The organism is Kitasatospora sp. NPDC017646, from assembly GCF_044329365.1.
Taxonomy (GTDB): domain Bacteria; phylum Actinomycetota; class Actinomycetes; order Streptomycetales; family Streptomycetaceae; genus Kitasatospora.
Window position 1 is genome coordinate 535,189 of record NZ_JBIRJC010000002.1, and the last position, 40,437, is coordinate 575,625.

At 72.1% G+C, this 40,437-nt stretch carries 39 protein-coding genes (1 of these 39 only partly in view); 29 read left to right on the forward strand and 10 right to left on the reverse strand.

Features of this window, described 5'->3' with window-relative positions:
- Positions 1–586 carry the beginning of an oxidoreductase gene (locus tag ACH4J0_RS05475; protein WP_396236430.1) on the reverse strand. 992 nt of this gene lie to the left of the window's left edge, so 586 of the gene's 1,578 nt are visible here — the first part of the coding sequence; its start codon is at positions 584–586; its stop codon lies beyond the left edge, outside the window.
- Between the two features lie 91 nt (positions 587–677).
- Here ACH4J0_RS05475 and hisD point away from each other — a divergent pair, with 91 nt between their 5' ends.
- The 8 genes from hisD to hisF are packed head-to-tail and all read left to right on the forward strand — an operon-like array spanning position 678 to position 6,462.
- A complete protein-coding gene (gene hisD, locus ACH4J0_RS05480; RefSeq protein WP_396236432.1) occupies positions 678–1,985 on the forward strand; it encodes a histidinol dehydrogenase in 1,308 nt (435 codons plus the stop codon).
- Entirely contained in the window at positions 1,982–3,082 is a 1,101-nt protein-coding gene (locus ACH4J0_RS05485; RefSeq protein ID WP_396236434.1) for a histidinol-phosphate transaminase, read from the forward strand. Before hisD ends, ACH4J0_RS05485 begins: the two co-directional genes overlap by 4 nt.
- A gap of 6 nt (positions 3,083–3,088) precedes the next feature.
- Positions 3,089–3,682 (forward strand): imidazoleglycerol-phosphate dehydratase HisB, encoded by a 594-nt coding sequence (gene hisB / locus ACH4J0_RS05490; protein ID WP_396236436.1) that lies wholly within the window; start codon positions 3,089–3,091, stop codon positions 3,680–3,682.
- Entirely contained in the window at positions 3,679–3,831 is a 153-nt protein-coding gene (locus ACH4J0_RS05495; RefSeq protein ID WP_030280435.1) for a hypothetical protein, read from the forward strand. The genes hisB and ACH4J0_RS05495 overlap by 4 nt, the downstream gene beginning before the upstream one ends.
- Positions 3,832–3,867: 36 nt before the next feature.
- Positions 3,868–4,503, forward strand: a complete 636-nt coding sequence (gene hisH, locus ACH4J0_RS05500; RefSeq protein WP_030280437.1) for an imidazole glycerol phosphate synthase subunit HisH — start codon at positions 3,868–3,870, stop codon at positions 4,501–4,503.
- 20 nt (positions 4,504–4,523) lie between these two features.
- Positions 4,524–5,258, forward strand: coding sequence for a bifunctional 1-(5-phosphoribosyl)-5-((5-phosphoribosylamino)methylideneamino)imidazole-4-carboxamide isomerase/phosphoribosylanthranilate isomerase PriA (priA, locus tag ACH4J0_RS05505; RefSeq protein ID WP_396236438.1), 735 nt, complete (start codon positions 4,524–4,526; stop codon positions 5,256–5,258).
- The gene (locus tag ACH4J0_RS05510; RefSeq protein ID WP_396236440.1) at positions 5,255–5,695 is read left to right on the forward strand and encodes a RidA family protein; all 441 of its coding nucleotides are present in this window, start codon (positions 5,255–5,257) and stop codon (positions 5,693–5,695) included. Before priA ends, ACH4J0_RS05510 begins: the two co-directional genes overlap by 4 nt.
- Positions 5,692–6,462: an imidazole glycerol phosphate synthase subunit HisF gene (gene hisF, locus ACH4J0_RS05515; protein ID WP_396236442.1), complete on the forward strand. Its 771-nt coding sequence runs from the start codon at positions 5,692–5,694 to the stop codon at positions 6,460–6,462. Before ACH4J0_RS05510 ends, hisF begins: the two co-directional genes overlap by 4 nt.
- A 54-nt stretch (positions 6,463–6,516) precedes the next feature.
- On the opposite strand, the gene ACH4J0_RS05520 is transcribed toward hisF, so the two are convergent.
- Positions 6,517–7,296, reverse strand: a complete 780-nt coding sequence (locus ACH4J0_RS05520) for a VOC family protein (RefSeq protein WP_396236444.1) — start codon at positions 7,294–7,296, stop codon at positions 6,517–6,519.
- Positions 7,297–7,737: 441 nt separating this feature from the next.
- On the opposite strand from ACH4J0_RS05520, the gene aspS reads away from it, so the two are divergent.
- Entirely contained in the window at positions 7,738–9,048 is a 1,311-nt protein-coding gene (aspS, locus tag ACH4J0_RS05525; protein ID WP_396236446.1) for an aspartate--tRNA(Asn) ligase, read from the forward strand.
- A gap of 71 nt (positions 9,049–9,119) precedes the next feature.
- On the opposite strand, the gene ACH4J0_RS05530 is transcribed toward aspS, so the two are convergent.
- Positions 9,120–9,764, reverse strand: coding sequence for a TIGR03085 family metal-binding protein (locus tag ACH4J0_RS05530; protein WP_396236448.1), 645 nt, complete (start codon positions 9,762–9,764; stop codon positions 9,120–9,122).
- Between the two features lie 37 nt (positions 9,765–9,801).
- On the reverse strand, positions 9,802–10,380 hold the full coding sequence (locus tag ACH4J0_RS05535) for a hypothetical protein (protein WP_396236450.1): 579 nt from the start codon (positions 10,378–10,380) through the stop codon (positions 9,802–9,804).
- A 122-nt stretch (positions 10,381–10,502) separates the two neighbouring features.
- Between ACH4J0_RS05535 and hisI the strand changes: the two genes are divergently transcribed.
- The 19 genes from hisI (at position 10,503) to ACH4J0_RS05630 (ending at position 31,291) form a co-directional block, all read left to right on the forward strand.
- Positions 10,503–10,874 (forward strand): phosphoribosyl-AMP cyclohydrolase, encoded by a 372-nt coding sequence (gene hisI, locus ACH4J0_RS05540; protein WP_030281929.1) that lies wholly within the window; start codon positions 10,503–10,505, stop codon positions 10,872–10,874.
- Between the two features lie 39 nt (positions 10,875–10,913).
- Positions 10,914–12,434, forward strand: a complete 1,521-nt coding sequence (locus ACH4J0_RS05545; RefSeq protein ID WP_396236452.1) for an anthranilate synthase component I — start codon at positions 10,914–10,916, stop codon at positions 12,432–12,434.
- A gap of 20 nt (positions 12,435–12,454) precedes the next feature.
- Positions 12,455–12,916, forward strand: coding sequence for a Uma2 family endonuclease (locus ACH4J0_RS05550; RefSeq protein ID WP_396236454.1), 462 nt, complete (start codon positions 12,455–12,457; stop codon positions 12,914–12,916).
- 26 nt (positions 12,917–12,942) lie between these two features.
- The gene (locus ACH4J0_RS05555; RefSeq protein ID WP_396236456.1) at positions 12,943–13,554 is read left to right on the forward strand and encodes a TIGR02234 family membrane protein; all 612 of its coding nucleotides are present in this window, start codon (positions 12,943–12,945) and stop codon (positions 13,552–13,554) included.
- 145 nt (positions 13,555–13,699) lie between these two features.
- Positions 13,700–13,975: an HGxxPAAW family protein gene (locus tag ACH4J0_RS05560; RefSeq protein WP_396236458.1), complete on the forward strand. Its 276-nt coding sequence runs from the start codon at positions 13,700–13,702 to the stop codon at positions 13,973–13,975.
- Between the two features lie 83 nt (positions 13,976–14,058).
- Positions 14,059–14,499 carry a DUF2752 domain-containing protein gene (locus ACH4J0_RS05565; RefSeq protein WP_396236460.1) on the forward strand — a complete coding sequence of 147 codons (441 nt, stop codon included), beginning with the start codon at positions 14,059–14,061 and terminating at the stop codon, positions 14,497–14,499.
- A gap of 247 nt (positions 14,500–14,746) precedes the next feature.
- Positions 14,747–15,553, forward strand: a complete 807-nt coding sequence (gene trpC / locus ACH4J0_RS05570) for an indole-3-glycerol phosphate synthase TrpC (protein ID WP_396236462.1) — start codon at positions 14,747–14,749, stop codon at positions 15,551–15,553.
- 9 nt (positions 15,554–15,562) lie between these two features.
- Positions 15,563–15,712 carry a tryptophan biosynthesis modulator TrpM gene (trpM, locus tag ACH4J0_RS05575; protein WP_167395798.1) on the forward strand — a complete coding sequence of 50 codons (150 nt, stop codon included), beginning with the start codon at positions 15,563–15,565 and terminating at the stop codon, positions 15,710–15,712.
- A gap of 49 nt (positions 15,713–15,761) precedes the next feature.
- Positions 15,762–17,012, forward strand: coding sequence for a tryptophan synthase subunit beta (trpB, locus tag ACH4J0_RS05580; RefSeq protein WP_396236464.1), 1,251 nt, complete (start codon positions 15,762–15,764; stop codon positions 17,010–17,012).
- 2 nt (positions 17,013–17,014) lie between these two features.
- Positions 17,015–17,839 (forward strand): tryptophan synthase subunit alpha, encoded by an 825-nt coding sequence (gene trpA, locus ACH4J0_RS05585; RefSeq protein ID WP_396236466.1) that lies wholly within the window; start codon positions 17,015–17,017, stop codon positions 17,837–17,839.
- Positions 17,840–18,061: 222 nt separating this feature from the next.
- On the forward strand, positions 18,062–18,307 hold the full coding sequence (locus ACH4J0_RS05590) for a hypothetical protein (RefSeq protein ID WP_396236468.1): 246 nt from the start codon (positions 18,062–18,064) through the stop codon (positions 18,305–18,307).
- Positions 18,308–18,435: 128 nt separating this feature from the next.
- Positions 18,436–18,954: a MauE/DoxX family redox-associated membrane protein gene (locus ACH4J0_RS05595; RefSeq protein WP_396236470.1), complete on the forward strand. Its 519-nt coding sequence runs from the start codon at positions 18,436–18,438 to the stop codon at positions 18,952–18,954.
- A 62-nt stretch (positions 18,955–19,016) separates the two neighbouring features.
- On the forward strand, positions 19,017–19,880 hold the full coding sequence (locus ACH4J0_RS05600; RefSeq protein ID WP_396236472.1) for a DsbA family protein: 864 nt from the start codon (positions 19,017–19,019) through the stop codon (positions 19,878–19,880).
- Positions 19,881–19,999: 119 nt separating this feature from the next.
- The gene (gene lgt, locus ACH4J0_RS05605) at positions 20,000–21,046 is read left to right on the forward strand and encodes a prolipoprotein diacylglyceryl transferase (RefSeq protein ID WP_396236474.1); all 1,047 of its coding nucleotides are present in this window, start codon (positions 20,000–20,002) and stop codon (positions 21,044–21,046) included.
- 162 nt (positions 21,047–21,208) lie between these two features.
- The gene (locus tag ACH4J0_RS05610; protein ID WP_396236534.1) at positions 21,209–21,931 is read left to right on the forward strand and encodes a VIT1/CCC1 transporter family protein; all 723 of its coding nucleotides are present in this window, start codon (positions 21,209–21,211) and stop codon (positions 21,929–21,931) included.
- Between the two features lie 442 nt (positions 21,932–22,373).
- Positions 22,374–26,990, forward strand: a complete 4,617-nt coding sequence (gene gltB, locus ACH4J0_RS05615) for a glutamate synthase large subunit (RefSeq protein WP_396236536.1) — start codon at positions 22,374–22,376, stop codon at positions 26,988–26,990.
- On the forward strand, positions 26,983–28,443 hold the full coding sequence (locus ACH4J0_RS05620; protein WP_396236476.1) for a glutamate synthase subunit beta: 1,461 nt from the start codon (positions 26,983–26,985) through the stop codon (positions 28,441–28,443). Before gltB ends, ACH4J0_RS05620 begins: the two co-directional genes overlap by 8 nt.
- 475 nt (positions 28,444–28,918) lie before the next feature.
- On the forward strand, positions 28,919–29,785 hold the full coding sequence (locus tag ACH4J0_RS05625) for a helix-turn-helix domain-containing protein (RefSeq protein WP_396236478.1): 867 nt from the start codon (positions 28,919–28,921) through the stop codon (positions 29,783–29,785).
- A gap of 48 nt (positions 29,786–29,833) precedes the next feature.
- Complete coding sequence (locus ACH4J0_RS05630; RefSeq protein WP_396236480.1) at positions 29,834–31,291, forward strand: aldehyde dehydrogenase family protein; 1,458 nt, start codon at positions 29,834–29,836, stop codon at positions 31,289–31,291.
- Between the two features lie 182 nt (positions 31,292–31,473).
- Here ACH4J0_RS05630 and ACH4J0_RS05635 read toward each other — a convergent pair whose 3' ends face one another.
- The 6 genes from ACH4J0_RS05635 to ACH4J0_RS05660 form a co-directional block, all read right to left on the reverse strand.
- Positions 31,474–32,400, reverse strand: coding sequence for an NADP-dependent oxidoreductase (locus ACH4J0_RS05635; protein WP_396236482.1), 927 nt, complete (start codon positions 32,398–32,400; stop codon positions 31,474–31,476).
- Between the two features lie 138 nt (positions 32,401–32,538).
- Positions 32,539–33,018: a Uma2 family endonuclease gene (locus tag ACH4J0_RS05640; RefSeq protein WP_396236538.1), complete on the reverse strand. Its 480-nt coding sequence runs from the start codon at positions 33,016–33,018 to the stop codon at positions 32,539–32,541.
- A gap of 155 nt (positions 33,019–33,173) precedes the next feature.
- Positions 33,174–35,009 carry a bifunctional metallophosphatase/5'-nucleotidase gene (locus ACH4J0_RS05645; RefSeq protein WP_396236484.1) on the reverse strand — a complete coding sequence of 612 codons (1,836 nt, stop codon included), beginning with the start codon at positions 35,007–35,009 and terminating at the stop codon, positions 33,174–33,176.
- 255 nt (positions 35,010–35,264) lie between these two features.
- Complete coding sequence (locus ACH4J0_RS05650; RefSeq protein ID WP_396236486.1) at positions 35,265–35,795, reverse strand: hypothetical protein; 531 nt, start codon at positions 35,793–35,795, stop codon at positions 35,265–35,267.
- The gene (locus ACH4J0_RS05655; protein WP_396236488.1) at positions 35,782–37,437 is read right to left on the reverse strand and encodes a VWA domain-containing protein; all 1,656 of its coding nucleotides are present in this window, start codon (positions 37,435–37,437) and stop codon (positions 35,782–35,784) included. Before ACH4J0_RS05655 ends, ACH4J0_RS05650 begins: the two co-directional genes overlap by 14 nt.
- A complete protein-coding gene (locus ACH4J0_RS05660; RefSeq protein ID WP_396236490.1) occupies positions 37,434–38,528 on the reverse strand; it encodes a hypothetical protein in 1,095 nt (364 codons plus the stop codon). The genes ACH4J0_RS05655 and ACH4J0_RS05660 overlap by 4 nt, the downstream gene beginning before the upstream one ends.
- Before the next feature lie 290 nt (positions 38,529–38,818).
- On the opposite strand from ACH4J0_RS05660, the gene pyk reads away from it, so the two are divergent.
- Positions 38,819–40,249 carry a pyruvate kinase gene (pyk, locus tag ACH4J0_RS05665; protein ID WP_396236492.1) on the forward strand — a complete coding sequence of 477 codons (1,431 nt, stop codon included), beginning with the start codon at positions 38,819–38,821 and terminating at the stop codon, positions 40,247–40,249.
- The last annotated feature ends 188 nt before the right edge of the window (positions 40,250–40,437 follow it).

Genomic DNA, 40,437 nt, shown 5'->3' on the forward strand with positions numbered 1-40,437 from the left:
CGCCTCGGGTCTCCAGGCGTTCGGCCTCGAAGTCCTGGTGGACGGTGATCCCGTCGGCGGACACCGCGCGGCCGTAGCGGTCGCCGCCGATGACGGCCAGGTTGAGCAGCAGGTCGGTGCCGATCTTGGCGTCGGTGAGCCGGATGCCGTCGGGGATCCGGCAGCGGGCCAGGTGGAGGTCGCCGGTGGTGGAGAGCCGGGAGGCCTCCAGGCGGGGGACCAGGCAGTCGACCATGCGCAGGGTGGTCGCCGAGGCCTCCGAGATGAGGATCTTGTGCTCGAAGCGGCAGCCGCGCAGTTCGACGTACCGGTCGATGTGGCCGCCGGCCAGGTTGAGCGCACCGGTGACGTACACGCCGCTCATCCGCAGTGAGGCGACACGCCCGGCGGTGGGACGCGGGCCGGCCAGCAGCAGGTGGGCGAGCACTTCGGCGCTCACCGTCCGCTCGGGGCCCCAGACGGCGTCCCCGAAGGGGTCGTCGATGTCGTTCCGGCCACACCGGAGGTCGAAGACCTCGCCCTCGCGGAAGGCCTCCCAGAGCGCCCGTTCCGTGTCGGTCCAGCCTTCTGGAGCGCTTTCCGCCATGTCTTTCCCCGTCCCCCCGGTCGTCTCGCCTTTCGTATCACGGACTGAAATGCGGGACCACCTGTTCCGGCCACTCCTTACACTGGGTGGCGTGATCTCTCGAATCGACCTCCGTGGCTCGCTGGACGACCCGCGTGACCTGCTGCCCCGTGCCGAGTTCGACGTGGCGGCCGCCCTGGAGAAGGTGCGGCCGATCGCCGAGGACGTACGCCATCGCGGGGTCGCGGCGCTGATCGAGATCACCGAGCGCTTCGACGGCGTCCGGCTGGAGTCCACCCGCGTCCCGGCCGAGCAGCTGACCGCCGCCCTGGAGACGCTGGACCCGCGGGTGCGGGCCGCGCTGGAGGAGTCGATCCGCCGGGCCAGGGCCGTGCACGCCGACCAGCGCCGCACCGGGCACACCACGCAGGTCGTGCCGGGCGGCACGGTCACCCAGCGCTGGGTGCCGGTCGAGCGGGTCGGCCTGTACGTGCCGGGCGGGCTGGCGGTCTACCCGTCCTCCGTGGTGATGAACGTGGTGCCGGCCCAGGAGGCGGGCGTCAGGGGCATCGCGGTCACGTCCCCGCCGCAGAAGGAGTTCGGGGGGCGCGTCCACCCGACGATCCTGGCGGCCTGCGCGCTGCTCGGAGTGGACGAGGTCTACTCCGTCGGCGGCGCCCAGGCGGTGGCGATGTTCGCCCTCGGCACCGAGGAGTGCGCGCCGGTCAACATGGTCACCGGCCCCGGCAACATCTACGTGGCCGCCGCCAAGCGGCTGTTCGCCGGCCGGATCGGCATCGACTCCGAGGCCGGCCCGACCGAGATCGCCGTCCTCGCCGACGACAGCGCGCTGGCGAGCGACGTCGCCGCCGACCTGATCAGCCAGGCCGAGCACGGCCCGACCTCCGGCTCGGTGCTGGTCACCGACTCCCCGGAGCTGGCCGACGCGGTCGAGGCCGAGCTGGCCGTGCAGGTCGCGAAGACCAAGCACGGCGAGCGGGTGGCCGAGGCGCTGGGCGGCCGGCAGTCCGGCATCATCCTGGTCGACGACCTCACCCAGGGCCTCGCGGTGGTCAACGCGTACGCGGCCGAGCACCTGGAGATCCAGACCCGCGACCCGCACGCCGTGGCGGCGCGCGTCGTCAACGCCGGCGCGATCTTCATCGGCCGCTGGACCCCGGTCTCGCTGGGCGACTACGCGGCCGGCTCCAACCACGTGCTGCCGACCGGCGGCTGCGCCTGCCACTCCGCCGGGCTGTCGGTGCAGACCTTCCTGCGCGGCGTCCAGGTCGTCGAGTACGACCGGGAGGCGCTGGCGGAGGTCGCCGCGCACGTCGTCACCCTGGCCGACGCCGAGGACCTCCCCGGTCACGGTGACGCCATCAAGGCTCGGTTCGATTGGACGGTTCCCGGCTCGTGACCGCTATCGACGACCTCCCGATCCGGGACGAGCTGCGCGGCCAGTCCCCTTACGGTGCACCGCAGTTGGACGTCCCCGTCCAGCTGAACACCAACGAGAACCCGTACCCGCTGCCCGAGGAGCTGGTCGCCCGGATCGCCGAGCGGGTCGCCGTGGCCGCCCGCGGGCTGAACCGCTACCCCGACCGGGACGCGGTCGAGCTGCGCGAGGGCCTCGCCGCCTACCTGACCCGCACCACCGGGTTCCCGGTCGTCCGCGAGCAGGTGTGGGCCGCCAACGGCTCCAACGAGGTCCTCCAGCAGCTGCTGCAGACCTTCGGCGGGCCCGGCCGCAGCGCCCTCGGCTTCGAGCCCTCGTACTCGATGCACGCGCTGATCTCCCGGGGCACCGGCACCACCTGGATCTCCGGCCCGCGCCACGACGACTTCACCATCGACGTGGACGCCGCGCTCGCCGCCATCGCCGAGCACCGGCCGGACGTCGTGTTCATCTGCTCACCGAACAACCCGACCGGGACGGCGGTGTCGGCCGACACCGTGCTGCGGCTGTACGAGGCCGCGCAGGCGGCCCGGCCCAGCCTGGTGGTGGTCGACGAGGCCTACGTCGAGTTCTCGCACCGCGCCTCGCTGCTGCCGCTGATCGAGGGCCGACCCAACCTGGTGGTCAGCCGCACCATGTCCAAGGCCTTCGGCGCCGCCGGACTGCGCCTGGGCTACCTGGCCGCCGACGCGGCCGTCGTGGACGCCGTCCAGCTGGTGCGCCTGCCGTACCACCTGTCGGCCGTCACCCAGGCCACCGCGCTGGCCTGCCTGGAGCACACCGACACCCTGCTCGGGTACGTCGGCAGGCTCAAGCAGGAGCGCGACCGGCTGGTGGACGCGCTGCGCGCGATGGGCCTGGAGGTGACCGACTCGGACGCCAACTTCGTCCAGTTCGGCCGCTTCGCCGACACCCACGCCGTTTGGCGCGCCATCCTCGACCAGGGTGTCCTGGTCCGTGACAACGGCGTCCCCGGGTGGCTGCGCGTCACCGCCGGGACGCCCGCCGAGAACGACGCCTTCCTGGACGCCGTCCGCACCGTGATCAAGGAGCTGTAACCCCGCATGTCCCGCATCGGACGCGTCGAGCGCACCACCAAGGAGACCTCCGTCCTGGTCGAGATCGACCTCGACGGCACCGGCAAGACCGACATCTCCACCGGCGTCGGGTTCTACGACCACATGCTCGACCAGCTCGGCCGCCACGGTCTGTTCGACCTCACCGTCAAGACCGACGGCGACCTGCACATCGACACCCACCACACCATCGAGGACACCGCCCTCGCGCTCGGCGCCGCCTTCAAGCAGGCGCTCGGCGACAAGATCGGCATCTACCGCTTCGGCAACTGCACGGTGCCGTTGGACGAGTCGCTCGCCCAGGTCACCGTGGACCTCTCCGGCCGGCCCTACCTGGTGCACACCGAGCCCGAGGGCATGGCGCCGATGATCGGCAGCTACGACACCACGATGACCCGGCACATCCTGGAGTCCTTCGTGGCCCAGGCCCAGGTCGCGCTGCACGTGCACGTCCCGTACGGGCGCAACGCGCACCACGTCGTGGAGTGCCAGTTCAAGGCGCTGGCCCGGGCGCTGCGCTACGCCGCCGAGCGCGACCCGCGCGCGGCCGGAATCCTCCCCTCGACCAAGGGTGCGCTGTGAGCAAGTCCGCCACGATCCTCCTCTTCGTCGGCCTCTTCCTGGCCGGCGGAGTGATCTCCTTCTGGAAGCAGAAGCTGCCGAAGGGCGTCATCCTGGTGCTGGCCATCGGCGCGGTGATGTGCCTGGGCTCCGGCCTCATGCGCCTGTAGACCGCCCGGCCCTGTAGAGAGACTGGACACCTGAACATGGGCAAGAACGTCGTCGTCCTCGACTACGGCTCCGGCAACCTCCGCTCCGCGCAGCGCGCCCTGGAACGGACCGGGGCGAACGTCACGGTCAGCTCCGACTACGACACCGCGATGGCCGCGGACGGCCTGCTCGTCCCCGGCGTGGGCGCCTTCGAGGCCTGCATGCGCGGGCTGAAGTCGGTCCGTGGGGACTGGATCATCGGCCGCCGGCTCGCCGGGGGCCGCCCGGTCATGGGCATCTGCGTCGGCATGCAGATCCTCTTCGAGAAGGGCGTCGAGCACGGCGTGGAGACGCCCGGCTGCGACGAGTGGCCCGGCACCGTCGAGCCGCTGGACGCCCCGGTCGTCCCGCACATGGGCTGGAACACGGTGGACGTGCCCGAGGGCAGCCGGATGTTCGCCGGCCTGGACCCGGAGACCCGCTTCTACTTCGTGCACTCCTACGGGGTGCGGCACTGGGAGCTGGAGACCCACAGCGCGCGGATCAACCCGCCGCTGGTCACCTGGGCCACCCACGGGCAGCCGTTCGTCGCCGCCGTCGAGAACGGCCCGCTGTGGGCCACCCAGTTCCACCCCGAGAAGTCCGGCGACGCCGGCGCCGCCCTGCTGACCAACTGGGTCAACACCCTCTGAACGTCTGAGAGTTGTTACTGATGAGCCTGAAGAGCCGCCTGGAACTGCTGCCGGCCGTCGACGTCCGGGACGGCCAGGCCGTCCGCCTGGTCAAGGGCGCCTCCGGCACCGAGACCTCCTTCGGCGAGCCGCTGGCCGCCGCCCTCGCCTGGCAGGACGCCGGCGCCGAGTGGCTGCACCTGGTCGACCTCGACGCCGCCTTCGGCACGGGCAGCAACTACGAGCTGCTGCGCGAGGTCACCGGCCGGCTGGACATCAAGGTCGAGCTGTCCGGCGGCATCCGCGACGACGAGTCGCTCGCCCGCGCGCTCGCCACCGGCTGCACCCGGGTCAACCTCGGCACCGCCGCCCTGGAGGCCCCCGAGTGGGTCGCCAAGGCCATCGCCGAGCACGGCGACAAGATCGCCGTCGGCCTGGACGTCGTCGGCACCACCCTGCGCGGCCGCGGCTGGACCCGCGACGGCGGCCAGCTCTTCGACGTGCTGGAGCGGCTGAACCAGGAGGGCTGCGCCCGCTACGTCGTCACCGACGTCAACCGCGACGGCACCCTGACCGGCCCCAACCTGCAGCTGCTGCGTGACGTCTGCGGCGCCACCGACCGCCCGGTCGTCGCCTCCGGCGGCGTCTCCTCGCTGGACGACCTGCGCGCCATCGCCACCCTCGTCGGTGAGGGTGTCGAGGGCGCCATCGTGGGCAAGGCACTCTACGAGCAGAAGTTCACCCTCGAAGAGGCCCTGGAGGCGGTTTCCGGATGACGGAAGGTCGGATCGTACGCGGCCGGGTGGTCGGCTTCTCCCCCTGGGAGGAGGAGTTCGGCTACTCCCGGGCGGTCGCCGCGGGCGACCACGTGCACGTGGCAGGGTCCACCGCCTGGGTGGACGGCCGGATCGAGCACGAGGGCGACCCGTACCGGCAGACCCTCGCCGCCTTCGGCGTCGGGCTCCGGGCCCTGGCCGCGTACGGTCTGACCGCGGACGACGTGGTCCGCACCCGGATGTACATCACCCACCTCCGCGACGCCGAGGAGGTGGGCCGCGCCCACCGCGAACTCTTCGTCGAGGCGCGCCCGGTGGCCACCATGGTGGTGGTCGACGGACTGATCGACTCCCGGATGATGGTCGAGGTCGAGATCGACGCGTACCGCACCGGGCTGGCAAAGACCCTGGAAGCCCCGGAAGGCAATCAGTCGTGACCCTTGCAGTACGTGTCATCCCCTGCCTGGACGTCGACGCGGGGCGGGTGGTCAAGGGCGTCAACTTCCAGAACCTGCGCGATGCCGGCGACCCGGTCGAGATGGCCAAGCTCTACGACGCCGAGGGCGCCGACGAGCTGACCTTCCTCGACATCACCGCTTCCTCCGGCGACCGCGAGACCACCTACGACGTGGTCCGCCGCACCGCCGAGCAGGTGTTCATCCCGCTCACCGTCGGCGGCGGCATCCGGGCCGTCGAGGACGTGAACAAGCTGCTGCGGGCCGGCGCCGACAAGGTCGGCGTCAACACCGCGGCCATCGCCCGGCCGGAGCTGATCCGCGAGATCGCCCAGCGGTTCGGGCGGCAGGTGCTGGTGCTCTCGGTCGACGCCCGGCGCTGCCCGGAGGGCACGGAGACGGCTTCCGGCTACGAGGTCACCACCCACGGCGGGCGCCAGGGTACCGGCCTGGACGCCGTCGAATGGGCGGGTCGCGCCGCCGAGTTGGGGGCGGGCGAGATCCTGCTCAACTCGATGGACGCGGACGGCACCAAGGACGGCTACGACCTGGAGATGATCCGGGCCGTCCGCAAGGCCGTCTCGGTGCCGGTGATCGCCTCCGGCGGGGCGGGCAAGCTCGGCGACTTCGCCCCGGCCGTCGAGGCGGGCGCGGACGCGGTGCTGGCGGCCAGCGTCTTCCACTTCGGGGACCTGCGGATCGGCGAGGTCAAGGACGCGCTGCGGGAGTCCGGTCACCCGGTCCGGTGATTCCGCTCCCGCGTCGAGGGCCCGCTGCTTCCGCAGCGGGCCCTCGTGCCGTGTTCAGGATTCCTGCGGCTCGCCCTTGATCAGGGCGAACGGGGCGCCGTTCGGGTCCGCCAGCCAGGCGATCCGGCCGACGTTCTCCACGTCCGTGGCCGGCATCAGCACCGAGCCGCCGGCCGCCGTCGCCTTTCTGACCAGCGCGTCCACGTCGGCGGCCGCGAAGTACGGCGTCCAGGCGGAGGGCTGGGCGGTCTGCGTCACCGGGGCGATGCCGCCGAAGCTGGTCTGCTGCTGGTCGCCCTCGGCGGTGGAGATCACCCGGTAGTTCATGCCCGGGGACGGTTCGAAGACCCTTACCCGCCAGTTGAACAGGCCCTTGTAGAAGGCGAGGGCGCCGTCCTGGTCGGAGGTGTGCAGCTCGGCCCAGACCAGGGCGTTGGGCTCGGAGACGGCGTCCAGACCGATGGTGTTCCCGGACTGCCAGATCGCGAACTCGGCGCCCTGCGGGTCGGTGAGTGCCGCGAACCGACCCTCCTGCATGACGTCCATCGGCGGGACGCGGACCGTGGCGCCGGACTGCTCGGCGGCCTTGGCGGTGGCGTCCGCGTCAGCGGTGCGGAAGTACGCGGTCCACGCGGACCGCGCGCCCGGATCGAGGTTGCCGAGCGCGGCGACCCGCTTGCCGTCCAGCTGGAGGAAGCCGTAGCCGCCCGCCCCGGGGACCTCCTGGAAGCTCCAGCCGAAGACCGCGCCGTAGAAGGCGGCGGTCGCGCGGATGTCCGGGCTGCCCAGGTCGAGCCAGCAGGGCGAGCCGATGGGGAAGTCGGTGGTGAGCATGAGGTGGTGCTCCTTCGACGGAGAGTGACCGGGGCAGTCCGTCGGGCGCGCGCCCCTCCCCGGCCACCTGTGAGTCTGCCCCCGGGCACTGACATCCGCATTTCTGGACCGCCACCGTGTATCTCGATTGCCCCCGCCGTCACGGCTCCGTATCGTGCTGGGCAACGCGTCGACGGAGACGAGTAGCCAGGGATCACGCGAGCAGAGAGAACCGCCGGAAGCTGGGAAGGCGGTCCCGCGCCCCGAGGCGAAGACCCTCCCGAGCGCGGGGAGGAACGGCCCCACCCCGGTGGCGGTCCAATGCCCCGCCGGCCGGCCCCCGTCACCGGGCCAGAGCGAGGCCGTCACCGCGACGTGACGGCGAAAGTGCGGTGGTACCGCGAGTTGCCCTTCTCGCCCGCACTCCCAAGGGATCATGACGACGTCCTTCGGAGGACCGCAATGATCCACAGCCGTGTCCGTGTCTCGGACCTGCGAGAACACCTCGGCCATACCGTTTCCGTGTGCGGCTGGGTGCACGCCCTCCGCCTCCAGCGCGCGATGCAGTTCGTCATCGTGCGGGACGGCACCGGCCTGGTGCAGGTCACCCACAAGCGTGACGGCGGGCCGCTGGAGGCCCGGCTCGAAGCCCTCACACCCGAGTCCGCCGTCAGGATCACCGGCCGTGTCGTCGACGCGGCGCAGGTCGGACTCGGCGGTCTGGAGCTCGTGCCCGAGACGGTCGAAGTGCTGAACCCGGCCGCCACTCCGCTGCCGATCGACGACCGCACCGGCCCCGAGCAGCGCCTCGACTGGCGTCACCTGGACGTGCGCCGCCGCCCCGCCGCCCGACTGCTGTTCGCCGTGCAGACCACCCTGGAACAGGGCATGCGCGAGTACGCCTACGCGCGGGGCGCCACCGAGATGCACACTCCCAAGCTCATGGGCACCGCCTCGGAGTCCGGCGCGGAGGTCTTCGAACTCGGCTACTTCGGGCGCAGCGCCTACCTGGCGCAATCGCCCCAGTTCTTCAAGCAGATGGCCATCGCGGCGGGCATCGACACGGTCTTCGAGATCGGTCCCGTCTTCCGTGCCGAGCCGTCGTTCACCTCCCGGCACGCCACCGAGTTCACCGGCGTCGACGTCGAACTGGCCTGGATCGACGGGGTCGAGGACGTGATGGCCTTCGAGGAGGGGATGCTCGCCCACGCGATCGCCAAGGTCGCCGAACTGCACGGCGCGGCCATCGCCGAGCACTTCGGCGTCCGGGTCACCGTGCCCACGACGCCCTTCCCCCGCGTCACCATGGCCGAGGCCCAGCAGATCCTGCGCGAGGGCGGCTGGGACCCGTCGGGAACCAGGGAGGACCTGGACCCGGAGGGCGAGCGCGCAATCTCGGCGCACCTCCGGCGGGCCACCGGCCACGAATTCGTCTTCGTCACCCACTACCCGGTCGGCGCCCGGCCCTTCTACCACATGCGCCCCGCCGACGACCCCGGCCTCACCCTGAGCTTCGACCTGCTCTGGAACGGCCTGGAAGTCACCACCGGCGCCCAGCGCGAGCACCGCTACGACGTCCTGCTGGAGCAGGCCGCCGAGAAGGGCCTGCGCCCCGAGCCGATGCGGGACTACCTCAACGCCTTCCGCTACGGCTGCCCGCCGCACGGCGGCCTCGGCATGGGCCTCGGCCGGGTCCTGATGGTCCTGCTCGGCCTCACCTCCATCCGCGACGCCACCTTCCTCTTCCGCGGCCCGAACCGGCTCACCCCGTAGGCGGGTTGCGGCGGCGCCCGGCGTGCTCCTGCGCAGGAAGTCGGCCCGGCCGACTTCCTGCGCAGGAGGAGCTAGGGCCGGGGCAGCGGCAGGACGTGGCGGAGGGCCTCGACGGCGTCCGGGGGGCCGTCGACGGTGAGGGTGGTGCGGGCGCCGCGGCCGAAGGCGAAGAGGACCAGTTCGGCGGGTTCGCCGGTGAGCTGGACGGTGGGGGCGCCGGCCGGGCCGACGGTGAGGGACCGGCCGTCGGGGCGGGCGAGGGTGAGGCGGACGGGGGAGTGACGGCCCGCCTCGAAGCGGGCGAGGAGGGGAAGCCGGCGCCAGAGGGCCTCGGCGCGGCCGGGCGGGACGGGCTGGGCGGTCCAGTTCTCACCCGCCCGGGCGACGTCCTCGGCGTGGACGAAGTACTCGACCGTGTTGGCCGCTTCGTCCGCACCGGGGAGGGCGAAGAGCGAATAGACCGGGGGCCCGGCGCGGAAGAGCCGGACCAGTTCCTCGTACGGCCGCTCCGCGTAGCCCGCCTGCACCCGCCTGGTCCAGCCGGCCAGCGCGCCGACCCGGATGCCGGGCGCCGCGTCGGCGCGGCGCTCGCGGATCACCAGGTGGGCGGCGAGGTCCCGGGTGGTCCACCCGGCGCACAGGGTGGGGGCGTCGGGCCCCGCGGCGGTCAGGAGTTCGGCGAGGCGGTGGCGTTCGGCGAGGGCGTGGTTCGACATGGCGTCAGCCTAGGGCGTGGGGCGACACGGGCAGGGCTTACGGCCGCAGCCGGCCGGTGAGTTTGGGAGCGCCCTGCTTGCTGCCGGCGGTGAGGGTGCAGGTGTAGTCGCGCCAGCCCTGTTGGTAGTTGGTCAGGGCGGGGCCGAACTGGCGGGGGTAGTAGGGCTTGCCGTCGGGCTGGTGGGCCTTGGCGGCGGTGTCGGCGTCCTTGCAGCCGTCGCGCATGGCGAGGGCGATGGGGATCTCGCCGGTGAGGCCGTCGGGGAGTACGAGGTCGGCGATGACTTCGCCGTCGTGCGGTGTGGCGCAGGGGCGTTCCTCGGCCTTGGTGATCACCGGGCTGAGTTGGGGGTGGTCGAAGCAGGTGCCCACCGGGAAGAAGGCGTACGGGGGTTGTGGCTTGGTGGGAGTGGGGGTCGGTGTCGGCGTCGGGGTGGCCGTGAGGGAGGGCGGGGGCGGGGGCGGTGCGGCTGCGGGCTCGGGGGCGTCCTCGGGCCAGAGCAGCACGGTGGCCACCACCGCGAGCAGCACGGCCAGGACGGTGGCGACGGAGATCACCAGGCCCCGGGACGGACGGGAGGCGGCGGCTTCGGGCGGCTGCTGCTCGGAGGTCATGGGCTGAGGATGGCCCAGTCGGGCCCCGCCCGGCAGGCGGTTGGAGGAACTGACTCCGAACGGGCCGTCTGCGAACCAGTCGTCCCCTTCGGCGACCGTGGCCGGGCTGACACAATGGCCCCATGTCCACCACACCCGCCGCTCCCGGCACCACCGCCCTCGACCCGGCGATCGCCGCCCGCCTCAAGCGCACCGAGGACGGCCTGCTCCCGGCCATCGCGCAGCAGTACGACACCGGCGAGGTGCTGATGCTGGGCTGGATGGACGACGAGGCGCTGCACCGCACGCTCACCACGGGCCGTTGCACCTACTGGAGCCGCAGCCGCCGCGAGTACTGGGTGAAGGGGGACACCTCCGGTCACGCCCAGGCGGTCAAGTCGGTGGCCCTCGACTGCGACGGCGACACCCTGCTGGTCAAGGTCGACCAGACCGGCGCGGCCTGCCACACCGGCGACCGCACCTGCTTCGACGCCGACGTGCTCCCGCTCGGCTGACCCAAGAACCCGTCCTGACTCCAGAAGGTGCCGCCCCGCATGGACCTCGAAGCCTTCCGCAAGCTCGCCGTCGACACCCGGGTCATCCCCGTCACCCGCAGGCTCCTCGCGGACGGCCTCACCCCGATCGGCCTCTACCGCAGCCTCGCCGAGGAACGGCCCGGCACCTTCCTGCTGGAGTCCGCCGAGCAGGGCGTCTGGTCGCGCTACTCCTTCGTGGGCGTGCGCAGCGCCGCCGTGCTGACGGCCGGCCCGGACGGCGACGCCCGCTGGCTGGGCACCCCGCCGGTGGGCATCCCCACCGACGGTGACCCGCTGGAGGTGCTGCGCGCCGCCCTGGCGGCGCTGCACACCCCGCGCCGCGCCGACGACGGCCTGCCGCCGCTGACCGGCGGCCTCGTCGGCTACCTCGGGTACGACGTCGTCCGCCGGCTGGAGAAGCTGCCCGACCTCAATCCGGACGACCTCCGGCTGCCCGAGCTGACCATGCTGCTCGCCACCGACCTCGCGGTGCTCGACCATCTGGACGGCACGGTGCTGCTGATCGCCAACGCCGTCAACCACAACGACCTGGCCAGCGGCGTGGACGAGGCCCACGCGGACGCGGTGGCACGCCTGGACGCGATGGAGGCCGGCCTGCTGAAGCCGGTCGACCCGGGCCTGGCGACGTTCACCCCGGCCGGCCCCGGCGAGGTGCACTCGCCGTTCGGCGGGGCGCCGTACCGGGCCGCGGTGGAGGAGGTCAAGGAGCGCATCCGGGCCGGCGAGGCCTTCCAGGTGGTGCCCTCGCAGCGCTTCGAGGCGCCCTGCCAGGCCTCCGCGCTGGACGTCTACCGCGTGCTGCGCACCACCAACCCCAGCCCGTACATGTACCTGTTCCGCTTCCCCGGGCCGGACGGCGGTGCCGAGGGCGGTTTCGACGTGGTCGGTTCCAGCCCGGAGGCGCTGGTCAAGGTCGCCGACGGCGAGGCGATGCTGCACCCGATCGCCGGGACCAGGCACCGCGGCGCGACCCCGCACGAGGACGCGGCGCTGGCCGCCGAGCTGCTCGCCGACCCCAAGGAGCGGGCGGAGCACCTGATGCTGGTCGACCTCGGCCGCAACGACCTGGGCCGGGTCTGCGAGCCGGGTAGCGTCGAGGTGGTCGACTTCATGCAGATCGAGCGCTACAGCCACGTGATGCACATCGTCTCGACGGTGACCGGCAAGCTCGCTCCCGGGCGGAGCGCCTTCGACGTGCTGACCGCCTGCTTCCCGGCCGGCACCCTCTCCGGCGCGCCCAAGCCCCGGGCGATGCGGATCATCGAGGAGCTGGAGCCGACCCGGCGCGGCCTGTACGGCGGCTGCGTCGGCTACCTGGACTTCGCCGGGGACTCGGACACCGCGATCGCGATCCGCACCGCGGTGCTGCGCGACGGCACCGCGTACGTGCAGGCGGGCGCGGGCGTGGTCGCCGACTCCGACCCGCACGGCGAGGACACCGAGTGCCGCAACAAGGCGGCCGCCGTGCTGCGGGCCGTCGCCACCGCCAATACGCTGCGCAGGCCGGAACTGTCCTGAGGCGTGAGGAGGCGGCCGGGATGGCCGAGGTGCCGTACGACGAGCTGTGCCGGGAGGTCGTGCTCGCCGCCGCTGTGCGGATCAGGGACGAACTCGGGGGCCGGGGCCGGGTGTTGTCCGGGGTCCTGGTCGACTTCCCGGCCGCCCACGGGCCGCTCGCCCCGGACCTGGCGGTGATCGCCCCGGACGCCGTCCACCACGCCGGGGGCCGGTACGCCGCCTCCGACGTCGAGGCGGTGCTGGAGGTGTCGCACCCGGGCCGCGACCACGCCTGGGCACGGGCCTGCGCGGAGAGCGGCGTGCCGCTGTACGTGGTGGTCGACCCGGCCGCCGCCGTCTGCACCGTGCACACCGCTCCGTCCCCCGCCGGGGCGTACCGGGAGGCCGAGCGGGTGCCCTTCGGCAACGACCTGTTCCTGCCGCTGGGCGGGCGCACGGTGGTGCTGCGGACGGACGGGTTCCCCACCCCGGGTACGGCGTAGCGCGCGGCCCGGGGGATAGTGGACGGGTGACCGCTGCAGACCCCACCCCCACCCCCGCCCCCGCCGCTCCCGCCACGCCCGCGGCCGGCCGCCGCACCCTCGGCGTGATGCTGCTGCTGACCGTGCTGAGCGCCGTGCTGGTGCTGACCGCGGCCGGGCGGGTCTGGGCCGAGGGCCGGGCCGGCACCCTGGACGTGTCCGTCACCGGCGGCAAGATCTCCGAACTGCCGGGCGGGCTGGCCCTGGTGGGCCTGGCCGCGGCCGTCGCGGTGTTCGCGGTGCGCGGCGTCGGCCGGCTCGCGGTCGGTGCGCTGACCCTGCTGGCCGGGCTGGGCGCGGCCGCCGCCTCGGTGGCCGGGGCCTCGGACACCGCCGCGCTGGACTCCGCCGCCTCCGGCAAGCTGGCCCTGGCCGGCTCGACCGCCACCGAGGTCTCGCACACCGGCTGGCCGTGGGTCGCCCTGGCCGGCGGGCTGCTGCTGGCCGTCGCCGGGCTGATCACCCTGCGCTACGGCCGCGGCTGGCCGGCCATGGGCAACCGCTACGAGGCGCCCACCCGCAAGGCGCCGGCGAAGGCCGACACGCCGGGTGACCTGTGGAAGGCCCTGGACCGCGGCGAGGACCCGACCGCGGTCTGAGGCCCCCGCCCGACCAGCGGGTGTGACGCGATAGACCCGGCACCCGCTTTGGGGTGGCTGTGTGTGGCCCGGCACAATGGGACCCGTCAACCCGCCGGCGGCCCCGCAGGCCCGGCCGGGCCCCGAGAGCCTAGGAGCACCATCGATGTCAGCAGCTGCACACGGCCACACCACCGCCGCCTGGACCGGCGTCGTCATCTCCTTCGTCGGCTTCGGCATCGCGGGCGTCGCCATGATCCTGCCGTCGCCGCTGCTGGTCATCGCCGGTCTGGCGGTTGTTCTCGTGGGCGGCATCGTCGGCAAGGCCATGTCGATGGCGGGCATGGGCAAGCAGCCCAGCGCCAACGTCTACAAGTCGGTCGAGGAGCAGTCCGCGGCCCGCAAGGCCGCCGTCGAGGGCCGCGAGACCGTCGCGGCCTGACCGGGGATTCGCACAACCGAACGGCGGGCGCGCCACGCCCGCCGTTCCGTTCTGTCCGGGCCCGGTCCGGGCACAATCGGGGCGTGAACGCCGCCCCCACCGCCTCCGCCCCGCCACCCGTGCTGCGCCGGATGGGTCCGCCGCTGGCCGCGCTGGCGGCGGTGGCCGTCCCCGCCGGTTACGTCGCGGCGGTGGACCCGAACGCCCCCGGGCACTACCCCGACTGCCCCTTCCTGACCGCCACCGGCTGGTGGTGCCCCGGCTGCGGGGGCCTGCGCTGCGTCCACGCGCTGGCCCACGGGGACCTCACCGGCGCCCTGCACGACAACGCGGTGGCCGTCCTGCTGTTCGCCGTCCTGGGGGTGCTCTGGCTGCGCTGGGGCTGGGCCGCGCTGACCATGGGGCCGCCGGTCCGGGTCTCGGTCGGGGCCCGGCGCTGGGCGCTGATCGGCCTGCTGGTGCTGGTGTTCGAGGTGGTGCGCAACCTGCCGATCGGGGCGGGGCTGGCGCCGCCGGTGGTCTGAGGGCCCCGGGCGGGTGGTCCGGCTGCTCCCGGCGACCAGGACCGGGCGGTCCCCGGGACCGCCGGGAATCCGGTGGAGAGCCGGTGAAGCCGCAGCTGGGAGCCGTCGGGGCGCGCGTCCCGTTCCGCGAGACGCGGACCGGGCGGATGCGCTGAGCGTCCCGGGTGCCGATACCATCGAAGTGCCGACGGGCCCCCGCCCGTCCGGCTCGCGCTGGCGAACCAGCAGAAATGATGGGGGCTCCTGAGTGAGTGTGCTCGACTCGATCATCGAAGGGGTCCGCGAGGACCTCGCCGAGCGGCAGGCCCGGGTCTCCCTGGACGAGCTCAAGGCGCTCGCGGCCAAGGCCCCGGAGGCCAAGGACGGCGTCGCCGCCCTCAGGGGCGACGGGGTCCGGGTGATCTGCGAGGTCAAGCGCTCCAGCCCGTCCAAGGGCGCGTTGGCCTCGATCGCCGACCCGGCCGCCCTGGCCCGCGACTACGCGGCCGGCGGTGCCGCCGCGATCAGCGTGCTGACCGAGCAGCGCCGCTTCGGCGGGTCGCTCGCCGACCTGGACGCGGTCCGCGCCGCGGTGGACACCCCGCTGCTGCGCAAGGACTTCATCGTCACCGCCTACCAGCTGTGGGAGGCCCGCGCGCACGGCGCGGACCTCGCGCTGCTGATCGTCGCAGCCCTGGACCAGCCGGCCCTGGTGTCGCTGATCGAGCGCGCCGAGTCGATCGGCCTCACCCCGCTGGTCGAGGTGCACGACGAGGACGAGATCAAGCGCGCGGTGGACGCCGGGGCGCGGATCATCGGCGTCAACGCCCGCAACCTGAAGACCCTCGAGGTCGACCGCAGCACGTTCGAGAACGTGGTGCACGCCATCCCGGACGGCGTCGTCAAGGTCGCCGAGTCCGGTGTGCGCGGCCCGCTGGACGTGATCAACTACGCCAACCTGGGCGCCGACGCGGTGCTGGTCGGCGAGTCGCTGGTGACCGGCAAGGACCCGCGGGCCGCGGTCGCCGACCTGGTCGCGGCGGGCGCCCACCCGGCCGTCCGGCACAAGGACTGACGCGCCCGGATGAAGATCGCCACCCGCCTCGCCCCCGGCTGCCGCCCGCGCGGCTGCCGCGCGCCCGCACGCCGGGTGCTGGGGCGACGGGTGCGGTACGTGATCGGCTGCGAGCCGGGGCAGGTACCGGGGCGGCGATGGCGCGTGACGCACGGCTGAACCAGCCGATCAGACGTCACCGTCATCCATCTCCGCAAGGGAAACCACCATGTCCGAGAAGGACTACCTGCCCGGCGCCCAGGTGCCGGACGCCCGCGGCTACTTCGGCGCGTACGGCGGCCGCTTCATCCCCGAGGCGCTGGTCGCCGCGGTCGAGCAGGTCGCCGAGGAGTACGAGAAGGCCAAGGCCGACCCGGCCTTCGCCGCCGAGCTCGACGGGCTGCTGAAGGACTACACCGGCCGCCCGAGCCCGCTGACCGACGTGCACCGCTTCTCCGCCGAGGCGGGCGGCGCGCGGATCCTGCTCAAGCGCGAGGACCTCAACCACACCGGCTCGCACAAGATCAACAACGTGCTGGGCCAGGCCCTGCTCACCAAGCGGATGGGCAAGACCCGGATCATCGCCGAGACCGGCGCCGGCCAGCACGGGGTGGCCACCGCCACCGCCTGCGCCCTGTTCGGCTTCGACTGCACCATCTACATGGGCGAGGTCGACACCGAGCGCCAGGCGCTCAACGTCGCCCGGATGCGGATGCTCGGCGCCGAGGTGATCGCCGTCAAGTCCGGCAGCCGGACGCTCAAGGACGCCATCAACGAGGCCTTCCGCGACTGGGTCGCCAACGTCGACTCCACCCACTACCTGTTCGGGACCGTCGCCGGGCCGCACCCCTTCCCGATGATGGTCCGCGACTTCCACCGGATCATCGGCGTCGAGGCCCGGCAGCAGGTCCTCGACCGCACCGGGCGGCTGCCCGACGCGGTGGTCGCCTGCGTCGGCGGCGGCTCCAACGCGATGGGCATCTTCCACGAGTTCATCCCGGACGCCGGAGTGCGGCTGATCGGCTGCGAGGCGGCCGGTGAGGGCGCCGAAACCCCCAAGCACGCCGCCACCCTGACCAAGGGCGACCCGGGCGTGCTGCACGGCTCCCGGACGTACGTCCTCCAGGACGAGGACGGGCAGACCATCGAGTCGCACTCCATCTCGGCCGGGCTCGACTACCCGGGCGTCGGACCGGAGCACGCCTGGCTGAAGGACACCGGACGGGCCGAGTACCGGCCGGTGACGGACGACGCGGCCATGCAGGCACTGCGGCTGCTGTCCCGCACCGAGGGCATCATCCCGGCCATCGAGAGCGCCCACGCGCTCGCCGGGGCCCTGGACCTGGGCCGCGAGCTCGGGCCGGAGGCGACCATCCTGGTCTCGCTCTCCGGGCGCGGGGACAAGGACATGCACACCGCGGCCCAGTACTTCGGGCTGTACGACGAGCCGGCCGGCGGCCAGGCCGAGGGGGGTAAGTGATCATGGCTCCGAAGCTGAGTGCCGGCAAGCTGAGCGGCCGTCTGGCGGCCGCCAAGGCCGAGGACAGGGCCGCGCTGATCGGCTACCTCCCGGCCGGGTTCCCCACCGTCGACGGCGGGATCCGGGCGGTCGGCGCGCTGATCGAGGGCGGCTGCGACGTCGTCGAGATCGGCCTGCCGCACTCCGACCCGGTCCTGGACGGGGCCGTCATCCAGACCGCCGACGACATCGCGCTGCGCGGTGGGGTGCGGATCAAGGACGTGCTGCGCACCGTCCAGGAGGTGGCCGCCGCGCACCCCGCGACGGCGGTTCTGGTGATGACGTACTGGAACCCGGTCGACCGCTACGGGGTGGCGCGCTTCGCGGCCGACCTCGCCGCGGCGGGCGGGGCGGGCTGCATCCTGCCGGACCTGCCGGTGGAGGAGTCCGAGGAGTGGCGCAAGGCGGCGGACGCCCACGGGCTGGACACCGTGTTCGTGGTCGCCCCCAGCAGCAAGGACGCGCGGCTCGCCGAGGTCACGGCCGCGGGCAGCGGGTTCGTGTACGCGGCCGCGGTGATGGGCGTGACCGGGACCCGCTCGGCGGTCGGATCCCTGGCCGAGGACCTGGTCGCCCGCACCCGGGCCACGACGGACCTGCCGGTGTGCGTCGGCCTCGGCGTCTCGAACGCGGAGCAGGCGGCGCAGGTCGCCCGGTTCGCGGACGGGGTGATCGTGGGGTCGGCGTTCGTGAAGCGGATCCTGGAGGCCGGCGAGGACGAGGCGGCGGCGCTGGACGGTGTCCGGGCGCTCGCCGGTGAGCTCGCGGCAGGAGTGCGCAGGCGCTGACCCGCAGCCGGTGGCCGAGGTGACGGCCCGCCACCCCTTCGAGGGGTGGCGGGCCGTCCTGCTGCGCGGGCCCGGCTCCCCGCCGTCAGCTTCGGGGTGGCCCCGAACGGGTGAACCGCGGCGGCGACACGCATCAGGCGGGGTTGACCGGCGTTGAGTGGAGGGACGAGTGCACGGACAACGTGTACGGGGGTAGTCGAGCGAACGAAGGGGTGAGCGCCGGTGGCGGGTCTTCACCGGGCCGTGCTGCTGCGGGCGGCGGCTGCCGCGCTGGCCCTGGGCGCCGCGGTCGGCGCGCACACCGAGGTGGGGCAGGCACTGGCCAAGCGGGGGGCCGAGCGGGCGGAGCGGGACGCGGTGGCCTGTGCGGAGGCGGCGCGCTGGGACGCGGCCGAGCGGGCGGCCCGGCCGCAGCGCGAAGGGCGCCCGGAACTGTTCGATCCGGGGCGGATGCCGGGGTGCCGGTGACGCGGATGTGTTCGAGGGAATCGGACAGAACATCACTCGTCCGGCTTAATTCCTGAATCCGGAGGAACCGCCCCTCCTCCCTCGCGGTTCATCAGGAAGTGAACGAGTTTCCCGAGGGGGGTCCCCTGATGGCCGGCCCGGCAGTGCAGCCCGGTGACTCCGCGCCCGAGTCGTCGGTGCGGCAGCCGCTGCCGGCCTGGAGCGAGTGGGCGGGCACGGCCGTGCGGCTCGGCCTGGCAGTGGTCTGGGGGTGGGCGGGGCTGGCCAAGATCGCCGATCCGGCGGAGGCCGCCCAGGCCGTCCGGGCGTACGAGATCCTGCCCGAGGGCCTGGTCAAGCCGATCGGTTATGGGCTGCCCTTCCTGGAGCTGGCGCTCGCCCTGCTGCTGGTGACCGGGCTCGGGGTCCGGCTGGTGGCCGGAGTCTCCGCGCTGCTGCTGCTCACCTTCATCACCGGGATCGCCTCGGCCTGGGCGCGCGGCATCTCGATCGACTGCGGCTGCTTCGGCGGCGGCGGGCACGTCGACGCCTCCCGGACCGAGTACCTCCAGGAGATCCTGCGCGACACCGGGTTCCTGTTGCTGGCCGGGTGGCTGCTGTGGCGGCCCCGCACCCGGCTCTCGGCCGACGGCCGGCTGGCGAGCTGAACCGTCCGGCCCTTCCCATCCCCGCACCCGACGAAGGCTCCCCGACCGTGGACGTCAACGCTATGAGCGAGAAGAACCGAGAAGGCAAGCGCACCGCCCGCGAGCGGATGCTGGAACAGCGGGCGGCCGAACAGGCCTCCTCCCGGCGCAGGAAGAAGCTGATCGTCGGCGGGTCCGTGCTCGCGGTGATCGCCGCCGCGGTGGTCACCGGCGTCACGGTGCAGAACCAGCGCTCCAAGCCGGAGACCCCGACCGCCGCCCCGGCTGGGACGATCGGCGACAAGAACCTGGTCATCCCGGTCGGCGCCGGCAACGCGCCGTCCGTCCTCACGGTGTACGAGGACCCGCGCTGCCCGGCCTGCGGCATGTTCGAGCGCGAGTTCTCGGCGACCATCGACCAGCTGGAGGACGCCGGAAAGATCTACACCAACGCCCACATCGTGTCCTTCATCGACCGGTCACTGCCGGGCAAGGGCTCCAAGAACGGCGCCAACGCGCTGGCCTGCGCCCAGGACGCCGGGCACTTCCGGGACTTCCACGACGTGCTGTACCGCAACCAGCCGGACGAGACCAACGACGCCTTCGGCAACAAGGCCGTCCTGCTCAACCTGGCGAAGCAGGTGAACGGGCTGGACACGCCCGGGTTCCAGGCCTGCGTCAACGACAACAAGTACGGCGGATGGGTGTCGTCGGTGCAGCAGGACTTCGACAAGTCCAGCTACAAGTCGACCCCGACCGTGCTGCTCAACGGCAAGCCGATCTACCCGAAGAACGGCGACGAGGACATCACCCCGGCGAACCTGGCGAAGTGGGTCGACGCCGCCAACCAGGGCAAGCAGCTGGGCACGGCGGGCTCGCACGGGCAGACCCCGGCGCCCACCGCCGCCGCTTCGGAGGCCAACAACCCGTCACCGACGGCGGGCTGAGCCGCCGCGCCACCGCCGCCGCTCCCGCCGACGGGAGGGGCGGCGGTGGCCGTTGTTCGGTTTCTGTGACCCCGTGGGTGTCCGGCCGGGACGTCGGACCCTGTAGCGTCGGAACCGCCATGGATATCGCCTACATTCCCAGCCCGTCGCGGGGCGTCCTCCACCTCGGACCGATCCCGCTGCGCGCCTACGCCTTCTGCATCATCCTCGGGGTCGTCGCAGCCGTCTGGCTCGGCAGCAAGCGCTGGGTCGCCCGGGGCGGTGCCAAGCACACCGTCGGCGACATCGCCGTCTGGGCCGTGCCCTTCGGCCTGGTCGGCGGCCGGCTGTACCACGTGATCACCGACCACCAGCTGTACTTCGGCGAGGGGAAGAACCCCTGGAACGCCTTCAAGATCTGGGAGGGCGGCCTCGGGATCTGGGGCGCGGTCGCGCTGGGCGCGGTCGGCGCCTGGATCGGCTGCCGCCGCCGGGGCGTACCGCTGCCCGCGTACGCCGACGCCATCGCTCCGGGCATCGCGCTCGCACAGGCGATGGGCCGCTGGGGCAACTACTTCAACCAGGAGCTGTACGGGCGGCCGACCACGCTGCCGTGGGGCCTGGAGATCCACAAGACGCTGCCCGACGGCGAGGTGGTGAGCGGCGTCTACCACCCGACCTTCCTGTACGAGTCGCTGTGGTGCGTGGGTGTGGCGCTGCTGGTGATGTGGGTCGACCGGCGCTGGAAGCTGGGACACGGCCGGGCCTTCGCGGTGTACGTGGCCGCGTACACGGTGGGCCGGTTCTGGATCGAGTACCTGCGGATCGACGAGGCGCACCACTACCTGGGCCTGCGGCTCAACGACTGGACGTCCATCGTGGTGTTCGTCGGCGCCGTGGCGTACTTCGTGATCGTCGGGAAGAAGCGGCCCGGGCGCGAGGACCCGGCGAGCATCGACCCGGCGGCGCACGTCGACGCGGAGCAGGCCGAGGAGAAGGCCGCCGAGAAGAAGGCCGCCGAGGGGAGGGCGGCCGACGGGAAGGCGAAGGCCGAGGAGCCGAGCGAGAAGGTGGACGGGGAGAAGCCGTCCCGGATCGTGGATGGGGAGACGGGCGGGGAAGCGGCCGCGGAACCCGCCGCCGCGGCCGCCGAGAAGAGCGGCGAGGACGCCAAGAACCCGATCTGAGCAGGCACTTCCGCTGACTGGGGCTGCCCTTCGCAAGGCTTGCGAAGGGCAGCCTCAGCATCGTTCGGCAAGCCTTGTCTTGCTGGAAATGCCCAGGTCAAGCGGGCTACGGTCGGGGCGACGAACGAAGACGAGGGGAACACGACCGTGACTGCGAGCACCCTGGAAGCCGAGCCCGCCCAGCACCCGCGGATACCCGCGGCGGACCACCACCGGGACGTCAACGGCGGCTGGTTGCGGCCCGCGGTGTTCGGCGCGGTGGACGGCCTGGTGTCCAACTTCGCGCTGATGACCGGTGTGGTCGGCGGGGCGGCGTCCAACGGCACGGTGATCCTGACCGGCCTGGCGGGCCTGGCGGCCGGCGCCTGCTCGATGGCGGCGGGGGAGTACACCTCGGTGGCCTCGCAGCGGGAGCTGGTGCAGGCCGAGATCGAGGCCGAGCGGCTGGAGCTCAGCCGCAACCCGCACGGCGAGCTGGCCGAGCTGGCGCAGCTGTACGTCTCGCGCGGGGTGGAGCCGGAGCTCGCCCACGAGGTGGCCCGGCAGCTGTCCCGCGACCCGGAGCTGGCGCTGGAGATCCACGCCCGGGAGGAGCTGGGGATCGACCCCACCGACCTGCCCTCGCCGCTGGTCGCGGCCGGCTCGTCCTTCCTGTGCTTCGCCCTCGGCGCGCTGCTGCCGCTGCTGCCGTACCTGCTGGGGGCCACCTCGCTGCTGCCCGCGCTGGTGCTCGCGGCGCTCGGCCTGTTCGGCTGCGGCGCGGTGGTGGCCCGGGTGACGGCCCGCAGCTGGTGGTTCAGCGGGCTGCGGCAGCTGGTGCTGGGCGGGGCCGCGGCCGGGGTGACGTACCTGCTGGGGTGGCTGATCGGCGGGCACGTCGGGTAGTGGGCGCTGGTCGGCGGTGTCGACGGCACTTGCATGGTTATGCCGGGAAGTGCGTGACGTTTCACACATGGACGTCGCGCGCCGCCCGGCTTCGTCTCGTCATCCGGCGCTCGCAGCCGCGGATTCGCATCCGCTGGGCCCCGTCCCGGAATGGATTCCCAGGCGCCCGTGATCGGCCTGTGTGGCGTCCCGGTTTCGCCCCTGTTTCGGGCGGGGGGTCGTTGGGCACAATGGCCGGGACGTGCACTGTGGCGCGTCCTCTTCTTCCAGCCCCCTGACCTGCGTGTCCGTCCCGCCATGTGGACGGGATATTCCGCTTCTCGGGATCCTGGGCAACCATGTAACTCGCACGACACGTACCACCGCATCAGGGCCAACGTCGTCCCTACTTGCACCAACTTGCCGAAAGACGACGACGGGAGAGCCGATGCTGTCTGCATCCATGCACTCCGCCAACGAGCCTCAGGCCGGCGCCGCCCGCCAGCCGTACGCGCTCGTGCCGGATGCGCGACCTGCTGCTCAGGGCCTGTACGACCCGCGAAACGAGCACGACGCCTGTGGCGTCGGTTTCGTCGCCACGCTGACCGGCATCGCCGACCACACGATCGTCGAGCAGGCGCTGAACGTCCTGCGCAACCTGGAGCACCGCGGCGCCACCGGCGCCGAGCCGGACTCCGGTGACGGCGCCGGCATCCTGACCCAGATCCCGGACGCCTTCCTGCGCGGGAAGGTCCCCTTCGACCTCCCGGCGGCCGGCTCCTACGCCGTCGGCATCGCCTTCCTCCCCGACGACGACGAGGCGGACGCCGCCGCCGTCGCGCAGATCGAAGCGATCGCCGCGCAGGAGGACCTGACCGTCCTCGGCTGGCGCGATGTGCCGGTCACCCCGGACCTGCTCGGCGCCACCGCGCGCAGCGTGATGCCCCGCTTCCGCCAGCTCTTCCTCGCGAAGGACGGACTGGCCGGCATCGAGCTGGACCGCATCGCCTTCGTCGTCCGCAAGCGGGCCGAGCGCGAGGCCGGGGTGTACTTCCCGTCGCTCTCCGCCCGGACCATCGTCTACAAGGGCATGCTCACCACGGGCCAGCTGGAGCCCTTCTTCCCCGACCTGTCGGACCGCACCTACGCGTCCGCCATCGGCCTGGTGCACTCGCGGTTCTCCACCAACACCTTCCCGAGCTGGCCGCTCGCCCACCCGTACCGCTTCGTCGCGCACAACGGCGAGATCAACACGGTCAAGGGCAACCGCAACTGGATGCGCGCCCGGGAGTCCCAGCTCGCGACCGACCTGATCCCCGCCAACAAGAACGGGCAGGGTCTGGAGCGGATCTTCCCGATCTGCACCCCGGACCACTCCGACTCCGCCTCCTTCGACGAGGTCCTGGAGCTGCTCCACCTCGGCGGCCGCTCGCTGCCGCACTCGGTGCTGATGATGATCCCGGAGGCGTGGGAGAACCACGCCACCATGGACCCGGCCCGCCGGGCGTTCTACCAGTACCACTCCAACCTGATGGAGCCCTGGGACGGCCCGGCCTGCGTCACCTTCACCGACGGCACCCGGATCGGCGCCGTGCTCGACCGCAACGGCCTGCGCCCGGCCCGCTACTGGGTCACCGAGGACGGCCTGGTCGTGCTCTCCTCCGAGGTCGGCGTCCTCGACATCGACCAGCAGAAGGTGGTCCAGAAGGGCCGCCTCCAGCCCGGCAAGATGTTCCTGGTCTGCCTCGACGAGAACCGGATCGTCCCGGACGAGGAGGTCAAGGCCGCCCTGGCCGCCGAGCACCCCTACGAGGAGTGGGTCACCGGCGGGCAGATCCAGCTCGCCAAGCTGCCCGAGCGCGAGCACATCGCCCACACCCACGCCTCCGTCACCCGCCGCCAGCAGACCTTCGGCTACACCGAGGAGGAGCTGCGCGTCATCCTCGCGCCGATGGCCCGCACCGGCGCCGAGGCCCTCGGCTCGATGGGCACCGACTCGCCGATCGCCGCCCTGAGCGAGAAGCCGCGGCTGCTGTTCGACTACTTCGTGCAGCTCTTCGCACAGGTCACCAACCCGCCGCTGGACGCCATCCGCGAGGAGCTCGTCACCTCGCTGCTGTCCAACCTCGGCCCCGAGGGCAACCTGCTGGCCGCCGAAGCCGCCTCCTGCCGCTCGGTCGGCATCACCTTCCCGGTGATCGACAACGACGAGCTGGCCAAGCTCGTCCACATCAACGCCGACGGCGACCAGCCCGGGCTGAAGGCCGTCACGCTGTCCGGCCTCTACAAGGTCGCCAGCGGCGGTGAGGGCCTGGCCGCGCGCCTGGCCGCCATCGCCGCCGAGGCCGACGCCGCGATCGCCGACGGCGCCCGGATCATCGTGCTCTCCGACCGGCACTCCGACGCCGAGCACGCCCCGATCCCCTCGCTGCTGCTCACCTCCGCCATCCACCACCACCTCATCCGCACCAAGCAGCGCACCCGGGTGTCGCTGCTGGTCGAGGCCGGTGACGTCCGCGAGGTGCACCACGTCGCGCTGCTGATCGGCTACGGTGCCGGCGCGGTCAACCCGTACCTGGCGATGGAGTCGGTCGAGGACCTCGTCGCGCAAGGTACGTTCTTGAATCAGGGGGGCGTCGAGGGCGTCGAGCCCGAGAAGGCGATCAAGAACCTGATCAAGGCGCTCGGCAAGGGCGTCCTCAAGGTGATGTCCAAGATGGGCATCTCCACCGTCGCCTCCTACCGCGGCGCCCAGGTCTTCGAGGCCATCGGCCTCTCCCAGGAGCTGGTCGACGGCTACTTCGCCGGCACCACCACCAAGCTCGGCGGCATCGGCCTGGAGGAGATCGCCCGCGAGACCGCCGCCCGGCACGCCAAGGCGTACCCGGCCTCCGGCATCCCCGCCGCGCACCGCGCGCTGGAGATCGGCGGCGAGTACCAGTGGCGCCGCGAGGGCGAGCCGCACCTGTTCGACCCGGACACCGTCTTCCGGTTGCAGCACTCCACCCGCAACCGCCGGTACGACATCTTCAAGCAGTACACCGACCGGGTGAACGAGCAGTCCGAGCGACTGATGACGCTGCGCGGCCTGTTCCAGCTGGACGGCCTCGGCCGGGAGCCCATCCCGGTCGAGGAGGTCGAGCCGGTCTCCGAGATCGTCAAGCGCTTCTCCACCGGCGCCATGTCGTACGGCTCCATCTCCCGCGAGGCCCACGAGACCCTCGCCATCGCGATGAACCGCCTCGGCGGCAAGTCCAACACCGGTGAGGGCGGCGAGGACCCGGACCGCCTGTACGACCCCGAGCGCCGCTCGGCGATCAAGCAGGTCGCCTCCGGCCGGTTCGGCGTCACCTCCGAGTACCTGGTCAACGCCGACGACATCCAGATCAAGATGGCCCAGGGCGCCAAGCCCGGCGAGGGCGGCCAGCTGCCCGGCCACAAGGTGTACCCGTGGGTCGCCCGGACCCGGCACTCCACGCCCGGCGTCGGCCTGATCTCCCCGCCGCCGCACCACGACATCTACTCCATCGAGGACCTGGCCCAGCTGATCCACGACCTCAAGAACGCCAACCCGGCCGCCCGCGTCCACGTGAAGCTGGTGTCCGAGGTCGGCGTCGGGACGGTCGCGGCCGGTGTCTCCAAGGCGCACGCCGACGTCGTCCTGGTCTCCGGGCACGACGGCGGCACCGGCGCCTCGCCGCTCACCTCGCTCAAGCACGCGGGCGGACCCTGGGAGCTCGGCCTCGCCGAGACCCAGCAGACCCTGCTGCTCAACGGGCTGCGCGACCGCATCGTGGTCCAGACCGACGGCCAGCTGAAGACCGGCCGCGACGTCGTCATCGCCGCGCTGCTCGGCGCCGAGGAGTTCGGCTTCGCCACCGCCCCGCTGGTCGTCTCCGGCTGCATCATGATGCGCGTCTGCCACCTGGACACCTGCCCGGTCGGCGTCGCCACCCAGAACCCGGTGCTGCGCGAGCGCTTCTCCGGCAAGCCCGAATTCGTCGTCAACTTCTTCGAGTTCATCGCGGAGGAGGTCCGGGAGATCCTGGCCTCGCTGGGCTTCCGCTCGATCGAGGAGGCCGTCGGCCACGCCGAGCACATCGACGCCCGGGCCGCGATCGACCACTGGAAGGCCGCCGGGCTCGACCTGGCCCCGCTGTTCCACGTGCCCGCGCTGCCCGAGGGCGCCGCCCGGCACCGCACCACCACCCAGGACCACGCCCTCGACAAGGCGCTCGACAACCAGCTGATCGAGCTGGCCCAGGACGCTCTGGAACGCGGCGAGTCGGTCCGGTTCGAGCTGCCGATCCGCAACGTCAACCGCACCGTCGGCACCATGCTCGGCCACGAGGTGACCAAGCGGTACCGCGGCGAGGGCCTGCCGGAGGGGACGATCGACGTCACCTTCACCGGCTCGGCCGGGCAGTCCTTCGGTGCCTTCGTGCCCAGGGGCATCACCCTGCGGCTGGAGGGCGACGCCAACGACTACGTCGGCAAGGGCCTCTCCGGCGGCGTGATCGTCGTGCGCCCGGCACGCGAGGCCGCGGCCATCGGCAACGACGCCCAGAACCACGTGATCGCCGGCAACACCATCGGCTACGGCGCCACCTCCGGCCGGATCCACCTGCGCGGCAAGGCCGGTGAGCGCTTCGCCGTCCGCAACTCCGGAGCCACTCTCGTCGTCGAGGGCGTCGGCGACCACGGCCTGGAGTACATGACCGGCGGCCGGGTCGTCATCCTCGGCGAGACCGGACGCAACCTCGCGGCCGGCATGTCCGGCGGCATGGCCTACGTCCTGGACCTGCGCCCCGCCAACGTCAACGACGGCCTGGTGGGCATCGAGGCCCCCACCGCCGACGACCGCGACTGGCTGCGCGAGACCGTGCAGCAGCACTACGAGGAGACCGGCTCCACCGTCGCCGCCGAACTCCTGGCCGACTGGGGCAGCGGGGTCTCCCGCTTCTCCAAGATCATGCCGACCGACTACAAGGCAGTGCTCGCCGCCAAGGACGCCGCTGAGCGCGCTGGCCTCTCCGAGGCCGAGACCACTCGCAAGATGATGGAGGCGGCACATGGCTGACCCCAAGGGCTTCCTGACCACGCCCAAGCAGCTGGCCGAGCGACGGCCCGTGGACGTTCGCATCCGGGACTGGAACGAGGTCTACGTCGAGCGCAGCCTCCTGCCGATCATCACCAAGCAGGCCGGCCGCTGCATGGACTGCGGCATCCCGTTCTGCCACAACGGCTGCCCGCTCGGGAACCTCATCCCCGAGTGGAACGACCTCGCCTACCGCGACGACTTCACCGGCGCCATCGAGCGGCTGCACGCCACCAACAACTTCCCGGAGTTCACCGGGCGGCTGTGCCCGGCGCCCTGCGAGTCGGCCTGCGTGCTCGGCATCAACCAGGACGCGGTGACCATCAAGAACGTCGAGGTCACCATCATCGACAAGGCCTGGGACCGCGGCGGGGTCACCCCGCAGGTCCCCGAGCGGCTCTCCGGCAAGACCGTCGCCGTCGTCGGCTCCGGCCCGGCCGGCCTGGCCGCCGCCCAGCAGCTCACCCGGGCCGGGCACACCGTGGTGGTGTACGAGCGCGCCGACCGCATCGGCGGGCTGCTGCGCTACGGCATCCCCGAGTTCAAGATGGAGAAGCGCCACATCAACCGCCGCATCGAGCAGATGCGCGCGGAGGGCACCCGCTTCCGCACCGGCGTGCACGTGGGCGAGGACATCACCGGGCAGCAGCTGCGCGAGCGCTTCGACGCCGTCGTGGTCGCCGCCGGCGCCACCACCGCCCGCGACCTGCCTGTGCCCGGGCGCGAGCTCAAGGGCGTCCACCAGGCCATGGAGTACCTGCCGCTGGCCAACAAGGTGCAGGAGGGCGACCTCGTCGACTCGCCGATCAGCGCCAAGGGCAAGCACGTGGTCGTGATCGGCGGCGGCGACACCGGCGCGGACTGCGTAGGCACCGCCCACCGCCAGGGCGCCCTGTCGGTCACCCAGCTGGAGATCATGCCCCGCCCCGGCGAGGAGCGCCCCGGGCACCAGCCGTGGCCCACCATGCCGATGACCTACAAGGTCACCTCCGCGCACGAGGAGGGCGGCGAGCGGATCTACTCCGTCAACACCACCCACTTCACCGGCGACGAGGACGGCAACGTCCGGGAACTGCACCTCGTCGAGGTCGAGTTCAAGGACGGCCGGTTCGAGCCCGTCCCCGGCACCGAGCGGGCCATCCCGGCCCAGCTGGTCACCCTGGCCATGGGCTTCACCGGGACGGACGTGAAGAACGGGCTGGTGGAGCAGCTGGGAGTGGACCTCGACGCGCGCGGTAACATTGCCCGCGACGGCCGGTTCGCCACCAATGTCGATGGCGTGTACGTCTGCGGAGACGCCGGCCGAGGCCAGTCACTGATCGTCTGGGCCATCGCGGAAGGCCGTTCGGCCGCCGCCGCGGTGGACAAGTACCTGGGCGGCAAGACCCCGCTTCCCGCCCCGATCCGGCCCACGGACCGCCCTCTGGTGGTCTGACGGCCCCTGACGGTCCGACCGGCCCCACCCGAACCCCCGGCGCCGCATCGCCGGGAGCTCAACCCGCTGCCCCCGCCAGCGTCGCCGGGCCAACGCGGTCTCCTGGCGCCTGCCCTCTTCCCCGACCAGTTGGAGGGCGGGCGCCGTCGCGTTCCCGCGGCACGCCACAGCCGTTCCCGCGCAGCCGTTCCCGCGCGTTACCCCGCGCTTCCCGGGCCCTTTCCACGCGCTTCCCGGCCGCTTCCGGAACGTTCCCAGGCGCTTCTCACCTGCGCTCTCACCCGCCTCTTACCAGCGCTCCCACCTGCGCTCCCACCTGCGCCTTCACCACCGGGCCGAGAACCGGTTCACAGCTTCCTCCCAGGCTTCCCACAGCGGCCGGAATGCACACCGGGACGGACTGTTGTTCGTCGGTGTCAGGTGGCAGACTGCCGCCGACGGCCGGGGGGCTGCGCGAGTGCGGAGGTTGACTTCGATGGGCACGACTCAGGCAGGCGGAGGCGCCACCGTACGGCGCCTGCTGCTCGGCAGCCAGCTGCGCAAGCTCCGCGAGTCCAGAGGCGTCAGCCGCGAGGAGGCCGGATACTCGATCCGCGCCTCCGAGTCCAAGATCAGCCGGATGGAACTCGGCCGGGTCGGCTTCAAGGAACGCGACGTCGCCGACCTCCTGACCCTCTACGGCGTCGACGCCGAACAGGAACGGGCCAACGTGCTCGGGCTCGTCCGGGAGGCCAACGCCACCTCCTGGTGGCACGACTACGGCGACGTGCTGCCCGCCTGGTTCCAGAACTACCTCGGCCTGGAAGAGGCCGCCGCCGAGATCCGCAGCTACGAGGTCCAGTTCGTCCACGGGCTGCTCCAGACCGCCGACTACGCCCGCGCCGTCATCGCCGCCGGCTGCCACGGCCTCCAGGACGAGGAGATCGAACGCCGCGTCGAGGTCCGCCGCAAGCGGCAGGACCTGCTCACCGCCGAACACCCGCCCCAGCTGCTCGCCGTCCTCGACGAGGCCGCGCTGCGCCGTCCCTGGGGCGGACCGGAGCTGATGCGCGGCCAGCTCGACAGGCTGCTCGAACTCTCCGAACTGCCCAACGTGCGCCTCCAGGTGCGCCCGCTCGGCGGCGCCGCGCTGAGCGCCGAGAGCGGCGCGTTCAGCGTGCTGGGCTTCAGCGAGGCCGAACTCGCCGACGTGGTCTACCTGGAGCAGTTCACCACCGCGCTCTACGTGGACAAGCCCGCCGAGGTCGCCTCCTACCGGCAGGCGATGGACGGGCTGCTCGCCGAGAGCCTCGAACCCGGGCCGACCCGCGACCTTCTGCACTCCGTACGCCAAGAGCTTTGACACGTCAGTACGATGAGGTCCCATCAGGTCGGGCACGAGAGGGATCAGATGCCGTACTTCTCCGAGTTGGCGCTGCAGTACATCGACGGCGAATGGTGCGGCGGCAGCGGCTCCTGGGACATCGTCGACGTCGACCCGTACACCGGTGACAAGCTGGCCACCATCACGGTGGCCACCGTCGCCGAGGTCGACCGCGCCTACCGTGCCGCCGAGCGCGCCCAGCGCGGCTGGGCCGCCACCAACCCGTACCAGCGCCGGCTGGTCTTCGAGCGCGCGCTGCGGCTGGTCGAGGAGCGCGAGGACGAGATCGTCCGGGCGATCACGGCCGAACTCGGCGGCACCGCGCTCAAGGCCGGCTTCGAACTGTCCCTGGTCAGGGACATGCTGCGGGAGTGCCTGCACCTGTCGGTGGCCGCCGAGGGGCGGCTGCTGCCCTCCACCGCGCCGGGCAAGGAGAACCGCCTGCACCGGTTGCCGGTCGGCGTGGTCGGCGTCATCAGCCCGTTCAACTTCCCGCTGTTCCTGGCCCTCAAGGCCGTCGCCCCGGCGCTCGCGCTCGGCAACGGCGTGGTGCTCAAGCCGCACCAGGAGACGCCGATCGTCGGCGGCAGCCTGATCGCCAAGCTCTTCGAGGACGCGGGCCTGCCGCCCGGCCTGCTGAACGTGGTCATCACCGACATCGCGGAGATCGGCGACAGCTTCCTGGAGCACCCGGTGCCCAAGGTGATCTCCTTCACCGGCTCCGACCAGGTCGGCCGGCACGTCGCCACCGTCGCCGCCGCCCACTTCAAGCGCACGGTGCTGGAACTCGGCGGCAACAGCGCGCTGATCGTGCTGGACGACGCCGACCTCGACTACGCCGTCGACGCGGCCGTGTTCAGCCGCTTCGTCCACCAGGGCCAGGTCTGCATGGCCGCCAACCGTGTGCTGGTCGACCGCAGCGTGCTCGCCGAGTTCACCGAGAAGTTCGTCGCCAAGACCGCCTCGCTGACCGTCGGCGACCCCAGGGACCCGGCCACCCACATCGGCCCGCTGATCAACTCCGTCCAGGCCGACGCGATCGACGCCCAGGTCGACCAGGCGATCGCGGCCGGCGCCACCGCGCTGCTGCGCGGAGACACGACCGGCAGCCTCATGGCTCCCACCGTGCTCACCGACCTGGCCGAGGACGCGCCCATCCTGCGGCGCGAACTCTTCGGCCCCGTGGCGCTGCTGGTGCCCTTCGACGGCGAGGACGAGGCCGTCCGGATCGCCAACGACACGCCCTTCGGGCTCAGCGGCGCGGTGCACACCGCTGACGTCGAGCGCGGGGTGCGGATCGCCCAGCGGATCGAGACCGGCATGATCCACGTCAACGGCGGGACCATCGCGGACGAACCCGGGGTGCCCTTCGGCGGGGAGAAGAGCTCCGGGGTCGGGCGGCTCAACGGGGAGTCCACGGTGGACGCCTTCACCACGGTGAAGTGGATCTCGGTGCAGCACGGGCGGGCGCCGTTCCCGTTCTAGGGCGTGGCTGACGAGTCGCGCGCCCGGCGGGGATCGTCGGACACGCCCCGGGGCCGTTCCTCGGACGTCACGCGGCCCGGACCTCCCGGCGGTAGCCGCCGGGGCCCGGCCGAACTCCCGCTTGAACGCCTTCGCGAAGGCGTACTCCGACCCCCGCCCCCGGGGTCCTCGTCGCTCGACAGTCAGTCCGTGGTGAGGACGACCTTGCCCTGGACGGTACCGGAGGCGACCAGCTCGTGGGCCTTGCCGACCTCGGCGAGCGGGAAGGCCTGGGCGACGTGCGGGCGGATCAGGCCCTCGTCCGCCAGGGCGGCGATCGCCTCCAGCGAGGCGTAGTCGGGCTCCACGAAGATGCCGGCGAACCGGCGGCCGGCGGCCTCGATCGCGGCGGCGAGCTCGCGGTCCCAGTGCTCCATGATGCTGACCAGGGTGCCGCCCGGCTTGAGCACCTTCAGGGCGCGGGTGTTCTCGGAGGAGGAGTCGAAGACCACGTCGACGTCCTGGACCGCCTCGGTGTAGTCGGTGGTCCGGTAGTCGATCACCTCGTCGGCGCCGATCTCCTTGAGGAAGGCGTGCTTGGGCTCGCTGGCCAGGGCGATCACGTACGCGCCACGGGCCTTGGCGATCTGCACGGCGAGGTGGCCGACGCCGCCGGCCGCGCGGTGGATCAGCACCCGGTCGCCCTCGCCGACCTCCGCCGCGTCCACCAGGCCCTGCCAGGCGGTCAGCGCGGCCAGCGGCAGTGCGGCGGCCTGGGTGTGGTCCAGGGTGACGGGCTTCCGCGCCAGCTGGCGGGACGGCACGGCCACGTACTCGGCGTAGGCGCCGGCCGCGCGGGGGAAGAACGGCATCCCGTACACCTCGTCGCCCACCCGGAACCGGCCACCGGCCGGCGCCTCCTCGACCACGCCGGAGACGTCCCAGCCCACCGTGAACGGCGGTTCGCCCAACAGCGGGAACGCCCCGGCCCGCACCGCCACGTCCACCGGGTTCACCCCGGCGGCCTTCACGCGCACCAGCAGCTCGCCGCCCGCCGGCACGGGGCGCTCCACCTCGGCCACTTGCATGACCTCGGGGCCGCCGAACTCCTTCTGCACGATCGCGCGCATCGAACTCTCCCTCGCCCGGTCCAACACCGGCCCCTCGTGGGGCCGTTCTCGATGTGCTCAACAGTAGGGATAGCGGAAGAGCGGATGAATATCCTCAAGTCTTCGCCGGATGTCCGATCGTCTCGCGGGGCGAGCGGATCAGGCCGAGTAGCGGATGAGGCCGTCGGTGACGAGCTCGAAGTCGAAGGGGGCCGGGATCGGCACGCGGTCGCCGAACTTGCCGTGCCACTGCTGGTGGTAGCCGCCGTCGGAGAGATCCGAGTAGAGGGTGATGTCGCCCTCGCGCGGGTCGGTCAGGAGGTAGAGCGGGATACCCATCAGTGGGTAGTCGCGGACCTTGCCGACCAGGTCGTTCTCAGGGTTCGACGGCGAGACGATCTCCACGGCGATGACGGCCTGGTCGGCGGGGGTCGGGTTGCCGGCCGACTCCAGGGGGATGTACGTGAGGTCGGGGTTGCGTAGCTTTCCCACGTTCGGCGAGGCGAGGTCCGTGTTCTCGCTCGGCATCATGTCGGCAGGTTCGTGCGCCTCGAACTGCCTGCGGACCAGCAGGAGGTCGCGCTGATGGATCGCGGACGGTCCGGCCGTCATGATGATCTCGTCGCCGGAGATCTCGATCTTCCATCAGGCCGGGGGCGTCAGGCTCTGCGCGTACTCGAGCAGTCGGGCATGGCGGTCGGGGATCTGGAACTCGCTCATGGCTTCACTCTTCCACCCGGAACGGCACGAAGGCCGTCTGCGCGGGGGCAGACGGCCTTCGCGGAAAGGTGTGACTAGAACACCGGCTGGCCGGCACGGACCAGGCGCCAGGAGTCGGTGAAGAAGTCGGCGGGGTCGATGACGCCCTTGGCCTTGACCCAGGCGATCATGGTGTTGCGGATCTCGTCGGAGTTCGCCCAGACCGACTTGGCGGTGGCGACGTGCGGGAAGTTGCCGCCGCCGTTGGCGCGGTAGTTGTTGACCGCGAGGACGAACTGGGCGTTCGGGTCGATGGGCTTGCCCTGGAAGCTGAGGTTGACGATCCGGCTGCCCTTGGGCTGGGCGATGTCGATGTCGTAGCTCAGGCCGTAGACCGAGTCGTAGTTGTAGTCCGGGGTGTCCTCGGCGTTGGTCAGGGTGTCCTTGTTCACCGGGGCGCCCGCGGCGAGCTGGTTGTAGTACTTGGCCGAGAACTCCAGGTAGTCCTTGAGCTGGGCACCCGTCAGGATGCGGGCCTCCAGGGTGTTCTCGTAGATGTACAGGCCGGCCGCGTCGCGCAGCTTGACCTGGCCGGCCGGGATCAGCGCGGTGCGGTTGAACGGGGCGGCCTGCGCCAGCACGGGGAGGTTGGCGTACTGCCCGCCCGCCAGCGCGGCCTTCACGGCGTCGGCCTGGACCTTGCCGATCAGGTCGATGATCGGGGTGGCCTTGAACCGGGCGTCGGCGATGGACAGCTCGATCTTGCTGTTGCCGATGTTCTGGTTGACGTACGCCACGACCTTCTTGTGCTGGCCGAGGATGGCGTTGCTGATCTCCGGGTTCTCCGGCACGGTGTTGGAGTTCAGCACCCGGGCGGAGACCGAGGCGACCTTCCAGTGGCCGTCGGCGAACTCGACCTCGAAGTCGAAGCAGCTCAGGCGCTGGCCCCAGCACAGCGGCTCGGACAGGACGACCGTCTTGCCGGTCTTCTTGTTGACGATGAGGCGCTGGGCGACCTCCTTGTGGGTGTGACCCACCAGCACCGCGTCGATGTCCGGGACGGTCGCGGCCATCTCGCCGGAGGCGTCCTCGGGCCAGGGGAGCTGGTCGCCGTAGGTGGTGGCCTCGTCGATGCCGGAGTGGGCGGAGACCACGATGACGTCCGCGCCCGCGGCCTTCATCCGGGGCACGTACTTGGCGGCGGTCTCGACGATGCCCGGGAAGACCATCTTGCCGGCGACGTTGGCCTTGTCCCAGATCGCGATGCCGGGGTTGGTGAGGCCGAGGATGCCGACCTTGATCGGGGTGTCCTCGTCCAGCCACACCTCCTTGATCACGTACGGCTTGAAGGCGGGCTTCTCGTTCTTCGCGTGCAGCGCGTTGGCGCCCAGCAGCGGGAACTCCAGCTGGTCCTCGAAGGCCTTCACCGTGGGGATGCCGTAGTTGAACTCGTGGTTGCCGAGCGCGGCGGCGTCGTAGCCCATGAGGTTCATGGCGACGGCCATCGGGTGGTCCGGCACGTTGTCGCCGTCGGTGGCGATCGGCTCGATCCGGGCGTAGTAGTAGGTCAGCTGGGTGCCCTGGATGATGTCGCCCGAGTCGATGAGCAGGCAGCGGTCCCAGCCCTTGTCCTCGCGGACCTGGTTGGCCAGGGTCGAGATCTTGGCGAGGCCGACCGCGTTGTGGGCCTTGTCGACGTACTCCGCGTCGGTGAAGTAGTCCCAGTTGAGCACCCGGCCGTGGAGGTCGGTGGTGCCCATGACGGTGAAGGCCTGGCGGCGGGGCTTGCGCTTGGTGCCCTTGGCGGCCGCCGTGTCCGGCTCGGCGGCCGCGGCGGCGGGGGCGGCGGCGACGACGGCTCCGCCGGCCAGGGCGGCGCCGGCGGCGGTGGCGGCGGACCGGGTGACGAAGTCACGGCGGTTCAGGGACATGGACGACTCTCCCGAGTGGGAACGACGGCGGATTGACCGTCAACTTGTGGACGTACGCGGTGCGTGGCGCGTCCGCGAATGCGGTGACGCGCGTAGAAGGACGCGCGTAGAAGTGTGCCGTGCGGGCCGGGCCGCTGGATAGCCCCCGGACGTTTCCAACAGGTGAGATCTTGGCGACTCGTTCGTGACCGGGATGGGCGGGGGAGGGGGTGGTATGGGACGGGACGGTCGGTTTCCGGCCGCGGTGACAGCCACTCAGCCCAGCTCGGCGGCCAGCTGCTTCACCTCCCGCCCCAGCTCCGCCGCCGGGTCCGGCGCGTCCGGGCCCGCCCACGGCAGCCAGGTCCGGGCCCGCAGGTAACCGTCCACCGCGACCGGCAGCCGGTGCCGGACGATCAGGTCGGCCGTCGGACCGGGCTCCGTCCCGCGCAGCGCCGCCAGCAGCGCGTCCACCCCGGCCGAGGCGGGCAGCGGGACGGTGTCCAGGTAGGCCGTGAGCGCCTCCAGCTCCGGGTCCGGCAGCGGGGCGGCCCTCGAAGGCGGGGGAGGAGACGGGGACGGCGGGGACGGCGAGGGCGGAGGCGGCGGTGGGGGCGGCGGCTTCGGGCCGGGCGTCAGCAACGCGCCGGCCCCGTACAGCCCCGCCACCACCCCCGGCCACCACGCCCCGCCCAGCCCGGCGAAGTGCAGCCCCAGCCCGAGGACGCCGCCCCCGCAGCCGACCAGGTTCCGGGTCGACTCCAGGTAACGCAGCGCCCTCCGGCCGTACCCGTCACTGGTAGCCACGGATCTCCTCGAACACCCCGTCCAGCGAACCGCCGCCGTCGAACAGCTTGCCGCCGCTCACGTCCGCGATCCCCTGCAACTGGCTCACCGCCGCCTCGCCGAACCTGATCGGGAACACCGGGATCGCCCTCTCGGCGGACGGCAGCCCGTCGTGGAAGCGCTTGAAGTCACCACCGGTGGCCCCCTCGTTGCTCTCCCCGTCCGTCATCAGCACGATCGAGGTGAAACGGTCGTCGCCCGCCGCCTTCTGCTGGTCCTCGATCACCCGGTACGCCTGCTCCAGCGAGTCGTACAGCGCCGTCCCGCCCTCCGCCCGCAGCGACTGGACGTCGGTGTCGATCGACGCCAACTCCGCCTCCGGACCCGGCGTCCCACCCGAGGGCGGCACCACGTGCGTCTTCGTCCACTTCACCTGGGACGCGAAGGAGATCAGCGTCACCTCCTCCCGGTCCCGGAACCGCCGCACCCCACGGGTGTCGTCCGTGCCCGTCAGCCGTCCCAGCGCCGTCTTCAGCGAGTTCAGCCGCGCACCCTCCATCGAACCCGAGGTGTCCAGCACGTACACCGTCCTCGACGGGCGGCGCAGCTCGTTCTGGTACGAGGCCAGCAGGCCGTCCGCCACCGCCCGCGTCCCCGGGAAGGGCAGCTCCCGGCGGCGGTCCGTCGGCAGCCCCGCCGCCGGGGCCGCGCCCGCCGTCACCGGGCGGCGCAGCGTCAGCTCCGAGATGCGCTGCTGCACGTCCTGCCTCAACAGGTAGGCGGCCAGCCGCTGGAAGGAGTCCCGCTCGCCCTGCCCCGAGGAGGACAGCAGCGACAGCGGGTAGTCCGCCGAGACCACGCCGTCCACCGGGCGCACCACCGTCAGCCGCTGCTCCGGCGGCAGGGTCTTGTTCATCGACAGCAGCACCGACTCGTAGTTCACCAGCGCGCCGACCTTGCCCGGCTCCGACCGGGTGTACGCCTGCGCCAGCCAGCCCGAGGAACCGGAGGTCAGCTTCTGGCCGGTGAAGAACTGCTTCAGCTGCGGCGTCGCCCTCTGCACGTCCGCCTCGGTCAGCGCCGCCCCCGCGCCCGAGAACGCCGAGGCCACCGCCACCAGGGTGGAGAAGCCGGAGTTCGAGCGCGACGGGTCCGACATCCCGTACGACAGCTTCCCGGCGGAGGCCGCGTCGCCGATCTGCGCCCAGGTCACCTTCGAGCCGTCGCCCCAGCCGAGGTCGTTCAGCACCGAGGATCGAACCCCCACCGCTACCGGGGAGACCATCACCGGGGTCTCCGACAGCACCTTGGACCTGCCGGTCGGATCCAGGCGCAGGTACTGGTTGGACGGGAACCAGACCGCGTCGTACTTGCCGTCCGCCCGGCCCGAGGAGACCGTGTCCGCGCCGTCCAGGGTCCCGGTGAAGGCCAGCTGCACCGTCACCCCGGTCGCCTTGCGGGCGTCGTCCAGGACGGGCTGGAGGTCCTGCAGCTCACTGCCGGCCAGGACGCGCAGCACCCCGGGGCGCGCGGTCTCGGCCAGCGAGTCGGTCGGGTTCGGGTGCGGCGCCGGGCCGGACGACGAGGTGCAGGCGGTGGCCGCGGCGAGCACTGCCGCCAGCGCGGCGATCAGCCAACTGCGTCGCGTGGTCGGGTGGTTCACTTCGGACTCCCCTTCGCCGCTGCGGTCAGTTTGAGCAGGTTGTCCAGGGACGGCACCGGCGACTGCTTCACCTTCGCCGCGTTCAGGTCCTGGGCGAAGGCCGGCTGCTTGCTGCCCCTCACCAGATCGGCGAAGGCACCGGGACGGGCCTGCGGACGGAAGCCGAACCGGGCCTCCAGGGTGCGCAGCACGTCGTCGTCCTGCAGCAGGGCGGCCAGCTTCCTGCCGTTCTCGGTGCGGGCGATGATGGTGTGATCGGAGTAGACCGTGGTGTCCGGGTACATCACCACCGTGTCACCGGCCGACTGGCCCTGCGCCGTCAGCGCGGCGACCTGGGACTCGTACCCGAACAGCAACGGATTGCCGACCCCCGCCTGGAAGTCCCGGAACGGCTCGTCGCTGCTGCTCTTCTGGCCGCCCTGCATCGCGGTCGCCTGGTGCAGCACGGGCCTGGCGGCGTCGACGCCCGCGTCGTCGGAGACCACCTGGTGGTTGTTCAGGACGTACGACAGCAGCGCGACGTACAACGCGCCGGAGGAGGAACTCTCCGGATCGGTGGTGGTGACGTAGATCGGCCCGGCCAGATCGCCGTGGCCCTCGATGCTCGTCAGGTCCTGCCACCTGCGGCCCGCCTTCAGGGCGTTGACGTACTCGTCCATCTTGAACGTCCACACGCCCGAATCGTCCTGCGCCGCCAGCCTGTTGTCCCTGAGGACCTGCGCGACCGGCGCGTGTGCCACCACCACCAGGGGCGAGTAGAACGGCACCAACGGGGAGTCCTGCTGCCCCCAGTTGCGCTGGATCTCACGGGCCGGCGCGGTGCTCGCCGGGAACGCGAAGTCCAGGCCGGAATTGCTCTTCGCCTGCTCGCTCATCGTCCAGGAACCGGTCGAATCGGCGTGGACCTCCAGGCCCTGCTTCGCCAACTCGGCCTTCACCTCGGGACTTTCGAAGAACGCCCGCTTCTCCGAACCGATCAGCCCGGTGACCGTGACCGCCTTCGGCGGTTCCGGGCCGTCGTCCGGGACCAGTGCGTACGTCACCCCGCCCAGCAGGGCCAGGGCGGCGAGCACCCCCAGAGCGCGTCTCATGCCGAGCGCCTCCCCCTCGTCGCTCCCTCCCGGGCGCGGTTACCCGGGGGTGACGAGCGTCCCGCCGGGCGGGGAGCACGGCCGGAAGGGACGGTGAACCGGCGGTGAACACCGTTTCACGGAATCGCATCGGCCGGGGGCCCCGGCAGCGCCTTCGCACCGCCGCGGCGAGGCCTTCGCACACCCGTCCGAGGCCGTGTCAGATTGTTCAACTCGCCTTAGCCCAAAGGTCATCCCGCAGTCCGGACCCACGTCGAGGTTACGCACCGGTAATGCCTACCCTCAGCACTATGCGCCGAGCAAAAATCGTCTGCACCCTCGGGCCGGCCACCGACTCGTACGACCAGATCAAAACCCTGGTCGACGCCGGTATGGACATCGCCCGATTCAACCTCAGCCACGGCTCGCACGCCGAACACGAGGAACGCTACCGCCGCGTCCGCAAGGCCGCCGACGAAACCGGCCGGAGCGTCGGCATCCTCGCCGACCTTCAAGGCCCGAAGATCCGGCTCGACACCTTCGCCCACGGACCCGTACTTCTCGAACGCGGCGACGAGTTCACCATCTCCACCGACAAGGGCGTCGTGGGGGACAAGGACATCTGCGGCACCACCTACGCCGGCCTCGCCGGCGACGTCGGCCGCGGCGAACGCATCCTCGTCGATGACGGACGGGTGACCCTGGAGGTCCTCGATGTCAACGGCCCTCGAGTGCGATGTCTCGTCATCGAAGGCGGACTCGTCTCCGACCACAAGGGCCTCAACCTCCCCGGCGTCGCCGTCTCCGTCCCCGCACTCAGCCACAAGGACGTCGCCGACCTGCGGTGGGCGCTGCGCACCGGGGCCGACCTGGTCGCGCTCTCCTTCGTCCGCAGCGGGCGCGACATCGAGGACGTGCACCGGGTGATGGACGAGGAGGGGCGGCACGTCCCGGTCATCGCCAAGATCGAGAAGCCGCAGGCGGTCGAGAACCTGGACTCCATCGTGGACGCCTTCGACGGCATCATGGTGGCCCGCGGCGACCTGGGCGTGGAGATGCCCCTCGAACAGGTCCCGCTCGTCCAGAAGCGCGCCGTCAAGCTCGCCAAGCGCAACGCCAAGCCGGTCATCGTCGCCACCCAGATGCTCGACTCGATGATCAACGCCTCCCGGCCGACCCGGGCCGAGGCCTCCGACGTCGCCAACGCGGTGCTCGACGGCACGGACGCCGTGATGCTCTCCGGGGAGACCTCCGTCGGCAAGTACCCCGTCGAGACGGTCAGGACCATGGGCCGGATCATCGAAGCCGCCGAGAACGACATCCTGGCCGCGGGGCTGCCTCCGCTGACCACCGGCAGCAAGCCGCGGACCCAGGGCGGCGCCGTCGCCCGCGCGGCGGCCGAGATCGGCGACTTCCTGCACGCCAAGTACCTCGTCGCCTTCACTCAGTCCGGCGACACCGCCCGCCGGCTCACCCGCTACCGCTCCCCGATCCCCGTGCTCGCCTTCACCTACGAACCGGCGGTGCGCAGCCAACTCGCCCTCACCTGGGGCGTGGAGACCTTCCTCGGCCCCTTCGCCCCGACCACCGACCAGATGGTCGAACAGGTCGACGCGGCCCTGCTCTCGCTCGGCCGCTGCCAGAAGGGCGACATCGTCGTCATCACCGCCGGCTCCCCTCCCGGCCTCGCCGGCTCCACCAACCTCGTCCGCGTCCACCACGTGGGGACGCTGGACCTCTGAGGCTCCCTGGGCGGGGGGGGGGGGGGGGGGGGGGGGGGCGCCCGGCGGGGGGGGGGGGGGGGGGGGGGGGGGGGGGGGGGGGGGGGGCGGGGGCGGGGGGGGGGGGGGGGGGGGGGGGGGGGGGGGGGGGGGCTGGGGGGGGGGGGGGGGGGGGGGGGGGGGGGGGGGGGGGGGGGGGGGGGGGGGGG

Bases quoted from the DNA above. Each gene is read 5' to 3' on its own strand.
- ACH4J0_RS05520 (WP_396236444.1), bottom strand. From the start codon at position 7,296: ATGCTCACCACCGACTTCCCCATCGGCTCGCCCTGCTGGCTCGACCTG.
- lgt (WP_396236474.1), top strand. From the start codon at position 20,000: ATGGATATCGCCTACATTCCCAGCCCGTCGCGGGGCGTCCTCCACCTC.
- priA (WP_396236438.1), top strand. From the start codon at position 4,524: ATGAGCCTGAAGAGCCGCCTGGAACTGCTGCCGGCCGTCGACGTCCGG.
- ACH4J0_RS05620 (WP_396236476.1), top strand. From the start codon at position 26,983: ATGGCTGACCCCAAGGGCTTCCTGACCACGCCCAAGCAGCTGGCCGAG.
- aspS (WP_396236446.1), top strand. From the start codon at position 7,738: ATGATCCACAGCCGTGTCCGTGTCTCGGACCTGCGAGAACACCTCGGC.
- trpM (WP_167395798.1), top strand. From the start codon at position 15,563: ATGAAGATCGCCACCCGCCTCGCCCCCGGCTGCCGCCCGCGCGGCTGC.
- hisI (WP_030281929.1), top strand. From the start codon at position 10,503: ATGTCCACCACACCCGCCGCTCCCGGCACCACCGCCCTCGACCCGGCG.
- ACH4J0_RS05660 (WP_396236490.1), bottom strand. From the start codon at position 38,528: ATGAGACGCGCTCTGGGGGTGCTCGCCGCCCTGGCCCTGCTGGGCGGG.
- ACH4J0_RS05545 (WP_396236452.1), top strand. From the start codon at position 10,914: ATGGACCTCGAAGCCTTCCGCAAGCTCGCCGTCGACACCCGGGTCATC.
- ACH4J0_RS05630 (WP_396236480.1), top strand. From the start codon at position 29,834: ATGCCGTACTTCTCCGAGTTGGCGCTGCAGTACATCGACGGCGAATGG.
- pyk (WP_396236492.1), top strand. From the start codon at position 38,819: ATGCGCCGAGCAAAAATCGTCTGCACCCTCGGGCCGGCCACCGACTCG.
- ACH4J0_RS05560 (WP_396236458.1), top strand. From the start codon at position 13,700: ATGTCAGCAGCTGCACACGGCCACACCACCGCCGCCTGGACCGGCGTC.
- trpB (WP_396236464.1), top strand. From the start codon at position 15,762: ATGTCCGAGAAGGACTACCTGCCCGGCGCCCAGGTGCCGGACGCCCGC.
- hisH (WP_030280437.1), top strand. From the start codon at position 3,868: ATGGGCAAGAACGTCGTCGTCCTCGACTACGGCTCCGGCAACCTCCGC.
- trpA (WP_396236466.1), top strand. From the start codon at position 17,015: ATGGCTCCGAAGCTGAGTGCCGGCAAGCTGAGCGGCCGTCTGGCGGCC.
- ACH4J0_RS05595 (WP_396236470.1), top strand. From the start codon at position 18,436: ATGGCCGGCCCGGCAGTGCAGCCCGGTGACTCCGCGCCCGAGTCGTCG.
- ACH4J0_RS05625 (WP_396236478.1), top strand. From the start codon at position 28,919: ATGGGCACGACTCAGGCAGGCGGAGGCGCCACCGTACGGCGCCTGCTG.
- ACH4J0_RS05550 (WP_396236454.1), top strand. From the start codon at position 12,455: ATGGCCGAGGTGCCGTACGACGAGCTGTGCCGGGAGGTCGTGCTCGCC.
- ACH4J0_RS05530 (WP_396236448.1), bottom strand. From the start codon at position 9,764: ATGTCGAACCACGCCCTCGCCGAACGCCACCGCCTCGCCGAACTCCTG.
- ACH4J0_RS05645 (WP_396236484.1), bottom strand. From the start codon at position 35,009: ATGTCCCTGAACCGCCGTGACTTCGTCACCCGGTCCGCCGCCACCGCC.
- ACH4J0_RS05600 (WP_396236472.1), top strand. From the start codon at position 19,017: ATGAGCGAGAAGAACCGAGAAGGCAAGCGCACCGCCCGCGAGCGGATG.
- hisB (WP_396236436.1), top strand. From the start codon at position 3,089: ATGTCCCGCATCGGACGCGTCGAGCGCACCACCAAGGAGACCTCCGTC.
- ACH4J0_RS05635 (WP_396236482.1), bottom strand. From the start codon at position 32,400: ATGCGCGCGATCGTGCAGAAGGAGTTCGGCGGCCCCGAGGTCATGCAA.
- gltB (WP_396236536.1), top strand. From the start codon at position 22,374: ATGCACTCCGCCAACGAGCCTCAGGCCGGCGCCGCCCGCCAGCCGTAC.
- ACH4J0_RS05535 (WP_396236450.1), bottom strand. From the start codon at position 10,380: ATGACCTCCGAGCAGCAGCCGCCCGAAGCCGCCGCCTCCCGTCCGTCC.
- ACH4J0_RS05510 (WP_396236440.1), top strand. From the start codon at position 5,255: ATGACGGAAGGTCGGATCGTACGCGGCCGGGTGGTCGGCTTCTCCCCC.